The organism is Bradyrhizobium sp. RP6 (assembly GCF_003837805.1).
Taxonomy (GTDB): Bacteria; Pseudomonadota; Alphaproteobacteria; order Rhizobiales; family Xanthobacteraceae; genus Bradyrhizobium.
On sequence record NZ_RQIT01000024.1, the window covers coordinates 54,717 to 109,007 of the forward strand.

General features: G+C 64.5%; 45 protein-coding genes and 2 pseudogenes. 25 read left to right on the forward strand and 22 right to left on the reverse strand.

The window, feature by feature from the left end:
* Positions 1 to 440 precede the first annotated feature (440 nt).
* Complete coding sequence (locus EHH60_RS30580; protein WP_124163068.1) at positions 441 to 1,172, forward strand: haloacid dehalogenase type II; 732 nt, start codon at positions 441 to 443, stop codon at positions 1,170 to 1,172.
* A 32-nt stretch (positions 1,173 to 1,204) separates the two neighbouring features.
* Positions 1,205 to 1,672, forward strand: a complete 468-nt coding sequence (locus EHH60_RS30585) for a YbaK/EbsC family protein (RefSeq protein WP_124163069.1) — start codon at positions 1,205 to 1,207, stop codon at positions 1,670 to 1,672.
* Positions 1,673 to 1,778: 106 nt separating this feature from the next.
* Here EHH60_RS30585 and EHH60_RS30590 read toward each other — a convergent pair whose 3' ends face one another.
* Both EHH60_RS30590 and EHH60_RS30595 read right to left on the reverse strand, forming a co-directional pair.
* Positions 1,779 to 2,129: a hypothetical protein gene (locus EHH60_RS30590; protein ID WP_124163070.1), complete on the reverse strand. Its 351-nt coding sequence runs from the start codon at positions 2,127 to 2,129 to the stop codon at positions 1,779 to 1,781.
* A 94-nt stretch (positions 2,130 to 2,223) separates the two neighbouring features.
* A pseudogene (locus EHH60_RS30595) lies at positions 2,224 to 2,444 on the reverse strand (tripartite tricarboxylate transporter substrate binding protein); the annotation flags it as partial.
* A gap of 147 nt (positions 2,445 to 2,591) precedes the next feature.
* On the opposite strand from EHH60_RS30595, the gene EHH60_RS30600 reads away from it, so the two are divergent.
* On the forward strand, positions 2,592 to 2,849 hold the full coding sequence (locus tag EHH60_RS30600) for a hypothetical protein (RefSeq protein ID WP_199752229.1): 258 nt from the start codon (positions 2,592 to 2,594) through the stop codon (positions 2,847 to 2,849).
* Positions 2,850 to 2,898: 49 nt separating this feature from the next.
* Here the strand turns inward: EHH60_RS30600 and EHH60_RS30605 are convergent, their stop codons facing one another.
* Positions 2,899 to 3,834: a LysR family transcriptional regulator gene (locus tag EHH60_RS30605; RefSeq protein WP_124163072.1), complete on the reverse strand. Its 936-nt coding sequence runs from the start codon at positions 3,832 to 3,834 to the stop codon at positions 2,899 to 2,901.
* A 115-nt stretch (positions 3,835 to 3,949) separates the two neighbouring features.
* Between EHH60_RS30605 and EHH60_RS30610 the strand changes: the two genes are divergently transcribed.
* Both EHH60_RS30610 and wrbA read left to right on the forward strand, forming a co-directional pair.
* The gene (locus EHH60_RS30610) at positions 3,950 to 4,648 is read left to right on the forward strand and encodes a pirin family protein (protein ID WP_124163073.1); all 699 of its coding nucleotides are present in this window, start codon (positions 3,950 to 3,952) and stop codon (positions 4,646 to 4,648) included.
* A 150-nt stretch (positions 4,649 to 4,798) separates the two neighbouring features.
* Positions 4,799 to 5,398 (forward strand): NAD(P)H:quinone oxidoreductase, encoded by a 600-nt coding sequence (wrbA, locus tag EHH60_RS30615; RefSeq protein WP_124163074.1) that lies wholly within the window; start codon positions 4,799 to 4,801, stop codon positions 5,396 to 5,398.
* A 278-nt stretch (positions 5,399 to 5,676) separates the two neighbouring features.
* Here the strand turns inward: wrbA and EHH60_RS30620 are convergent, their stop codons facing one another.
* From EHH60_RS30620 to EHH60_RS30630, 3 genes are all read right to left on the reverse strand, one after another.
* A complete protein-coding gene (locus EHH60_RS30620; RefSeq protein ID WP_199752231.1) occupies positions 5,677 to 6,561 on the reverse strand; it encodes a protein-L-isoaspartate O-methyltransferase family protein in 885 nt (294 codons plus the stop codon).
* A 75-nt stretch (positions 6,562 to 6,636) separates the two neighbouring features.
* Complete coding sequence (locus EHH60_RS37750) at positions 6,637 to 7,782, reverse strand: GNAT family N-acetyltransferase (protein ID WP_199752233.1); 1,146 nt, start codon at positions 7,780 to 7,782, stop codon at positions 6,637 to 6,639.
* 119 nt (positions 7,783 to 7,901) lie between these two features.
* Positions 7,902 to 9,254 (reverse strand): O-antigen ligase family protein, encoded by a 1,353-nt coding sequence (locus tag EHH60_RS30630; protein ID WP_124163076.1) that lies wholly within the window; start codon positions 9,252 to 9,254, stop codon positions 7,902 to 7,904.
* A 310-nt stretch (positions 9,255 to 9,564) separates the two neighbouring features.
* Here EHH60_RS30630 and EHH60_RS30635 point away from each other — a divergent pair, with 310 nt between their 5' ends.
* Positions 9,565 to 10,551: a glycosyltransferase gene (locus EHH60_RS30635; RefSeq protein WP_124163077.1), complete on the forward strand. Its 987-nt coding sequence runs from the start codon at positions 9,565 to 9,567 to the stop codon at positions 10,549 to 10,551.
* Positions 10,552 to 10,566: 15 nt separating this feature from the next.
* Here the strand turns inward: EHH60_RS30635 and EHH60_RS30640 are convergent, their stop codons facing one another.
* Positions 10,567 to 11,595, reverse strand: coding sequence for a glycosyltransferase family 2 protein (locus EHH60_RS30640; RefSeq protein ID WP_124163078.1), 1,029 nt, complete (start codon positions 11,593 to 11,595; stop codon positions 10,567 to 10,569).
* Between the two features lie 386 nt (positions 11,596 to 11,981).
* On the opposite strand from EHH60_RS30640, the gene EHH60_RS30645 reads away from it, so the two are divergent.
* From EHH60_RS30645 to EHH60_RS30665, 5 genes are all read left to right on the forward strand, one after another.
* Complete coding sequence (locus EHH60_RS30645; RefSeq protein ID WP_124163079.1) at positions 11,982 to 12,782, forward strand: class I SAM-dependent methyltransferase; 801 nt, start codon at positions 11,982 to 11,984, stop codon at positions 12,780 to 12,782.
* A gap of 291 nt (positions 12,783 to 13,073) precedes the next feature.
* Positions 13,074 to 15,446 (forward strand): Wzz/FepE/Etk N-terminal domain-containing protein, encoded by a 2,373-nt coding sequence (locus tag EHH60_RS30650; RefSeq protein ID WP_124163080.1) that lies wholly within the window; start codon positions 13,074 to 13,076, stop codon positions 15,444 to 15,446.
* Positions 15,439 to 16,242, forward strand: a complete 804-nt coding sequence (locus EHH60_RS30655) for a WecB/TagA/CpsF family glycosyltransferase (protein WP_124163081.1) — start codon at positions 15,439 to 15,441, stop codon at positions 16,240 to 16,242. The genes EHH60_RS30650 and EHH60_RS30655 overlap by 8 nt, the downstream gene beginning before the upstream one ends.
* Before the next feature lie 19 nt (positions 16,243 to 16,261).
* A complete protein-coding gene (gene galE, locus EHH60_RS30660) occupies positions 16,262 to 17,254 on the forward strand; it encodes a UDP-glucose 4-epimerase GalE (RefSeq protein ID WP_124163082.1) in 993 nt (330 codons plus the stop codon).
* A 223-nt stretch (positions 17,255 to 17,477) separates the two neighbouring features.
* The gene (locus tag EHH60_RS30665; RefSeq protein ID WP_124163116.1) at positions 17,478 to 17,819 is read left to right on the forward strand and encodes a hypothetical protein; all 342 of its coding nucleotides are present in this window, start codon (positions 17,478 to 17,480) and stop codon (positions 17,817 to 17,819) included.
* On the opposite strand, the gene EHH60_RS30670 is transcribed toward EHH60_RS30665, so the two are convergent.
* Positions 17,793 to 21,908 (reverse strand): bifunctional diguanylate cyclase/phosphodiesterase, encoded by a 4,116-nt coding sequence (locus EHH60_RS30670; RefSeq protein WP_199752237.1) that lies wholly within the window; start codon positions 21,906 to 21,908, stop codon positions 17,793 to 17,795. The genes EHH60_RS30665 and EHH60_RS30670 overlap by 27 nt on opposite strands.
* A gap of 468 nt (positions 21,909 to 22,376) precedes the next feature.
* Here EHH60_RS30670 and EHH60_RS30680 point away from each other — a divergent pair, with 468 nt between their 5' ends.
* On the forward strand, positions 22,377 to 23,744 hold the full coding sequence (locus EHH60_RS30680; RefSeq protein ID WP_124163084.1) for an LLM class flavin-dependent oxidoreductase: 1,368 nt from the start codon (positions 22,377 to 22,379) through the stop codon (positions 23,742 to 23,744).
* Between the two features lie 12 nt (positions 23,745 to 23,756).
* On the forward strand, positions 23,757 to 24,542 hold the full coding sequence (locus tag EHH60_RS30685) for a fumarylacetoacetate hydrolase family protein (protein ID WP_124163085.1): 786 nt from the start codon (positions 23,757 to 23,759) through the stop codon (positions 24,540 to 24,542).
* A 147-nt stretch (positions 24,543 to 24,689) separates the two neighbouring features.
* Here the strand turns inward: EHH60_RS30685 and EHH60_RS30690 are convergent, their stop codons facing one another.
* Positions 24,690 to 25,145 (reverse strand): Lrp/AsnC family transcriptional regulator, encoded by a 456-nt coding sequence (locus EHH60_RS30690; RefSeq protein ID WP_124163086.1) that lies wholly within the window; start codon positions 25,143 to 25,145, stop codon positions 24,690 to 24,692.
* A 150-nt stretch (positions 25,146 to 25,295) separates the two neighbouring features.
* Here EHH60_RS30690 and EHH60_RS30695 point away from each other — a divergent pair, with 150 nt between their 5' ends.
* Positions 25,296 to 28,745 carry an indolepyruvate ferredoxin oxidoreductase family protein gene (locus tag EHH60_RS30695; protein ID WP_124163087.1) on the forward strand — a complete coding sequence of 1,150 codons (3,450 nt, stop codon included), beginning with the start codon at positions 25,296 to 25,298 and terminating at the stop codon, positions 28,743 to 28,745.
* Positions 28,746 to 28,821: 76 nt separating this feature from the next.
* The gene (iaaH, locus tag EHH60_RS30700) at positions 28,822 to 30,246 is read left to right on the forward strand and encodes an indoleacetamide hydrolase (RefSeq protein WP_124163088.1); all 1,425 of its coding nucleotides are present in this window, start codon (positions 28,822 to 28,824) and stop codon (positions 30,244 to 30,246) included.
* Here iaaH and EHH60_RS30705 read toward each other — a convergent pair.
* Positions 30,241 to 31,152, reverse strand: coding sequence for a LysR family transcriptional regulator (locus EHH60_RS30705; protein WP_124163089.1), 912 nt, complete (start codon positions 31,150 to 31,152; stop codon positions 30,241 to 30,243). The two genes, iaaH and EHH60_RS30705, sit on opposite strands and share 6 nt — an antisense overlap.
* A gap of 143 nt (positions 31,153 to 31,295) precedes the next feature.
* Between EHH60_RS30705 and EHH60_RS30710 the strand changes: the two genes are divergently transcribed.
* The 3 genes from EHH60_RS30710 (at position 31,296) to EHH60_RS30720 (ending at position 34,650) form a co-directional block, all read left to right on the forward strand.
* A complete protein-coding gene (locus EHH60_RS30710) occupies positions 31,296 to 32,447 on the forward strand; it encodes an HlyD family secretion protein (protein WP_502697431.1) in 1,152 nt (383 codons plus the stop codon).
* 105 nt (positions 32,448 to 32,552) lie between these two features.
* A complete protein-coding gene (locus EHH60_RS30715; protein WP_124163091.1) occupies positions 32,553 to 34,160 on the forward strand; it encodes an MDR family MFS transporter in 1,608 nt (535 codons plus the stop codon).
* Positions 34,161 to 34,188: 28 nt separating this feature from the next.
* Positions 34,189 to 34,650 carry a carboxymuconolactone decarboxylase family protein gene (locus EHH60_RS30720; RefSeq protein ID WP_124163092.1) on the forward strand — a complete coding sequence of 154 codons (462 nt, stop codon included), beginning with the start codon at positions 34,189 to 34,191 and terminating at the stop codon, positions 34,648 to 34,650.
* A 194-nt stretch (positions 34,651 to 34,844) separates the two neighbouring features.
* Here the strand turns inward: EHH60_RS30720 and EHH60_RS30725 are convergent, their stop codons facing one another.
* The 6 genes from EHH60_RS30725 to EHH60_RS30750 form a co-directional block, all read right to left on the reverse strand.
* Complete coding sequence (locus EHH60_RS30725; protein WP_124163093.1) at positions 34,845 to 35,705, reverse strand: D-amino-acid transaminase; 861 nt, start codon at positions 35,703 to 35,705, stop codon at positions 34,845 to 34,847.
* Positions 35,706 to 35,909: 204 nt separating this feature from the next.
* Positions 35,910 to 36,641, reverse strand: coding sequence for an amino acid ABC transporter ATP-binding protein (locus EHH60_RS30730; RefSeq protein WP_124163094.1), 732 nt, complete (start codon positions 36,639 to 36,641; stop codon positions 35,910 to 35,912).
* Between the two features lie 12 nt (positions 36,642 to 36,653).
* Positions 36,654 to 37,346 carry an amino acid ABC transporter permease gene (locus tag EHH60_RS30735; protein WP_124163095.1) on the reverse strand — a complete coding sequence of 231 codons (693 nt, stop codon included), beginning with the start codon at positions 37,344 to 37,346 and terminating at the stop codon, positions 36,654 to 36,656.
* Between the two features lie 3 nt (positions 37,347 to 37,349).
* Entirely contained in the window at positions 37,350 to 38,081 is a 732-nt protein-coding gene (locus EHH60_RS30740) for an amino acid ABC transporter permease (RefSeq protein ID WP_124163096.1), read from the reverse strand.
* A gap of 117 nt (positions 38,082 to 38,198) precedes the next feature.
* On the reverse strand, positions 38,199 to 39,110 hold the full coding sequence (locus EHH60_RS30745; RefSeq protein ID WP_124163097.1) for an amino acid ABC transporter substrate-binding protein: 912 nt from the start codon (positions 39,108 to 39,110) through the stop codon (positions 38,199 to 38,201).
* A gap of 111 nt (positions 39,111 to 39,221) precedes the next feature.
* Positions 39,222 to 40,607: a M20 family metallopeptidase gene (locus tag EHH60_RS30750; protein WP_124163098.1), complete on the reverse strand. Its 1,386-nt coding sequence runs from the start codon at positions 40,605 to 40,607 to the stop codon at positions 39,222 to 39,224.
* A 265-nt stretch (positions 40,608 to 40,872) separates the two neighbouring features.
* Between EHH60_RS30750 and EHH60_RS30755 the strand changes: the two genes are divergently transcribed.
* Entirely contained in the window at positions 40,873 to 42,252 is a 1,380-nt protein-coding gene (locus tag EHH60_RS30755; RefSeq protein ID WP_124163099.1) for an LLM class flavin-dependent oxidoreductase, read from the forward strand.
* Positions 42,253 to 42,368: 116 nt separating this feature from the next.
* Here the strand turns inward: EHH60_RS30755 and EHH60_RS30760 are convergent, their stop codons facing one another.
* From EHH60_RS30760 to EHH60_RS30775, 4 genes are all read right to left on the reverse strand, one after another.
* A complete protein-coding gene (locus tag EHH60_RS30760; protein ID WP_124163100.1) occupies positions 42,369 to 44,030 on the reverse strand; it encodes a thiamine pyrophosphate-binding protein in 1,662 nt (553 codons plus the stop codon).
* Between the two features lie 129 nt (positions 44,031 to 44,159).
* A complete protein-coding gene (locus tag EHH60_RS30765; RefSeq protein ID WP_124163101.1) occupies positions 44,160 to 44,663 on the reverse strand; it encodes a GFA family protein in 504 nt (167 codons plus the stop codon).
* Positions 44,664 to 44,789: 126 nt separating this feature from the next.
* Positions 44,790 to 45,917: an alkene reductase gene (locus EHH60_RS30770; RefSeq protein WP_124163102.1), complete on the reverse strand. Its 1,128-nt coding sequence runs from the start codon at positions 45,915 to 45,917 to the stop codon at positions 44,790 to 44,792.
* A gap of 111 nt (positions 45,918 to 46,028) precedes the next feature.
* Complete coding sequence (locus EHH60_RS30775; RefSeq protein ID WP_199752239.1) at positions 46,029 to 47,525, reverse strand: aldehyde dehydrogenase family protein; 1,497 nt, start codon at positions 47,523 to 47,525, stop codon at positions 46,029 to 46,031.
* Positions 47,526 to 47,702: 177 nt separating this feature from the next.
* On the opposite strand from EHH60_RS30775, the gene EHH60_RS30780 reads away from it, so the two are divergent.
* Positions 47,703 to 48,548, forward strand: coding sequence for an SDR family NAD(P)-dependent oxidoreductase (locus EHH60_RS30780; protein ID WP_124163104.1), 846 nt, complete (start codon positions 47,703 to 47,705; stop codon positions 48,546 to 48,548).
* Positions 48,549 to 48,599: 51 nt separating this feature from the next.
* On the opposite strand, the gene EHH60_RS30785 is transcribed toward EHH60_RS30780, so the two are convergent.
* On the reverse strand, positions 48,600 to 48,806 hold the full coding sequence (locus tag EHH60_RS30785) for a hypothetical protein (RefSeq protein ID WP_124163105.1): 207 nt from the start codon (positions 48,804 to 48,806) through the stop codon (positions 48,600 to 48,602).
* A gap of 339 nt (positions 48,807 to 49,145) precedes the next feature.
* On the opposite strand from EHH60_RS30785, the gene EHH60_RS30790 reads away from it, so the two are divergent.
* Entirely contained in the window at positions 49,146 to 50,417 is a 1,272-nt protein-coding gene (locus EHH60_RS30790; protein WP_124163106.1) for a DUF892 family protein, read from the forward strand.
* A 195-nt stretch (positions 50,418 to 50,612) separates the two neighbouring features.
* A pseudogene (locus EHH60_RS38835) lies at positions 50,613 to 50,720 on the forward strand (two-component sensor histidine kinase); the annotation flags it as partial.
* Positions 50,721 to 50,803: 83 nt separating this feature from the next.
* On the opposite strand, the gene EHH60_RS37755 reads toward EHH60_RS38835, so the two are convergent.
* Complete coding sequence (locus EHH60_RS37755) at positions 50,804 to 50,944, reverse strand: hypothetical protein (RefSeq protein WP_165935896.1); 141 nt, start codon at positions 50,942 to 50,944, stop codon at positions 50,804 to 50,806.
* Positions 50,945 to 51,038: 94 nt separating this feature from the next.
* On the opposite strand from EHH60_RS37755, the gene EHH60_RS30800 reads away from it, so the two are divergent.
* From EHH60_RS30800 to EHH60_RS30810, 3 genes are all read left to right on the forward strand, one after another.
* The gene (locus EHH60_RS30800) at positions 51,039 to 51,593 is read left to right on the forward strand and encodes an alpha-ketoglutarate-dependent dioxygenase AlkB (protein WP_245454629.1); all 555 of its coding nucleotides are present in this window, start codon (positions 51,039 to 51,041) and stop codon (positions 51,591 to 51,593) included.
* 308 nt (positions 51,594 to 51,901) lie between these two features.
* Complete coding sequence (locus EHH60_RS30805) at positions 51,902 to 52,831, forward strand: alpha/beta hydrolase (RefSeq protein WP_124163107.1); 930 nt, start codon at positions 51,902 to 51,904, stop codon at positions 52,829 to 52,831.
* A 167-nt stretch (positions 52,832 to 52,998) separates the two neighbouring features.
* Positions 52,999 to 54,222, forward strand: a complete 1,224-nt coding sequence (locus tag EHH60_RS30810) for an ABC transporter substrate-binding protein (protein WP_124163108.1) — start codon at positions 52,999 to 53,001, stop codon at positions 54,220 to 54,222.
* The last annotated feature ends 69 nt before the right edge of the window (positions 54,223 to 54,291 follow it).

The following is a 54,291-nucleotide window of genomic DNA, read 5'->3' on the forward strand; positions in this document are numbered from 1 at the left end:
CGTATTTCTTCATGCAAGCCAATGCATGCGGAGAACTATTGCTGGGCTCCGCGCCACTGTCGCGCCGCTTGGCCTGCTCCACCGAAGTGCCATCACGCTTTGCTTGGCAGACCGGATCGTGGTGGCAAGCATACGGCGGAGCTGCCAAGGCTGGAGACGCAATTAGGGCTATAGCCAAAGTAAAAACATGCTTCATGATTCCCCCACAGGTTGAACGGGGAAACCATTACCGAGCGCCCCCAAGGCGGTAAAGGTGTGCTGAGACAGTTACCAACCAGAATAAACTAGGGACGGGAGAACGGCAGCACGTCCGATGTGGGTCACACAAGCCGCCGATCGCACTTGCAGTGGCAGACTTCCGCTTTGCTCTGGTAAGCTGAAGATGATGTGCACTCCCAAGCGGAGTTCTTGCGAACCACAACGGCCTGGAAGGACAGCCCATGAGCATCAAAGCCGTCGTCTTCGACGCCTACGGAACGTTGTACGACATCCAGTCGGTCGCTGACATCACGGAGGATGCGTTTCCGGGCTATGGCGAGATCATCACGCAGGTCTGGCGCATCAAGCAGCTCGAATACACATGGTTGCGCTCGCTGATGCAACGCTACCGGGATCTTGCCGTCGTCACCCGCGACTCGCTCGCCTATACGCTGCGAATATTGGGGCTTGCTTACGAGAACGACGCATTCGAGCGTGTGATCGAGAAATATCTGCACCTCGATCTCTATGCGGACGCGACGGCAGCGCTCACGGCGCTGAAGCCGCGCAAGCTCGCCATCCTCTCCAACGGCAGCCCGGACATGCTGAATGCGCTGGTGCGCAATTCCGGGCTCGATGCCCTGCTCGATGCCACCATCAGCGTCGATGCGAAGAAAATCTTCAAGCCGAGCCCGCAGGCCTATGAGCTGATCGGCGATGTGCTCGGCACCGGGCCGGACGAGGTACTTTTCGTCTCCTCCAATCCCTGGGACGCCGCCGGGGCGAAATCGTTCGGATTGAAGGTTGCCTGGATCGAGCGGGTGACGCCCGAAGCGATGGCACTGGCTTGCGTCGAGAACGAACTCGTGGCACCGCTCACCATGTTCAAGGCGATCCGCACCCAGATGGACGAGCTTGGCTTTGCACCGGACCACCGCGTCCATTCGCTCTCCGAGCTGCCAGGTATCATCTGAGGTAGGTATCGCCGCCCGCCCGTGAGACTGGAATGAGCCTGGAATCCGTTCGCGCCTTCTTCGCCGAGAAAGCCCCCGACATCTCCGTCATCGAATCCCCGATCAGCTCCGCGACCGTGGCGCTGGCGGCCGAAGCCTATGGTGTCGAGCCGGGACGGATCGCCAAGACGCTGTCGTTGCGGATCGGCGAGCGCGTGATCCTGATCGTCGCCGCCGGCACCTCACGCATGGACAACAAGAAGGTGAAGGCGCAGTTCGGCGGCAAACCGAAGATGCTGGGTCTGGAGGAAGTCGCCGACATCACCGGGCACGAGGTCGGCGGCGTCTGCCCCTTCGGCCTGAAATCGCCCCTGCCGATCTATTGCGATGTCTCGCTGAAGGCGTTCGACGTCGTGGTTCCGGCCGCAGGCTCGACCCACAGCGCGGTGCGGATCACGCCTGATCGGCTGGCAGAGCTGGTCGCCGCCGAGTGGGTCGATGTCTGTGAGCACCGTCCCTAAATCGCGATGAGATGAGGACGAATCGTCGTTGCGATTGAGCTCGTTGTTTGAGCACAATCCTTTCGCAAAACCGCAGCGCACTTTTGCGGATCATGCTTCCGAGCGGCTAGTCTTCCTCGTCGTAGGGCTGCGGCCGCGCGGGCGGAGGTGGCGGAGCCGCGTTGTAACGCGGTGGCGGAGCGGCGCGATTGCGCGGCACCGGCTGTTGTTGCGGCATCTGGTTGTTGGACTGGAACACCGCGCGGCAGCCGCTTGAGAGCTGCGGCGTGTTCTGCTGCAGACAAGCCGTGATGCGATTCACATCGGGAATCTGGTCGCTGCACAGACGCCATACATCGGGCGTACAAGCCATCTGCTGTTCCATCGTGCCGCGGTATTCCTCAGCGAATACTGCGCCCTGCGCGGCGATGCCGCCAACCGCAAGCGCCACACCCAGCACAATCCGCTCTGCTCGCATGTCTCGGTCCTTCTCGAATCCGACGAATCTCTTCAATCAATGAGGCGAGAGCCGGTTCTGGACCAACAAAAAAATGTGAAAGAAGTGCGGGAACCTATTCAACCTTGCCGGTCTTCTTCACCGCCGCGATCAGCCGTGTGCCGCCGGTCGCGACGAAGTCCGAGAAGGCCGGCGCGTCCTGATAGGCAACGAGACTGCCCAAGGCCTCGAGCGCCTCGAGGACATCAGGACTCGTCATCGGCTGCGCCATCGCGTCTGGCGATGCGCGCCGCAATTGCCGAGCACGCGCAGCTTGCCGTCATCGATCTGCGGCTTCGGTGCCTCCCCCTGATTTTCTTTGCTACGTTGATAGCCTGACCTGCCAAGCGGCAAGAACAGGACGTTTACGAAGCGTTAGCCATGTCCGGTCCAGAGCCGGGAACGCATGTCCGGACCCGCTGTTGCCCTCCCAGGGAGAGAGTGATGCGCAATCCTGGAACCATCGACGTCGCTCTGGACGAGATGCTGGTCAATCTCGCCGCGATCGTGTTGCGGCTCTCAAGACCGGACGTGACGCGAACGCCGGACGCGCGGCGCGCACTGGCGCAATCCGTCCATCAATACGCCGCCTGCGCAGCACGCTCGAGCGATCCGCGCGTTCACGAGTTGAAGATGCAGCTGGAGGAGACGCTGAGGCCGAACTTGCGAATTGTCGCAAGCGATGGCGTGGAGGTGTCTTAGTCCGATTACGCGAGATGCCGTAGCAGCCACTAAATGGTTGGTACGGCAGCTATGTGGCTCTGGCACCCATCTTCGACCGCCGCTTGCAGATGCTGGGCAGCTCCGCCGCCAGGAAATCGCCGAGCGCTTCGACGCGTGCGGGACGCGGGCCGCCGGGCGGCGTCACCAGGTGCACGGCGCCTTCGGCCTGCGTCCAGTCCTTCAGGATGACTTCGACCTCGCCGGAGGAAATGGCTTCGCCGACGATGAATTCAGGCAGCTCGGCGATACCGAGGCCGGCGATCAGTGCCGGCATCACGGCTTCGCCGTTGTTGACGCGAAGTTGTCCTCCCGGGCGTACGCTGACCTGCTCGCCGGCGGAATTTGTGTAGTGCCAGACGTTCGGCGTCGAGAGATAAGCGTAGCTGAAGCACTTGTGCTGGGCGAGATGCATTGGATGCGTCGGCCGTCCGTGGCGCTTCAGATACGACGGCGCGGCGACCGTGTAGCGCGGCATGGTGAAGAGCCGCCGCGCGATCAGCGAAGAGTCCGGCAACCGCGCGATCCGCACCGCCATGTCGAAACCCTCGCCGATCAGGTCGACGGTCGCATCGCTCAAATGCAGATCGACCGAGACTTCCGGATAGGCTTCGAAGAACTCCGGCAGCAGCGGCGCCACGGCCTTGATGCCGAACGTCATGGGGACGGCCAGCCGCACCAGCCCGCGCGGCGCGACCGATTGCGCCAGCGCCTCGTTCTCGGCCGCCTCGCCGTCGGCCAAGAGGCGCGTCGCACGCTCGGCCAGCTTGTGGCCGGCATCGGTCAGCGCGAGACGGCGCGAGGTGCGGTTGAACAGCCGGGCGCCGAGCCGCTCCTCCAGCCGGGTCACGGCCTTCGAAACCGTCGCCTTGGACATCGCCAGCTCGCCCGCAGCCCCCGCAAACGACCGCAGCTCCACGACTTTGGCAAAGATCGCGAGTGCTTCGAAGTCTGGGAGTTTTGCCATGGCAGCCGGTCCTAACGGGGCATTTAAGGAAACAATGCGTTTCAACAGTTTCTATTTCTATACCACAGGCGAAGGCTTATCCAAGAGGTCAATCGGACATCAAGGAATTGCGCAGATGATCGAACTCAGACCTTTCGCAAAGCTCGGCGGCGCCGACCACGGCTGGCTCAAGGCCAAGCATCACTTCTCATTCGCTGGCCACTATGACCCGAACAACATGGGCCACGGCGCCTTGCGGGTGTGGAATGACGACGAGATCGCACCGAACACCGGCTTTCCCGCCCATCCCCACGCCAACATGGAAATCATCACCTATGTGCGCGAGGGCGCAATCACCCATCAGGACAGCCTCGGCAACGAAGGCCGGACTGAAGCGGGCGATGTGCAGGTGATGAGCGCCGGCAGCGGCATCCGCCACTCCGAGTACAATCTCGAGCCGACCAGGACGCAGATCTTTCAGATCTGGATCGAGCCGACCGCGCGAGGCGGCCAGCCGACCTGGGGCTCCAAACCGTTCCCGAAGGCGGACCGCTCCGGCAAGCTCGTCACCATTGCGAGCGGATTTGGGGACGATAAGGACGCACTGCCGATCCGCGCCGATGCGCGGGTGCTCGCCAGCACGCTGAAGGCCGGCGAGAGCGCCGAGTATGAGCCGCAGCAGTCGCGGCACCTCTACCTCGTGCCCGCTGCGGGCTCCGTCGAGATCAACGGCGTCCGCGTCAATGCCCGCGACGGCGCCGCGATCCGCGACGAGAAGCGGCTGAAGATCACCGCGCTCGAAGACTCCGAGCTCGTGCTCGTCGACGCAGCCTAGAGCGCATCCACACACCAACTCGTCATGCCCGGCCTTGAGCCGGGCATCCATCGCCTTCGCATGAAGCTTCGAAGAGCGATGGGTTGCCGGGTCAAGCCCGGCAACGACACCGAACAGAACGACTCACCTCACCACTCAACGGAGACCACCATGACCAAAGTTCTCGTCCTCTATTATTCCGCCTATGGCCATATCGAAGCGATGGCCAATGCCGTCGCCGAAGGCGCGCGCGAGGCCGGCGCCACCGTCGACATCAAGCGCGTGCCGGAGCTGGTGCCGGCCGAGGTCGCGAAAGCCTCCTATTACAAGCTCGACCAGGCCGCGCCGGTCGCCAAAATCGAGGACCTCGCCAACTACGACGCGATCATCGTCGGCACCGGCACCCGCTTCGGCCGGATGGCCTCGCAGATGGCGAACTTCCTCGATCAGGCCGGCGGGCTGTGGGCCAAGGGCGCGCTGCACGGCAAGGTCGGCGGCGCCTTCACCTCCACCGCGACCCAGCACGGCGGCCAGGAGACCACGCTGTTCTCGATCATCACCAACCTGCTGCATTTCGGCATGGTCGTGGTCGGCATGAACTACGGCTTCGCCGGCCAGATGAAGCTCGACGAGGTCACCGGCGGCGCACCCTACGGCGCCACCACCATCACCGGCGGCGACGGCAGCCGCCAGCCCAGCAGCAACGAGCTCGCCGGCGCTCGCTATCAGGGGCGCCAGATCGCGGAAACCGCGAAGAAGCTGCACGGCTGAGCCTCGCAGTTCAGCTTACGACCGACGCATGGCTGATGCGACTCGGGCGGCATTCTCATTCGAGGATGCCGCCCCATCTATGACCGGAATACTCGACAACGAACGAGACAACGAACGATACGAATGGCCTTCGAACTCTTGTTGATCGCGCAGATGATCCGCAAGCCCGCACAGGCGCTTGCGCGCCGCTGGTATTGTCGCAGCCTATTCCGCGCCTCGCGCGGCCGGCTTCGCTGCGCCAGTTGCACGGGATCGTAAGGCGGCGGCCTCTCGCTAGACTAGATTCGCGTGATGTCGGCGTAGGGCGGAGCTGAATCCGTCGGCTGAGGGGCCGGGGCCGTCGACAGCCACCAGCCCTCACCGGCAAACCAGCATGTCTCATCGGGAGTGCCTTCTCTCCGCAGAGACTGCACGCCTTCCCATCCTCTTGCGAACGCCTCACTCAATCGCCGACCGACCTCGGCGTCCTGCAATCCGGCACAGCCGATGAACTGGGCACGGCCGAGGAATGTCGCTGGCCAGATCGCGCCGCTATCCGGGCGGGTGATCATCAACATGCCGCCGAGCGTGCCCTCCGGCGCCAACGGGAACACCAGCCGCCCGCCGGGCCGCAGCGCATCGAGCCATTCCGCAGCCGGCTGCGCCGCGCCCGCGCAGACGTAGATCACGTCCGCAGCGGGCAGATCCGACGCGATGCCGGAGCGTTCGCGCACATCCACATGGGCAATGTCCTTCAGATTGTCGCGCGCGAGCGCCGAAAGGCGCGAGTCGATCTCATAGGCGTGAACGCGGCCGCCGGGTCCGACGAGATGAGCGAGGATCGCGGTGTAATAGCCGCTGCCCGCGCCGATCTGGACCACGGTCTCGCCTTCCCTGACGGCGCAACCGCTGAGCCAGTAGGCGTGCGCACCGGGCATTCCGATATTGAGGCCGCGCGCCGCGTCCAACGCCAGCAGCGCGTTCTGGTAGATGAAGGCAGGATCGTCATCGGGTGTCACGACATAGGGGTGACTGCCGAAGGAGATCGACCACGGCCCGGGCCCGACGAACGGCTCGCGCCTGACGGTCCGAAACGCCTGCTCGATGCGAGGATCCGCAGTCTTCGCAGCGGCACAAATCAGCTGTGCATAGAATGCACGATATTTTGTCGAACGATCTTCCATGTCGCCTCCGGGAAGCGCAGACGACGATAGCACATCAATTGCGATATTCGCGTGATCCTGCAACCGGGCGTGGCGCTATCGCACTCCCTTGCCCATCGCCCGCGCCGCGAGGGCGGCGAGCTTCGGATAGCGGCGCAGGCCCTGCGCGGCATGATCGCGCCATGCGTAGGGCAAACCGCGCCAGGACAGCGCGACGCTGACATCGGTCAGCGGCACCCTCTCGGCGCCGAGGCGCCGCTTGTAGTCCTGATTGCCGATGCTGAGGTCGAAGCGGCGCAGGCCCTGCGCATGCAGCGCCGCCATGGTGCGCTCGGTCACGAGCAGGCCGGGCGAGCAGCTCGACCATGAATCGCTGGCGTGACTGATGCGCAGCAGGACATAGGTCGCGCCGTGCTTGACGCCGAGCGCGGTGGCGACGATGCCCTCATCGCACACCAGCGCCGAGACGGTGGCATAACCTTCCGCGACGCCCCGGCGGACGACCTCGCGATAGAACCGCGCATGGGTCTCGTCGTTGAGGACGAACGGCGAGCCGAGCTTTCGCATGCGCGCCTGCTGCTGCGCATCCATCACGTCGAGCAGTTCATGCGCGCGCCCGACGTTCGCGGCGATCTCGAATCGCGCGCCGGCATGGCGGCTGAAGACCCGCCAGCAGCGCGGCATCTGCAGGCGCTTGATCGCGGCCTGGTAGTCGCGATAGTCATCGCCCATCAACACGAGATTGCCATTGAGCGAGGAGGATCCGATCCGGCCGAGCGACACCAGCGGGTTCGGCTTGCCGCCGATCTGGGCCGGCATCTTCCTCAGGCGGAGCAGATCGAAACGGTCGGGCAGCGCGCGCAACGCGTCGATCAATGCCTTGTTGATCGCATCCGTCGCCCCCGCGTCCGGCGCGGCATCGAGCGCCAGGATCGGCGCGTTGTTGTCGGAGACGCCGAGGTCCGCGAACTCGACGATGCGGATGCCGCGCCTGATATGGCGGATCATCGGCACGATCGCGATGTCCTTGCCGGTGGCCACATCGGAGATCACGGCGATCAGCGGGGCGACGTCGCGAAACGCCTCGTACCAGGCGTCGAGCCAGTCAACATGCTGGAACGCGGCGCGGTGACCGGCGCTCGGGCGCGAGGCCACGTGCCGCCACTCACGCACGAAATCGATCGCGATTCCCGACGTGCTGGACACCTGGCCGTCTAGTTGCTCGACGCTGAGAAACGTCATTCCGCCGGACATACGACTACTGAAGGTTTCCCGGTAGATTATGTTTTGCTGCAGACCACAAGCAACCTTGCCGCTTATCCTTAAGCCGATGTCACCGGCGGCCCGGCTGCGACAAGCTGTCAGCGTCCCGGCTCTCTCTGCTCGACGCATTGGAACCTTGCCAGGAAGTGCAGGCCGGCCACGGCAAGAGCGAACATGAACCAGATGGGATTCTGCCGGTCGAGCAGGAACGTCTCGGTGGCTCCGTAGTACAGGCCGAACAACCACACGGTGAGGAACAGCTTGGCCAGTGCGCCACTGCGGCTGCGCGCCTGGGCCGTCTGAAAGTTGCCCAGCGGTGCGAGCACAAAGACGAGAACGACCAGCAGCAGGCCCGGCAGGCCGATTGTGACCGCGAGGTCGAGATAGCTGTTGTGACTGTGGGCCGCAGTGGTTGCCCATTCGGCACCTTGCGCAGTCTGACGTGCCGTCACGTCGTCCCAGAACGCCGCATAGCCGTGGCCGATGATCGGCTTCTCCGCGACGGCCGCGAGCGCGAACTCCCAGATCGCGGAGCGGCCGGTGAAGGTGGGATCGAGCGGAAGCAGCCGCGTCACGCCGCCGAGCACCGGGCTCATGACACTGCCGACGGTCAACAGGTTCATCGCGATCAGCGGCACGAAGCAGATGATCCGCTTCAGCCACAGGCCTGGCGTGACATAGACAAGCGAGGCGAGCGCGTAGATCGCCAGGCACAGCACCGAGGACGTCTTGCCGCCGGTGAAGATCAGGAAGATGCCGGCCAGCGCTGCGATCGCCGGCCCCATCACGAACGAGCCCACGGCGGACAGGTAGATGCCGACATAGACAAGGATGGTCATCACGGGCGAGGCGATGTTCTTGTGGCCAAAGGTGCCGCGCCAGTCGCCGGCAAGTTGCGGCTCGGCGATGTCGAGGGCCGTGTGGATCGAATATTGCGGCGCGAGGACGACGCCGAGATAGCAGAGCGCGAGCAGCACGAGCGCGGCGATACCCAGGCAAAGATTGAAGCTGCGCTGCGTCGGCGGCAGCAACGGCAGCAAGACGGCGAGCGACGTCACGCTGGCCGCGAGCACGAACCGCTGAAGCGAAACGCCGCGGCTCTCGGAGAAGACGATGTTGACCAGCAGCCAGCCCACGAGGCAGAGATGAAGCGGCGTCAGCAGGCTCTTCAGCGCGGGCGCATCCGAAGCCGCGACGCACAGCACGGCGACCGCAGCCAGGAGGCCCCAGAAAACATAGGTCAGCGCCATTCGTCCGCCGACGACGGTGGTGACGTCGGGGTTGCGCAGGTCGGGGAACGGATCGAGCGTCACCAGCACCAACAGCAGCGCCCCGATCGCGACGAGGCAACGCGCCGCCTGCAAAGCATTGAGCCGCGCAAGGCCGTCGCGCAGGACATGGCCCAACGATCTCGCCTCGATCTCAATCATGTCTGCGGCGCTGCGGTCCAAACTGCATTCCAGGCAAGTGGTACGCGGAGGAGCTCCAATTTCTAGCTCGTCCCCGTTAACCATCCGTCAACCAGCATCCCGACAATGGCGGACATTGGTGCAGCCGAGCCGGCCGCACTCTTCCAGATCTGCCACCGGCTCGATGGCCCGGCTTAACGCTAATACGCGAAACCGGCGCCGCGTAGACCTTCGCGGCAACGGCTTGACCGGAAAGCGAGTATCATCCGCCGGCAGCCGGACTTGCGATCGTCAGCGTTGCCAACGCGGCCGATAGGTCCCGGTTAACAGATCATTAAAGACGAGCCGCAACTTGATCACCGCCGAAGACGTTCTCGAACTGCCAGCCGCAACCCGCGCCGCGGCGCCAGCGCGCCTCCCGCTTCGGCTCGGCTCAACTACGTCGGTGTCCGTCGTCATTCCCGCCAAGAACGCCGCAGCCTATGTCGGCGAAACGCTCGCCAGCGCTCTGGCGCAGCCCGAGGTGACCGAGGTGATCGTCGTCGACGACGGCTCGACCGACGAAACAGTTGCGATCGTCCGGGCCGTGCGAGACGCGCGGTTGCGCCTGATGCAGAACGACTCCACGGGTGTCTCGGCGGCGCGCAATCTCGGCGCCCGGCATGCGAGCGGCGAGTGGCTGCTCTTCCTCGATTCCGACGACCGCCTCCGTCCCGGCGCGGTGGCGGCGCTGCTGTCGGCGGCGCGCGGTGCTCCGCGCGCGGTTCTCGTCTACGGCGACTACAACACGATCGATAGCGAAGGACGGCAGATCGGCCGGCGCGACCTGTTGAAGGGACGCCGCAAGCCGTCCGGCGACGTGCTGGTGCAGCTCGCCGCCGGGAACTTCATCGTCAACGGTGGCATCGTGCTCACCCGTGCGGACACCTTCCGCGCCGTCGGCGGTTTCGACGTCTCGCTCCGATATTGCGAGGACTGGCATTGCTGGTGCCGCCTTGCAGCGATCGGCGAGTTCGAATTCGCGCCGAAGCTTCTGCTCGACTATCGCCTGCATACGGCCAACACGATGAACGCGGCGGTGCGTACCCCGCAGGATTTCCTGCCGGCGGTCGCGCGGGTTTTCGACGACGGGCTGATCCTGGCGAGGCTCCCCGAGGGCGCGGCAAGCGGATTGCGCCGGGCCGCCGAGATTCATCTCGTCACCTATTCGGCGATGCAGGCGGTTCGCTTCGGCAGATATCGCGAAGCCTTCGCTTACATTGCGATGATCGGCCGGCGGTCGCTCAGATCGCTGCCACGCGCCGCGATCAGGGTCGTCCTCGCCCGCTTCGGCATCTAGTCCGTCGCCGCGGCATCAGGACACGATCTTCGAGGCTTCATAAGGCTTCGGCTCGAGGCCAAAGGCTGCCAGGGCAGCGCCGAGCGCAACCATCACGGGATGCATCGCGACGACTGCTTTCGACGATCTCAGCAGGGCTGCGGCGCGAACCAGCGACAGCGGCACCCGCCCAAGCATCTGCACGAACACCCGCGCACGCGCCGCCGTGTTCTGCGCGGCCTTGTACTGCACACGATAGTTGATCGCGCCGATGCGCAGGCCGCGCTTTGCGATCCAGCCCAGGCTGGTGCGGTTGTGCGGCACGGTCTCGCTGATGACGGCGTCCGCCGTCCAGTGGAACAGCATGCCGGCGTCGCGGCATCGCACGAAGAAATCGCAATCGCCGCCGCCAAGAAAATTGAAGCGCAGGTCGAACGCGGGACGATCGAACCGCTCGAAGGCGGCACGCGTGATCAGACAATTGCCGCAACCGTAGATCAGCGGCACCGCGCCGCTGTAATCGTAGGCGGGACAGAAGGCGGGATGACGCGAAAGCCAGGGCTTGCTGTCGTCGTCGAAGACCGGCAGCACCGGCCCGCCGACCACGTCGGCACCGGTCGCCTCCGCAGTGCGGACCATCAGTTCGAGCCAGTCGCTTGATGCGATCTCGTCGTCGTCGATCATCAGGAAACGGGTCGCGGCGGGAAACAGCTCCTGCGCCGTCTCGAATGCAGCATTGATTGCCTGGCAGTTCCCCTGCCGCTTCTCGATGAGGCAGACGCCCTGGAGCCGTCCAGCGGCCAGAAACTCCGCCGCAACCGGGGCGCTTTCGCGCCGGATGGCATCGTTCTCGACCATGACGACCGCAAAGGAACGCGGGGTGCGCTGGTTCGCCAGCGATTCCAGCGTCAGCCGCAGGTGCTGCGGACGGCGGAAGCAGGGGATGCAGACGACGATGCCGACCGACAGGTCGATGACATCAGAGCTCGCCGCGATCTCCCGGTTGGGATCGCGCACGGCATCCGAGACGCGCGTGGCGGACAGGTCTGTCGGGATCAATGTCATGACGTTCTAGATGTCCGAGATGTATTGAAAAAGCCCTGCTTCGATCGCGCGGATCGACCTCGTCCCGCGATGGCACGCCGCCGCGGAACAGATGCGTGCCAGAATGAACGGCCGGCGCGCGGCGATCTCCAGCCATCCTGACATAACACTAGGCACTTAACCGCCTTCGCGGGTTTCTGCCGCAGAACCTCGCATGCGTGTTAGTGCAATTCGCGGTCCAGTGTGCCGACAATGTCTCAACATGAACAATGCCGTAGTTAACGCCTATACGCATTAACCCGGCCGTAAGCACTGCGATCAGTGAGACGGCGCGGCATCGGATTTGCTCTTCGGGCGAGCGAGTCTTCTCCTGTAAAATTGAACAGAACAAGCGCGGTCAGAAAATCATGAACAAGCCAGCCACGATCGACTTCGCGACAGCCACGGCAATCAATGTCTCCGCGTCCACACCACCTACCCAGGCGCTGCACGATCTGGTCCCCGGCGAAGCCCGCGACAGCCTGCTCGCCGTCCATGACGTGCTGTGCCGCGAGCTGCCGCGGGACCGGCTCGCCATCTATGAAGCCGGCGGCGGCTCGTGCAGCGTTCTCCCACCGGAATTGCTGAGCCGCAGCAAGGTCACGGTGGTCGACATCGACGAGGACCAGGTCCGCAACAACACCTACGCCGACGAGGCGATCCTCGGCGACGTCCAGACCTACCGCTTCGGACCCGAGACCTTCGATCTCGTGATCTGCTACAACGTGATCGAGCATCTGCCGAACGTCGACGCCGCGCTCCTGAACTTCCGTGACGCACTCAAGCGCGGCGGGATGATCCTGATCGGTGCGCCCAATCCGCGCTCGCTCTCAGGTGTCGTCACCAAATATTCGCCGCACTGGTTTCACGTCTGGTTCTACCGGCACATCCGCGGCATCAAGGATGCCGGTTTGCCCGGCGAGCCACCGTTCCCGACGTTCTTCCATCCGCTGGTGACGCTGCCCCGGCTCGAAGCATTCGCGACCGCCAACGGCCTCGAGATGATCTATCGTCGCGAGGTCGAGAGTCCGCGCTATCCCGAGATGCGCCGGCGCAAGCCGCTGTTTGCAGCCCTGATCGACGCCGGCGCCGCGGTGCTGAACGCCGTGCTCCCGCGCGGCACCGACGTCCGTCGCGGCGACTATCACGTCATCCTGCGGAAGATCTGACAGCCGTGACGCGTGCCTGGCCCATCACTGATCGAGCTGCGGCTCGCGGCCACGCCGCGCGCGGTAACGAATCGTTAATCCCTGGAAGGCCCCGGTGTCGCGAGCGTCACGAGGACGCCCCGATGGGCGGTATGCGCTTAAACGCTTTGTTTGCCATTTCGGTGAATAGTCCCTCAGTGAGTATGGTTAATTTTCCCTGTTGCGTTGATTGGGCCCCCATATCCCGGGTGCGTAGCGTAAAGCGAAGAGTAACCCCTCAGCCCGCGGCAGTTGGAATGAAAGCTGGGGATCATGCTTGACTATGACCAGCCGATCGATCGGGCCGGACCGGTGGCCTCGCAACGGAAGTCTCAGGCCGGCTTCAACGTCATCGAGCTCGCCAATCTGTTGTGGCGGCGAAAGGTCGCGATCACCGCGGCCGCCCTGCTCGGTGCGACGCTCGCCGTTGTCGTCGGCAAGAGCCTAACGCCGCGCTACACCGCCACGGCTCAGCTCTATGTCGACCCGCGCGAGCTTCAACTCGTCGACCGCGAGCTCACGCCCCGCGCCCAGGACGTCTCCGGCATGTCCATGGTGGTGGAGAGCCAGGCACGCCTGATCACCTCCAACAGCGTGTTGCTCCAGGTGATCCAGCAGGCAGGTCTCGACAAGGATCCGGAATTCGGCGGCGGGGGCGGCACGAGCCTGATGTCGTCGCTGCTCGGGCTGATCGGCCTGCACGCCCGCGCACCTTCCGCCGCGGAGAAGAATGAAGTGCAGCTTGCTGCGCTCGACGCATTGAACAAGCACATCGCCGTCCGCAAGACCGAGAAGAGCTTCATCGTCGATATCGAGGTCTGGTCGACGGATCCGGCGAAAGCGGCGATGCTGGCCAACACGCTGACCAATGCCTACCTTGCCGAATCCCGCAGCTCGCAGGCTTCGGCCGCACGGCGCGCGACCACCGATCTCTCCAGCCGCCTGAAGGAGCTGCGCGATCGGCTGCGCAACGCCGAGACTGCGCTTGCCGCCTACAAGGCCCAGAACAATTTCGTCGGCACCCAGGATGCGCTGATCAGCGACCAGCAACTCTCCGCCAGCAACCAGCGTCTCTCCGCGGCCCGTGCGGCGACGATGGATGCGCAGGCACGGCTCGATCAGATCGAGACGAGCCGGCGCACGGCCGCGGATGCAGGTGCGATCCCAGAGGCGCTGCAATCGCCGACGATCGCGAATCTGCGCGCGCAATATGCCGATGCCCGCAAGAAATATGCGGAACAGGCCAGCGAGCTCGGGCCGCGCCATCCGGCGCTGCGCCAGACCGAGAAGCAGGTCGAGGACCTCAAGCGCACCATCAACGAGGAGATCGACCGCTTCGCCCAGTCCGCCAAGAACGATTTGACGCGCGCCCGCGATTTTGAAGCTTCCCTCAACCGGGCGCTGGAAGCACAGAAGCGACAGAGCGTCCAGCTGAGCCAGGCTGCCGTGCGCCTGCGCGAACTCGAACGCGAGGTCGATGCCAGCCGCGACGTCTATCAATCCTTTCTCAAGCGCTCGCGCGAGACCGAGGAGCAGGAGAGCCTGAACACGTCGGCGGCCCGCGTCATCGGCGAGGCGACGGTGCCCCAGCGGCGCTCGTTCCCGCCCGCGATGAGCCTGTTCGCCATGATCGGCTTCGTCTTCGGGGCGATCGCGGCCTCGAGCTGGTTCGTCGCGGTCGAGCTCCTGTTCACCGGTGCGACCGCACCAGCGCCGACGCCTGCGCGTCCACAGCGCGCGCCGGCACCGGATGCCGTGCGAGCTCCGCAGCCCGCGCCCCCTCCAGAGGCTTCGCCGCCTCAGCCGGCCTCGCGAATTCCGGAAGTCGAACGGGTTCCGCCGGAACTTGCCGCGCCCCCGCTGCAGCCTTCAATGGTCGAACAGCCCCTGATCGAAAAGCCGCTGATCGCACGCTTCCAGGAAGCCGACGTCATCCACACCCTCGGCGCCATACTCGCTACGGGCGGCGGCGTCGACCTCACACGGCTGGGCTGGCCAACGCTCCGCCCCGGCTTTCCCTTGACGACACTACTCAACGCCTGGCGCGACATGCGCGCGGCGGTAGCCCGGCGCGCCGGCGGCAAGGCGATGCCGGTCATCGCGCTCGTCGGGGCCGGCGAGACCACCAGACGTAGCGTGACCACGCTGAATTTCGCGCTCGCGGCTGCGCGCGACGGCGCCCGCGTGCTGATGATCGATGCCGACCGTCAGGCACGCTCGCTCTCGAACAAGGTCATCCGTCCCAGCAAGAGCGAACCGAGCAGGCTCGGATGGCTCTCGATCGGCAACAAGCACGCACGCGAGATCAAGACGGTCAACGGCATCTCCGTACTGCCGGCCGCGGAGGGCGATGCCGGCAAGGCTGCCGCCGCGATCCGCAAGGCGATTGCGCAGGCCCGTTCCGCCGGCGGCTATGATCTCGTGATCCTCGACGGCCCGGCGATGCCGTTGTCGGCCGGCGACTTCAAGTTGCTCGACGACACCGATTCGCTGGTGGCAGTGCTGCCGACCAGCCTCGACGTCAACGACAACCTGGAAGAGATCCTGGCCGCGCTCGGCCCCGCCGAGCGCAAGCTCGTCGGCGTCGTGCTCGAGGAGCTCACCCCAGCAATCCAAACGCGCCAACGAGGCAGACAATATGCTTGAGCGCCGCGTCAACCTCGACGGACGGGCAGCGACTGCCGACGTGCCGAGAATCACGGTCGGCGGGCTTCGTATGGCCGCGCTCGACCTGGAAGCCACCGCCGATTTCATGATCGAGGCGACCGATCCGGATAGTCGCATCGGACGTCCGCTGTTCCTGACCTCGGCCAATGGCGAGGTGCTGGCGCGCTGCTCGACCGAACCGCAGACGGAGCGCCTCTTCCGCGCCGCCGACCTGATCAACGCCGATGGTCAGCCGCTGGTCGCGGCCTCGAAGCTTCAATCCTGGTTCCCGCTGCCGGAGCGCGTTGCCACCACGGACCTGTTCCACGTCGTCGCGCGCAAGGCGGAAGCGATCGGCCGCACGTTCTACATGTTCGGCGCAAGCGAGGCCGAGAACGCTGCTGCGGTCGAGAACGTCCAGAAGATGTATCCACGGCTCAAGATCGTCGGGCGCAGCCACGGCTATCTGCGAGGCGAGGCGCTGCGTGCCAAGGTCGAGGAGATCAACGCCCTGGCGCCGGACTATCTGTGGGTCGCGCTCGGCGTGCCCAACGAGCAGGCATTCGTGAAGGAGTTTACGGCGCATCTGACCAATGTTGGCGTCATCAAGACATCCGGCGGCCTGTTCAACTTCCTGTCCGGGAGCCGTTCCCGCGCGCCGCAATGGATGCAGAAGATCGGACTCGAATGGGCCTGGCGCACCTTGCTCGAGCCACGCCGTCTGCTCTGGCGCTATTTGACCACCAACCCCCGCGCGCTCTATCTTCTGCTCAGCCGCAACCGCCCCATCCGCTAGAAGAAGAGCAGAAGACGACATGACCGACCGACCGACCGTCCTCGTCACCGGGGGCGCGGGCTATATTGGCTCGCATGCGTGCCGCGCATTGACCGCCGCCGGCTATCAGCCCGTCGTTTATGACAATCTCTCGACAGGTCACCGCAGCTTCGTCTCCGGCCCGCTGGTGACGGGCGATCTGCTCGATGGCGCGGTGCTGGCGCGCGCTTTCGCCGACCACAAGGTCACGGCGGTGATGCATTTCGCGGCAGCGAGCCTCGTCGGGGAGTCCATGATCGACCCGCAGAAATACTACATCAACAACGTCCAGGGCACGTTGTCGCTGCTGCAGGCCATGCGCAACGCGGGCTGCCATCGCATCGTGTTTTCCTCGACCGGCGCCGTCTATGGCAACGCCGATTCCAAGGAGCTGCCGGAAGACTTTCCTTGCGCGCCGATCAATCCGTACGGCGCATCGAAGTTGATGATCGAGCGCATGCTCGCCGACTACCGCACGGCCTATGGCTTCGGTGCTTTCTGCCTGCGCTATTTCAATGCCAGTGGCGCCGATCCGGCCGGCGGCATCGGCGAGTTGCGCGACAACGAAACCCACCTCATTCCGCGCGCCATGATGGCGCTTCAGGGACATGTCGACTTCGCGGTGTTCGGCGACGACTACGACACGCCCGACGGCACCGCGATCCGCGACTACATCCACGTCACGGACCTTGCGGCGGCGCATGTCGCGGCGTTGAAGCTTCTGGAACAAGGCCACGCCGGCGGCAGCTTCAATCTCGGCACGGGCTCCGGATTTTCCGTGCGGGAGATCCTCGATGCGATCAGGCAGGAGACCGGGCGCGAGGTGCCGCACACTGTCAAGCCGCGCCGTGCCGGCGATCCCACTTATCTCGTTGCGGATCCTTCTGCTGCGAGAAAGGTACTGAACTTCGTGCCACGTCACTCCGACCTGCCGACGGTCATCCGCACGGCCTGGGCCTGGCACCAGAAGGCGCATCCGTTCAGATCGCGTTAGGCAACCTTATTGCCCTTGCCGGCGGGGACCTTAAACCGCTAAAGAGAATGAAGAGACTATGAAAGCCCGCGTCGGCCGCTTTTCTGGCCGCCGGGTGCTTGTGGTATGGCCGCCGATGGAGCGGCATACGTGGCCGCGCGGCGCGCCGTTCTTCAGAGCTTCAAGACCACGACCGGGCGCGCGCATCGGCCTGCTTTCAGGCGCGACAAGGAGCACGGAGCGAATGCATCAGGCCGCAAGCCTGCAGTTCGAGCGCGTGGTGAACGAATTCGCCCGCTGGCTCGCCGTGCCCGAGGACGAACGATCGCCGGCGCCGGCCTGGTGGTGGGGGCCCGCGATCGCGATGCGCGACGCACACCAGCCGATGCCAGATGCGTGGTCATCCACGCTCGGCCTCGGCGACGGATCGACCTTTGCCGACGGCGCGTGCCTGCTTCTCGCCCTGTTCGAGGATCAGACCTCGCTGCCGTGGCCGGACGATTTTCCGCGCAAGGAGGAAAGCGAGGCTCACGAGCCTCGTGAGCTGCACCCGCAGCCGTCAGACGACAGCGCTTTTCAACCGTAACGCCGCGGCCTCCTCGGCGACGGGATCCCGCTCCGGCTGAAGCGGCGGCGCGACGGGCAGCACCATCGGCCGCAGCAACTCCGCGATCTGCCGCGCCGGCAGCGGCTTGGAGATGAGGAAGCCCTGCATCTCGTCGCAGCCGTGGGTCCGCAGGAAGGCCTCCTGTTCGGCGTTCTCGACGCCTTCGGCGACGACGGTCATCCCGAGTGCCTTGCCCATGCTGATGATCGCCTGTGCGATCGCCTGATCCTCCGAGTCCTGCGGCAGGTCGCGCACGAAGGAGCGGTCGATCTTGATGGTGTCGATCGGAAAGTGCTTCATCAGCGACATCGACGAATAGCCGGTACCGAAATCGTCGATGGCCAGACGGATGCCGCGGCTCTGGATGGAGTCGAGCACCTTGAGCGCGCGACCGACATTGCGCATCATCATGCTCTCGGTGACCTCAAGCTGGAGCAGCACCGGCGACATGCCGCTGGCGGCCAGCGCCTCGTCGACGTCCTGCAACAGATGTTCGTCGGCAAACTGCCGCGGCGACAGGTTGACCGCCATCGACAGCGGCAACAGGCCGCGGCGCTGCCAGGCCATGGCTTGCGCGCAGGCCTCGTTCAGCACCCAGCGGCCGATCGGCACGATCAGCCCGGTTTCCTCCGCAAGCGGAATGAATTGCGCCGGCGAGACATTGCCGAGTTCGGGATGTGCCCAGCGCAGCAGCGCTTCGACGCCCGTGATCTGGCTGGTCTCCATGTCCACCTTGGGCTGGTAGTTCAGCGAGAACTGCCCGCGCTCCAGCGCCCGGCGTAGTGCGCTCTCGAGCGACAGCCGCTCGATCGACTGCGTCTTCACTTCGTTGGAGAAGAAGCGATAGCCGTTCTTGCCGTCCTCCTTGGCGAGGTACATCGCCATGTCGGCATTCTTGGTCAGCGTCTGCGCGTCGGAGCCGTTGGCCGGATAGATCGCAATGCCGATGGAGGCCGTGGTGTGACACTCGTGCCCCGCCAGCTCCATGGGCTCGGCGAGTGCCGCAAGCAGCCCGGTCGCGATGCACTGGACGTCGTCGATCTCGCTGCACTGGTCAAGGATCACCACGAACTCGTCGCCGCCGAGCCGCGCCACCACGTCGCTGGCCCGCAGCGCGCCGCGCAACCGGTTCGCCACCTCGAGCAGGAGCAGGTCGCCGGCTTCGTGACCCAGCGAATCATTGATGACCTTGAAACGGTCGAGATCGATGAACAGCACCGCAAAACGGTGATCGTGCCGCCGCGCGGTATCGATCGCCGCGTGCAGCAGCCCGTTGAAGGTCTCGCGGTTCGGCAGGTCGGTCAGGCTGTCGTGCGAGGCGAGATACTCGATCCGCTCGTCCGCCTGCTTCTTCTCGTCGGCGCGATCGAAGTTCTCCATTGCGAAGGAGACGTTGTCGGCAAGGCGCTGCAACAGCTCGACGAATTCGAGCGTGAACGTCGCCGTTTCGGTCGACAGGTAGATCATGACGCCGACGGCCTGGTCGTGCGCGATGAGCGGAAATGCCGCGCCCGAGCGCGCGCCGTCGCCACGCACGATGGCGTGGAAGGCGCTCACGCGGTCGTCGTTGAGATAGTCGTTGCTGATGCAGGGCCGACGCGTCCGGAACGCCGTACCGCTCATGCCGCGCCCTTCGGGCCGCTCGGGATCGATGGAGAGACGGACGTTGCGCGTGGTCTCGGCGGACGGACCGGCGGCGGCGACGACCTCAAGCTGGTCCGTGCCGGCCCTCGACAGCGCAATCGTAGTCGAGGTGAACTTGGCACCGTTCGATGCTGCAAGGCATACGAGGTCGTACAGCTCGGCACGCGACTTTGCCCGCATGATCGCCTCGTTGGTCGCACTCAGAGCCGCGAACATGCGCGTCAGGCGCTCCTTCTGCGCTTCGGTCCGGACCTTCTCCTCGGCACGATCGAAATTGTCGAGTGCAAAGGAGACGTTTTCTGCCAGGCGTCCGAGCAGCTCGACCAGATCGGGCGTGAACGTATCCTCTTCCAGCGCGAGGAAGAGCAGAATGCCGACCGGCTTCTCTCCCGCCCTCAGAAGCGGGAAGCTGGCAGCAGCCCGCGTTCCATCCTCGATGGCCTTTGTGCGCCAGTATGCCGACCGCGGCTCGTTCAGATAGTCGTTCATGACACTGGGCCGGCGGGTTCGGAGCGAGGTGCCGATGATGCCCTCGCCCTCGGGATGGCCGGCGGAAATGTTACAGCTGCGTCCAGCCATGCGCTCCTGCAGGCGCCCCTTGACCGCAACGACTTGAACGAGCTCCCGCTCTTCATCGATGATGCCGATGGTCGCCGAAGCGAAGAGATCGCCGAGCACGGCCGCCTGGCAGGCAGCCTCGAACAGCTCCTCACGCGACTTGGCGCGCATGATGGCTTCATTGGTTGCGCTCAGCGCCTCGAACATGCCGCTCAGACGATTGCGTTGCTTGTCCGCCCGCGCCTTCTCGTCGGCGCGGTCGAAACTTTCGAGTGCGAAGGCGACATTGGCCTGAAGCTTGCGCAGCAACTCGACGAGTTCCGGCGTGAAGGTGCCGCGCCCCGGAGAGTTGAACAGAAAGACGCCCTCCACCCGGTCGCCGTTGAACAGCGGCAATGCCGCCGCGGAAGCGATGTCGTTGCGGCGGCAGCTGGCGTGCCACGGCGCAATGCGCTCGTCGGCGAGCACGTCGTTGCTGACCGCGGGCTGGCCCGTGCGAAACGCGGTGCCGGTCAGCCCGCGGCCCTCGGGCACCTGGTCGGAGGTGGAGAACTTGAACTTACGAACCTCGTCGGCATTCGGTCCATAACTGGCGACCACGCGCAGCAGCTCGGCGCGTCGATCGACCAGCGCGACGGTGGCCGAGGTGAACTTTGCTCCCGTTGCGGTCGCCTCGCAGACGAGGTCGAACAGCTCAGCCCGCGACCGTGCCCGCAGGATCGCCTCGTTGGTGGCGCTGAGCGCCGCATACATGCGCGCCAGGCACTCTTCTTCGGCGGAGATCCAGGCTTTCTCGGCCTCGCGGCCGAAATTCTCGATCGCGAACGAGACGTTCTCGGCCATACGCAGCAGCAGCGCGACGATCTCCTCGTCCTTGGCCCAGGAACGGCTGATGAAGAACAGCAGCACGCCAACGCTCTCGCCGTACCTGATCAACGGCGCGACCACGCAGGCAGCGACGCCGGTGTTGACGTTGGCCTGCTCCCACGGCGTGCCCCTGGTGCGTCTGGCGAGATCGTCCTCGACGATGGCTTTCTGCGTCCGAAACACCTCGCCCGAGATGCCCTTGCCGTAGGGATTCTCCGGATCGACGGAATAGCGCGCCTGGGTGACCAGCTCGAGGTTCTGTCCGGTGGCGGCGACGGGCTTCATCCAGTGCGAATCCGGCTCGCGAAGCAGCACGATGGTCGCCAGCGACTTGCCGCCGTGGACCGAGGCGTCGCACACCAATTGGTACAGCTCCTGCTCGGACTTGGCGCGCAGGATCGCCTCGTTGGTGGCGCTGATGGCACCGAACATGCGGTTGAGCCGCCGTGTCGCCCGCTCACTTGTCTGCCGCGCGGTCTCGCGGGCGAAATTGTCCAGTGCGTAGGAAATGTTCGCCGACATGCGCTCGAACAGCGACACCATCTGCTCGTTCAGCGAGTTGGCCTCGCTCCGCGTCACATACAGGACGCCGACGCTCTTGCCGTTGCAGAGCAGCGGCAGCGCCGCAGCCGCACCGATGTGGGCCTGGGCGGCACCCTCGCGCCAGGCCAGCGAGCGTGGATCGTTCAGATAATCGTTGCTGACGCACAGCTTCTGATCGCGAAATGCCTCGCCGCCGACGCCGGATCCCTCTGGCGTGCCGGCTTCCGTCGTGATCACGATCGAGCGGAGCCGCGCAATGTCATCGCCACAGCCGGCCGCAAAGCGCAACCGACGTCCGTCCGGCTCCACCAGGAACGCGGCAACAGCCAGAAAATCCCCGCTCGAAAATCCGGCGTCGCAGACCTTCTGGTACAGCTCGTCCGGCGATCTCGCGTAAAGGATCGCTTCATTGATGGCGCTCAACGCCGCAAAGGTGCGCGCGAGTGTCGTCGGCACGATCTCAGCTCCCGGGCATTTCTGCCTATTTATCCCGATGACTTTATCAGCGGCGATCGCCTAAGTGGTCGTTATTGCGCACTGCAAACCGTCGATCAAAGTGAACGAGCAACGAACGAACAACGCACAACTGCCGGAAATGCCTCCGCGTGGGACGAGTCGTCGATCAAAGGCGCGTTCTCTTTACGAATTTGCAGCCCTGTGTTGGTTTACAGGAGATTGATATCGCTCCTGCGCTTTGAGACGATGGCACCCAACAAGCAGCCTATTGAAGGCAGCAAGCCGAGGGAACGCCATGCCGCGGACGTCTAGTATTCCGGTGAGATCGACGGCTTGCGCGAGCTGTAGCGGCTGCGCGACGGTATTGAGATCGAGGATGCCACCCGGGAAAAGCTGCGCGCGCTGGCGTGCGAAGACAGGCTCGACACCATCCTCGATATGGCCTGACGTCATCGGGAGAACAGCAGCATGACGCGGCGGATGGTATTGGTCGGCTTCCTCCAGGCGCAGAACTGCACGAACCTCCCGAGCTCCTGGCGGCATCCGGACTCGCGCAACGATTCGATGTCGGCGGACTATTATCAGGAGATCGCCAGAATCCTCGAGGCCGGCAAGTTCCACATGGCCTTCTTCGACGACCGCCTGGCGATGCCGGACCGCTACGGCAACGACCACGCCCACACTGTCGAATACGGCATCCGCTGCGTGAAGATGGATCCGCTGATCGTTCTGACCACGATGGGCATGGTCACCGAGAAACTCGGCCTGGGCGCGACCTGCTCGACCACCTACTATGAGCCCTTCGACGTGGCGCGCCGCTTCGCAACGCTCGACCTGATGTCCGGCGGGCGCGCCGGCTGGAACGTCGTCACCTCGCTCAATGACGGTGAGGCGCTCAACATGGGCCGCGATTCCCACCCCGAGCACGATTATCGCTACGACCGCGCCGACGAGTTCATGGAGGTCGTGCTCGGCCATTGGGACACCTGGGAAGACGGCGCGCTGATCATGGACAAGCAAAGCGGTCGCTTCGCCGATCCCACCAAGGTGAAGCGGCTCGACCACAAGGGGCCGGCCTTCAAGTCGCGCGGGCCGTTCACCGTTCCGCGTTCGCAACAAGGCCATCCCGTGATCATCCAGGCCGGCGCTTCGGGCCGCGGCCAGCGCTTCGCCGGGCGCTGGGGCGAGGTGATCTTCACCGCCGCGCGCAATCTCGCCGCCGCCAAGGACGGCTATGCAGCCGTGCGCAACGAAGCGGCAACGGCCGGCCGCGACCCTGACCAGATGCTCCTGTGCAATCTGACCACGCCGGTCTGCGCCGCAACCAAGGCTGAGGCCGAAGACAGGATGGCGCTGATCGACAAGCTGCCGCTCCAGATCGACGCGCTGTCGCTGCTCGCCGAAGCGCTCAACTACGATTTCGCCTCCAAGGATCTTGACGAGCCGCTGACGACGGAAGAACTGAAGAGCATGCAGGGCATCCTGGGTATCCGCGACGGCGTACTGAGGGCGTCAGGCAAGAGCAACCCGAGCGCGCGCGACTTCGTCACCTTCTCCGGCCGCGGGCAAGTGCAGGACGCGATGGTCGGCGGTCCCAAGGAGATCGCCGACAAGCTGGAAGAGATGTTCGTGGAGCGCGGTTGCGATGGCTTCGTCATCGCCGCAACCTACGTGCCCGGCTCCTACGCCGATTTCGTCAAGCATATCGTACCAGAATTGCAGCGTCGCGGCCTGTTCCAGACGGACTATCGCGGCAGGACGCTACGCGAAAACCTCGGGCTCGAGCGGCCGGCTGCCGGCGCCTGGAAGGTGCAGCCGCGCGATGCACCGAAATAGCGAGGACATGACATGCGCTGGCTGAAATTCGCCGCCTCGGGCAAGACGTCCTGGGGAATCGTCGAAGGCGACCGGGTGATCGCGGTCGATGGCGATCCCTTCGCCGGATGGCAGCGTTCCTCGCGGATCCTTCCGTTGTCCGAGGTCAAGATCGAAATTCCGCTGATCCCGCGCACCTTCTATTGCGTCGGCTTGAACTATCTGAAGCACCTCAAGGAAGCCGCCGACAAGCGCGGCGAGGTGCCGGCGGTGCCTGACAGGCCCGAGATCGGCTATCGCGCGCAGAACGCGCTGATCGCCCATGACGAGGAGGTCGTGATCCCCTCCTTCGCGACGGACAAGATCCACTACGAGGGCGAACTCGTCGTCGTCATCGGCAAGAAGGTGAAGCATCTCACGGAGAAGAACGCGATGGATTGCGTGTTCGGCTACACCATCGGAAACGACGTCAGCGAGCGCAGCTGGCAGAAGGCCGATCGCAGCCTGTGGCGCTCCAAGAACGCCGACACGTTCAAGCCGATGGGACCGTGGATCGAGACCGAAGCCGATCTCGAAAAGATGGAAACGATCGTCCGCGTCAACGGCAAGGAGACCAACCGCTTCGCGACCGCCGACATGATCTTCGGCGTGGTGCCCTTCCTGGTCGAGCTGACCAGGTATTTCACGCTATGGCCCGGCGACGTGATCTGGATGGGCACCGACGGTGCCTCGCCGGACATCAAGCACGGCGACGTCGTGGAAGTCGAGATCACGGGTGTCGGGACGCTGCGCAACAGGTTCGTGCGGGAGCAGCGCTGATCCTCATCTTGAGGAGCTTGCGAAGCAAGCGTCTCGAACGATGAAGGCCCGGCTGTCGGCCTCGCCCTTAGACGGCCGCTGCGCGGCCTGCTCGGGTGAGGGGATGGAGTTGCGCACCTTGCGTCCACCGTGTCGTCCTGCGCTCCCTCAAAACGGCAGCGCCACCCCCGTCTTGATCTCCTTCAGCACAACATTGCTGCGGACGTAGCGGATGCCGGGGATGCGGAACATGAACTCGTCTAGGAAGCGGTTGTAGGCCGCCATGTCCTGCACGACGACGCGCAGATGATAATCGGCGTCGCCCGTGGTAGCAAAGCACTCCAGCACCTCGCGGCGCTTCGTGACCCTGGCCACGAACTCGTCGACAAACTTCGCGTCATGCCGCTCCAGCGAGACGTGGAGAATGGCCGACATCGCAAAGCCCGCCTGCTCGCGCGCGACCAGCGCCGCATAGCCCCGGATGACGCCGCTCTCCTCCAGAGCCCGCACCCGGCGCCAGCAGGCCGAGGTGGACATGCCGACCTCGTCGGCCAGCTGCTGGTTGGTGGCGCGGCCGTCCCTCTGGAGATGGGCGAGAATCCGGGTGTCCTGCTCTTCGATCATGAAAGCCTTCCCAGGTGGGAGCCTCTACCAGAATTCACCTGATTTCGCAAAATTCTGCCGATCTCGTGATCATATCGGGGTAAATAGGTAAGACTTACCAACCGCGCAGGCATAACCTTCCAGCAGGCAGGGTGCCGCGCGAGGTCCGCCATGGACGCCATTCCGTCACTCGACGTTTATGAACTTTCCGACCGCTACGAACGCGAGGAGGGCCGCGTCTTCCTCACGGGAACGCAGGCCATCGTCCGCATCGCGCTCGATCAGGCGCGTCGAGATCGTACGGCCGGGCTCAATATCGCCGGCTTCATCTCCGGCTATCGCGGCTCGCCGCTCGGCGGCGTTGACCTCGAACTGTGGCGCATCCAGGAACGGCTCAAACGGGACCGCATCGAGTTTCTTCCGGCGGTCAATGAAGACCTCGCGGCGACAGCGGTGCTGGGCTCGCAGCAGGTCGAAACGCAAGCCGACCGCGAAGTCGACGGCGTGTTCGGGCTCTGGTACGGCAAGGGCCCCGGCGTCGATCGATCCGGCGATGCGCTCAAGCATGGCAATGCCTATGGCTCCTCGCCGCATGGCGGCGTGCTGGTGGTTGCCGGCGACGACCACGGCTGCGTCTCCTCTTCGATGCCGCACCAGTCCGACGTCGCCTTCATGAGCTGGTTCATGCCGACGCTGCACCCTGCAAGCGTCAGCGAATATCTCGCCTTCGGCGAATATGGTTACGCGCTGAGCCGTTTCTCCGGCATGTGGGTCGGCTTCAAGGCGATCTCGGACATCGTGGAATCAGGCGCCTCCGTCGCGCTGCGTCCGCCCCGCGACTTCCGCGCGCCCGACTTCACGCCGCCCCCCGGCGGCCTGCACTATCGTTGGCCCGACCTGCCGGGCCCGCAGATCGAGGAACGGCTGGAGGCGAAGAAGCACGCGGTCTACGCCTTCGCCAAGGCCAACCCGATCGACCGCCACATCTACGATATTCCGGACGCGACCTACGGCATCGTTACCACGGGCAAGGCGCATCTCGATCTAATGGAGGCGCTGCGGCTGATGGGCCTCGATGAAGCGGCCTGCCGCAGCATCGGCATCGACGTCTACAAGGTCGGCATGGTCTGGCCGCTGGCGCTGCACGACGCCATGGATTTCGTCAAGGGCAAACGCGAGATCCTCGTGGTCGAGGAGAAGCGCGGCATCATCGAAAGCCAGTTCAAGGAATATTTTTATGACTATCCCGGCGCCAAGCCCGAGCGCATGGTCGGCAAGCACGACGAGCGAGGGGCGAGACTGATCTCCTGGATCGGCGAGTTGTCGCCGCGGACGCTCGCTTCCGTGCTGGCGCGGCGGCTCGACCCGATGTTTCCGGATCTCAATCTCGCCGCGCGGGCAGCCGCCTTGATGCCGGAAGCGGCGCGCACCATCAACGTCAGCGGCGCAACACGAACGCCGTATTTCTGCTCGGGATGCCCGCACAACACGTCGACGAAAGTGCCGGAGGGATCAAAGGCCCTGGCCGGCATCGGCTGCCACTTCATGGCGAGCTGGATGGATCGCGAGACCTCCTCGCTGATCCAGATGGGCGGCGAAGGCGTGAACTGGGCAGCGTCGTCGAGATTCACCGGCGGCAAGCACGTGTTCCAGAACCTCGGTGAAGGCACTTACTACCACTCCGGCTCGATGGCGATCCGGCAGGCGATCGCGGCCAGGGCCAACATCACCTACAAGATCCTGTTCAACGATGCCGTCGCGATGACCGGCGGCCAGCCGGTCGACGGCCCCGTCAGCGTCCATGCCATCGCCCACAGCGTTCGCGCCGAAGGCGTGGCGCGTATCGCACTGGTGTCGGATGATCCCGCACAGTTCTCGCCTGCCGACCTGCCGACCGGTGTCACCATCCACCCGCGCGAGGAGATGGATGCCGTGCAGCGCGAACTGCGCGACGTCTCCGGCGTGTCCGTCCTGATCTATCAGCAGACCTGCGCCACCGAGAAGCGACGCCGCCGCAAGCGCGGGCAGATGGCCGATCCCAAACGCTTCGCCTACATCAACGACCTCGTCTGCGAAGGCTGCGGCGATTGCTCGGTCGAATCCAACTGTCTCAGCGTCGAGCCGAGGGAGACGCCGTTCGGCCGCAAGCGTCAGATCAACCTGTCGGCCTGCAATAAGGATTTTTCCTGTCTCAACGGCTTCTGCCCGAGCTTCGTCACCGTCGAAGGGGCGACGCGCCGGAGGAAGAGCGCAAGCCGGATCGACGCGGTCGGCCGCGCGGCCACGCTCCCCCTGCCCACGCCCCGAACGCTCGACCGCCCCTACGATCTGCTGGTGACCGGCGTCGGCGGTACCGGCGTGATCACGGTTGGCGCGCTGATCGGCATGGCCGCGCACCTCGAACGCCGCGGCGTCTCGGTCCTCGACTTCACCGGCTTTGCGCAGAAATTTGGTCCCGTGCTGAGCTACATCCGCCTCGCCGCGAGCCCCGAAATGTTGCACCAGGTCCGCATCGACCAGGGTGCGGCCGACGCGCTGATCGGCTGCGACCTCGTCGTCAGCTCCTCGCCAAAGGCGTCCGGAACCTACCGGAAAGGCACGCGCGCTGCGGTCAACACGGCGGAGATGCCGACCGGCGACGTCGTCCGCTTCCGCGACGCCGATCTCGCCTCGCCCGCCCGCCTGCGCGCAATTGGCCGCGTGATCGGCGAGAGCAATGTCGGCACGATCGATGCCAATGGGCTGGCCGAGCGCCTGCTCGGCGATGCCGTCTATGCCAACATCATCATGCTCGGCTTTGCCTGGCAACGCGGACTGGTGCCGGTCTCGCTGCAGGCGCTATTGCGCGCGATCGAGCTCAACGGCGTGGCGATCGAGCGCAACAAGCAGGCCTTTGCCTGGGGCCGGGTCGCCGCGGCCGATCCGGATTCTCTGTCGAACGCGGACGATGCGCCCAAGGCCGAGACGCTCGACCAGCTCATCGCCCGGCGCTTCGATTTCCTCACGGCCTATCAGAACGCGGCCTATGCGGCGCAATACCGGGCGATCGTCGCAAGAGTCCGCAGCGCCGAAGCCGGCCTGAACAGCGAGGCGCTGACCGAGGCCGTCGCGCGCAGCCTGTTCAAGCTGATGGCCTACAAGGACGAGTACGAGGTGGCGCGGCTGCACATGCAAAGCGGCTTCCTCGACGAGCTGAAGCGCGAATTCGAGGACGGCTTCAACATCCAGTATCACCTCGCCCCGCCGTTCCTGCCGTCGCGGCGCGACGCACGTGGCCGTCCACGCAAGCGTGCCTTCGGACAGTGGATCCAGATGCCTCTCAACATGCTCGCGCGCTTGAAGGGGCTGCGCGGGACGCCGTTCGATCCATTCGGCTACGCCGCGGAACGGCGAGCCGAGCCAGAGCTGATCGCCTGGTATCAAGGCCTGGTCGAGCGGATGCTCGGCGGGCTCGACACGGCGAGTCTTCCGGATCTCGTCGCGATTGCAAGGGCCCCTATGGAGATCCGCGGGTATGGGCCGGTCAAGGCCGCCGCGATCGCGAAGGTGAGGTCCGAAATCGAGCGGCTGCTCGCCGAACTCCCCACGCCATCGCCGGCAAGGATGCGCGCCACCGGTTGACGCCGCGCCGGCAACGTTTCAGCCTCTGAACCTGGAGGGACGCCCTGATGGCGCTCCCGCGATCGGGTGACGCATCATGGATTTCGACCAGCTGACATTGACCGAGGCCGCGAACGGCCTCAGCGCCGGGAAGATCACGAGCACCGCACTCACCCGGGAAGCTCTTGCCCGCGCCAGGGCCAACGCCGACCTCAATGCCTTCGTGACCCTGGACGAGGCCGGCGCCATGAAGGCCGCCGCGGCGTTCGACGCGAAGGGCGACAGGGGCAAGCCGCTCGGCGGCGTGCCCGTCGTGATCAAGGACAATATCGAGGTGGCCGGGCTGCCCTGTAGCGCCGGCACCCCCGCGCTGAAGGATTACATTCCAAGGGCCGATGCACCTGTCGTGGCAAAGCTGCGCGCCGCGGGAGCGATCATCATCGGCAAGACCAGCATGCACGAACTGGCCTTCGGCATCTCCGGCTACAACACCGCGTTCAAGACCGGCGCCGAGTTCGGCGTGCGCAATGCCTATGATCGCAGGCGGATCGCCGGCGGCTCCTCGTCCGGGACGGGCGCCGCGATCGGCGCGCGAATCGTCGCGGGCGGGCTCGGCACCGACACCGGCGGATCGGTACGCGTGCCCGCCGCCCTGAACGGGTGCGCCTCGCTGCGGCCAACGGTCGGGCGCTATCCGCAAGAGGGCATCGCGCCGATCTCGCACACCCGCGACACCGCGGGGCCTATGGCCGCAACCATGGCCGATGTCGCGCTGCTCGACCGCGTCATCGCCGGAGGCGATCCGGTCCTGCCCGCGGATCTCAAGCTGGTCCGCGTTGGCATTGCCAAGGCGATGCTGACCAATCTCGATGACGACACCGAGGCCGCCTTCCATCGGGCAGTCGCGCAGATGAAAGCTCGGGGGATCGTCGTGGTCGAGATCGAGATGCCCCAACTGGCGGAGCTCGACGGCCAGGTCAGCTTTCCAGTCGCGCTATATGAGGCGTATGACGATCTGGTCGCCTATCTCGCACACACCGGCACCGGCCTCAGCATCGAGGCGCTGGCGCAGGAAATCTCCAGCGCCGACGTCAAGGCTACCTATGAGGACCTCGTGATCCCGCGCAAGCTGCCCGGTCCCGACGACACGTTTATCGACGCCAAGCCGATCTACGACGCCGCGGTCAAGATCGCGCGGCCTGCGCTTCAGGCGCTCTATGACAACACCTTCTCCGGAAACAAGCTCGACGCCATCGCCTTTCCGACCACGCCGCGCATCACCATTCCCTCCAACCCGGACTCCAGCAGCCTGGAGAATTTCGCACTGTTCATCCAGAACACCGATCTCGGCAGCAATGCCGGCATTCCCGGCATCCAGATCCCAATCGCACTCGGCGCCAGCAGCAGATTGCCGATCGGGCTTGAGCTCGACGGCCCTGCGGGAAGTGATCATCGTCTGCTTGCGATCGGCATGGCACTCGACAACGTGTTTGGCCGGTTGCCGCCGCCGCGTCGCTCATGAATAAGGGTTGATCAGCTTCTGCTGCTCGGCGCTATGGTGCGTGAGCAGGTCGATGAAGGTCCTGACCTTCGCCGACAGATGATGGCGATGCGGATAGACCGCATTCATGGACAGCTCGACCGTCCGATATTCCGGCAAGAGGCGCACGAGGCTGCCGGTTTCGAGATCGTCCTGGATGAGAAACCCCGCCATCAGACAGACAGCGGCGCCCTCCAGTGCGACCTTCCGCAGCGCTTCTCCGCTGTTGGTGACGAAGCTGCCCGAGATGCGAACGGAAGCCGGAGTGCCTTTGCGGTCAAGGAAGCGCCATTCGTCGCCAAACGGATAGTTCAAGTGCCGACCGCAATTGTGCCCGGTGAGCTCGTCGAGCGTCTGCACCCGGCCGTGCTTCTCGAGATAATCGTGCGAGCAGCACAGCACGTGACGCCAGGTGGCAAGTCTCCGCACGATCAGGCTCGAATCCGGCGGCGGGGTCATGCGCAGCGCAACGTCGTAGCCCTCCTCGATGAGATCGACATCGGCCTCGCCCATGCGCAGATCGATCCTGAGCTCCGCATAGGTCGACAGCAGCTTCGCCACGACAGGCGCGACAAACGGCACCATGTGCGTGGCGACGTGAATGCGCAGCGTGCCGCGGGGCACCGACTGCAATTCGCTCGCGATGTCGTCGGCCTGCTCGAGATCCGCGAGAATCTGGGTTGAGCGCTCATAATAGGCCTTGCCGATTTCGGTGAGGCTCACCTTCCGCGTGGTGCGGTTGAGTAGCCGCACCCCGAGTCGGTTCTCCAGCGCCTGGACGTGGTTGCTCACCATGGTCGTCGACATGTTGAGGCGGCGGGCGGCGGCGGAAAAGCCGCCGTTTTCGACCACGTGGACGAAGGCGGTGAGGCTGGTGAAACGGTCCATGGCTCGAGGTTCCAATTATCCATTATTACTGGATAATGCTTCAAAGAATTCCGAGATTATCACAGCGGTCGGGACAACGCATCTTATCCTCGTCAATGCGCGCGCCCCTTTTCGAACGGGCGGCCGCGAATTCCGAGGATGTCATGTCGAACGCGTCTTATGTCTCTGGAACAACTGCAAAAATCGGCCTAGGCCTGTCTCGACAGACCATCAATTGGGCAGCCATCGGCGTGGCGCTGATCCTCGGCATCGCGGTGGCCGGCGACTATGGCTACGACTATTTCAAGACCGGCCGGTACCTCGAAGCCACTGACGACGCCTATGTAAAGGCCGATTCCACGATCGTCGCGCCGAAGGTCTCCGGCTACATCGCAAAGGTGCTGGTCGGCGACAACGAGAAGGTCAAGGCGGGTCAGCTGCTGGCCAAGATCGACGACCGCGATTTCAGGGCGGCGCTCGACCAGGCCCGCGCGGATGTCGCGGCTGCCGAAGCATCTGTGCGCATCATCGATGCCGAGCTTGAGCTGCAGCAGCCGATCATCGAGCAAAGCACGGCCGACGTCGCTGCTGCGGACGCCAACCTGAAATTTGCACAAGAGGAGCGCGCCCGCTACGACGACCTCATGAAGTCGGGCTCCGGCACGATCCAGCGCGCGCAGCAGACCGACGCGGCGCTGCGCGCCAGCAGCGCGCAATTGCAGCACGCGAAGTACGGCCTTCTGGCTGCGCAGCGCAAGATCGACGTGCTTACCAGCCAACGCGCCCAGGCCACGGCCCAGCTCGAACGTGCCCGGGCGGTCGCGCAGCAGGCGACGCTGAACCTGTCCTATACCGAGATCACCGCGCCGGTGGATGGCACGGTCGGCGCCCGCAGCTTGCGCGTCGGCCAATACGTGCAAGCAGGCACACAATTGATGGCGGTGGTGCCGCTCGATGCAGTCTATGTCGTCGCCAACTTCAAGGAGGCCCAGCTCACACATGTGCGGCCGGGCCAGCCGGTCGAGCTGTACGTCGACAGTTTTCGCAATCGGGCCCTGCATGGCCATGTCGACAGCCTGTCGCCGGCGAGCGGGCTGGAATTCGCATTGCTGCCGCCCGACAACGCCACGGGCAACTTCACCAAGATCGTGCAGCGCGTTCCGGTGAAGATCGTGCTCGACGACCACAGCCTCACCGGCCTGCTTCGCCCCGGCATGTCCGCGGTGCCAACCATCGACACCAAGGCGACCGTGCTGGCCGAGCGCGAGACGGCCAAGCGTCTCGCCGACAACATGCTCCGACCGAACGGCGGCTGACCTGGCTCCGGCAGGTTTGTCGAACCTCGCCGGAAGATCGTCCCAGAACGTCCTCGATCGTCGAAATCATCCGCATCCTGTCTCCGTAGCCGAGACGAGGCTTCCATGAGCACGCTTCAACCCGCCTTCAACGCCGCATCCACCGCCAGCATTCCCGCACCCGCCGCACCGTCGGTGTCGGCCAAAACCTGGATCGCGGTGATCGGCGCAACGCTTGGCGCCTTCATGGCGGTGCTGAACATCCAGATCGTCAACGCCTCGCTCGCAGACATCCAGGGCGCGATCGGCGCCGGCATCGACGACGGCGGCTGGATCTCGACCTCCTATCTCGTCGCCGAGATCGTGGTGATCCCGCTGTCCGGCTGGCTGGCGCAGGTGTTCTCGATCCGCATCTATCTGCTCACCAACGCGATCCTGTTCCTGGCTCTCTCCGCGGTTTGCGCGCTGGCGCAGGATCTGTCGCAGATGATCGTGCTGCGCGCCATCCAGGGTTTCACCGGCGGCGTGCTGATCCCGCTGGCCTTCACGTTGATCATCACCCTGCTGCCGCGCGGCAAGCAGCCGGTGGGCCTCGCGCTGTTCGCGCTGTCGGCGACGTTCGCACCGGCGATCGGCCCGACCATCGGCGGCTATCTCACCGAGAATTTCGGCTGGCAGTACATCTTCTACGTCAACCTCGTGCCGGGCGCGATCATGGTCGGCATGCTCTGGTACGCACTCGAGGCCAAACCGATGAAACTCTCGCTGCTGCGCGAGGGCGACTGGGCCGGCATCATCACCATGGCAATCGGCCTGTCGGCGCTCCAGACCGTGCTCGAGGAAGGCAACAAGGACGACTGGTTCGGCTCCCCCTTCATCGTCAAGCTGTCGGCGATCGCGGCGGTGGCGCTGGCCGCCTTCCTGATCATCGAGCTCACGGTGAAGAAGCCGCTCCTGAACCTGCGCCTGCTGGTGCGGCGTAATTTCGGTTTCGGCATGCTCGCGAACTTCCTGCTCGGCATCGCGCTCTACGGCTCGGTGTTCATCCTGCCGCAGTATCTGTCACGCATCCAGGGCTACAATGCCGAGCAGATCGGCATGGTGCTGGCCTGGACCGGACTGCCGCAACTGGTGTTGATCCCGCTGGTGCCGCGCCTGATGCAGAAGCTCGATCCGCGCATCGTGATCGGCGTCGGCTTCGTGCTGTTTGCGGCGTCCAACTTCATGAACATCTACATGACCAACGACTACGCCGCCGACCAGCTGCTGTGGCCCAATATCGTTCGCGCGATCGGGCAGGCCCTGGTCATGGCGCCGCTGTCGGCGGTGGCGACCGCCGGCATCGAAGCCGAGAACGCAGGCTCGGCGTCCGGCCTGTTCAACATGATGCGCAACCTCGGCGGCGCGGTCGGAATTGCGATCCTGCAAACCGTTCTGACCAAGCGCGAGCAATATCACTCCAACGTGCTGATGCAGTCGGTCTCGATATTCGAGCAGGCGACGCGCACGCGGCTGGAGCAGCTGACCCAGTATTTCATCAATCACGGCGTGCTCGACCATGCGGACGCCGCGCATCGCGCTTATGTCGCGATCGGCCGTACCGTGCAGAAGCAGGCCTATATCCTCGCTTTCAGCGATACCTTCTATCTGCTCGGCATGGCGCTGATCGTGGCGCTGCTCGCCGTCCTCTTCCTGAAGAAGCCCGGCCAGACCTCGGCCGGTGGCGCCCACTGACCTCAAGCCGAGAAGCAAGGAGACGATCATGAAGCCCCGCATGAACTACTTCCAGGCCGCGCCCGATACGATGAAAGCGCTGATGGCGCTGGAGGCGCAGATCCAGTCGACCGGCATCGAGAAATCGCTGATCGAGCTCGTCAAGATCCGGGCGTCGCAGATCAACGGCTGCGCCTTCTGCATCAACATGCACGCCGAGGATGCGCGTAAACGCGGCGAGACCGAGCAGCGCATCTACCTGCTAAACGCGTGGCGCGAATCCCCGCTCTATACCGAACGCGAGCGTGCCGCGCTGGCCTGGACGGAATCAGTGACGCTGATCTCGCAGACGCATGCGCCCGACGATGTCTACGAGCAGGTCCGCGCACAGTTCTCCGACGAGGAGACGGTGAACCTGACCATGCTGGTCGGCGCCATCAATGCCTGGAACAGGATTGCGATCGCGTTCCGCGCGGTGCATCCGGTAAAAGTGAAGGCGTCGCTGGCGTGAGGTATCCGCAGCTGTCATGCCCCGCGACCCGGCTACGCCAAGGCTTCGCCGGGGTTAAGGTCTAGGGGCACCGCAGCTTTAGCGAAGGCGGCAGGCGGGGCATGAAGTACGCCGCGGCCCATCGGGCCTATCCCTGCCGTCACGGCGTACTGGATCGCCCGGTCAAGCCGGACGATGACCGCTTTGGGCGTGGCTCAAACCGCCGTCGCCTTGGCGAACTCCACGTAGATCTCGCGAAGGCGCGTTGCCATCGGACCGGGCTTGCCGTCGCCGATCGTCTTGCCGTCGATGGCGACCACCGGCTGCACGAATGAGGATGCGCTGGTGATGAACGCCTCCTTGGCAGCGAGCGCCTCGGCAACCGTGAAGGACCGTTCCTCGACGCGGAGCTGGCGCCCCTCGGCAAGCGCGATCACGGCCTTGCGCGTGCAGCCCGGCAGGATCGCGTTGGAATTCTTGCGCGTGACGATGACGTCGTCCTTGGTCAGGATGAACGCCGACGACGAGCCACCCTCGGTGACGTAGCCATCCTGCAGCATCCAGGCCTCGCCCGCGCCGGCTTCGGCCGCGGCCTGCTTCGCCAGCACCTGCGCCAGCAGCGCCACGCTCTTGATGTCGCGGCGTTCCCAGCGGATGTCGGGCACCGTGATGACATTGATGCCGGTCTTCGCCGCCGCCGCGTTGATGATGTCCTTCTCGGACGTGAACATCACCAGGCTCGGCTTGACGTCCCCCTTGGGAAACGGGAAGTCGCGCCCCTTGTCGGCGCCGCGCGTGACCTGGAGATAGACGAGACCGTCCTGGAGCTTGTTGCGCGCGATCAGCTCCTTCTGGAGCTCGGTGATGCGCTCGATCGTCTCCGGCAGCTTCAGCTTGATCTCCCCGACGGAGCGTTCCAGCCGCGCCAGATGCGAGGCATTATCGACCAGCTTGCCGTCGAGCACGGCCGAGACCTCGTAGATGCCGTCGGCGAACAGGAAGCCGCGATCGAGCACCGAGATCTTGGCCTCCGAGAGCGGGACGAATGAGCCGTTGACATAGGCGATCGGATCCAAGGCAGGTCTCCTGGCGAGATGGGGAATTTGGCGCGCTTATACGCCAGTTAGGGGGCCGGATCACCCCTCTATTCGTCATTCCGGGGCGGCGCGGAGCGACGAGCCCGGAATCCATTTCGCCCCGCGTTACGCCGCCTGATCGATCCTCAGATGCGCAATTGCGCATCATAGCTCGCGCGACGCGCGCCTCGGGATGCGGAGCGCTCAGTGCGAGAGAATCTTCGACAAGAACTTCTGCGCCCGGTCGCTGCGCGGCTTGCCGAAAAAGTCGTCCTTCGCCGCGTCCTCGACGATCTCGCCGCGGTCCATGAAGATCACACGGTTGGCGACCTTGCGGGCGAAACCCATCTCATGGGTAACCACCATCATGGTCATACCTTCACGCGCGAGATCGACCATGACATCCAGCACCTCGCTGACCATTTCAGGATCGAGTGCCGAGGTCGGCTCGTCGAACAGCATGACGATCGGATCCATGGCGAGCGCGCGGGCAATGGCAACGCGCTGCTGCTGGCCGCCGGAGAGCTGCGCGGGGAATTTCTGCGCCTGCTCCTTCAACCCGACACGCTCCAGGAGCTGCATGCCTTTGGTCTGTGCCTTGTCGTGCGGCCGCCCGAGCACCTTCTCCTGCGCGAGGCAGAGATTGTCGATGATCTTGAGATGCGGAAACAGCTCGAAGTGCTGGAACACCATGCCGACGCGCGACCGCAGCTTCGGCAGATCGGTCTTGGGATCGTTGACCTTGGTGCCGTCGACCAGGATGTCGCCGCTCTGGAACGGCTCCAGCGCATTGACGCATTTGATCAGCGTCGACTTGCCCGAACCCGACGGACCACAAACCACAACGACCTCGCCCTTGGTGACGGTGGTGGTGCAGTCGGTCAGCACCTGAAAGCTGGGGCTGTACCATTTGTTGACGTGGCTGATTTCGATCATGATCGACACGCTCTATCGAATGATGGCGATGCGCGCCTGGAGGCGGCGGACGCCGTAGGACGCGACACAGGAAATGGTGAAGTAGACGACTGCTGCGAACAGATACATTTCGACGAGGCGCCCGTCGCGCTGCGCCACCTTGCTGGCCGCTCCCAGGAAGTCCGTGATCGACAGGACGTAGACCAGCGAGGTGTCCTGGAACAGCACGATGGTCTGCGTGATCAGCACCGGCAGCATGTTGCGGAAGGCCTGCGGCAGCACGACGTAGCGCATGGTCTGGGCGTAGGTCAGCCCCAGCGCGCTGGCCGCGGCCGGCTGTCCGCGCGAGATCGACTGGATGCCGGCACGCATGATCTCGGAGAAGTAAGCCGCCTCGAACATGATGAAGGTGATGAGCGAGGATGCGAACGCGCCGACGCTGATCGGGCGCGAGGCGCCGGTCACCCACTGCCCGATATAGGGCACCAGGAAGTAGAACCAGAAGATGACCAGCACCAGTGGCAGCGAGCGCATGAAGTCGACATAAATTCCGGCGATGCGGCCGAGCAGCTTGAAGCCGGAGAGCCGCATCAGGGCGAGCGCCGTGCCGAAGATGAGGCCGCCGAGGGCGGCGAGCCCCGTCAGCGTCAGCGTGAACGTCATGCCCTCGAAGAACAGATAGGGTAGTGCGCGGCGGATGACGTCGAAATCGAGATTGCCGAACATCGCTTATTTCCCCGTGATGTAGCCGGGAATCGCGACCCAGCGCTCGAGGAAGCGCATCGCGGTCACGACGACGGCGTTGACGAGGAGGTAGAGAATGGTCGCGGCTGTGAAGGCCTCGAACACCTGGAACGAGAATTCCTGCATCGACCGCGCCTGTCCGGTCAGCTCGAGCAAGCCGATGGTGATCGCGACCGCGGTATTCTTGATGGTGTTGAGAAACTCGGACGTCAGCGGCGGCAGGATGATGCGGAACGCCATCGGCAGCAGCACGTAACGATAGCCCTGCACGGTGGTCAGGCCCAGCGCGGTTGCGGCCATTTTCTGCCCGCGCGGCAGTGAACCGATGCCGGCCTGCAATTGCACGGCGACGCGGGCCGACATGAACAAGCCGATACCGATCGCGGCCGTCCAGAACGGCGCGTTCGGCAGCTGCTTCAGCCAGGTGCCCGCAGCTTTTGGCAGCAGTTCCGGCAGCACGAAGTACCACAGGAAGAGCTGCACGAGCAGCGGCATGTTGCGGAAGAATTCGACATAGGCAAAGCCGAACCAGTTCGCCCCCTTCGACGGCAGTGTGCGCATCACACCGACGATCGAGCCGGTGATCAGCGCGATCACCCAGGCCAGCGCCGCGGTCTTGAGGGTCAGCACCAGGCCCGACAGCAGCATGTCGAGATAGGTGCCGGTCCCCATCGGGTTCGGCTGGAAAAAGATTCCCCAGTTCCAGTTGTAGTTCACGTGTCCCCCGCGCGAACGCGCCAGTCATGGATATCCTGAGCGCCTATGCAAATGTCCGGCCACCCCAGTGTCAAGAGTGGCCGGACATGATCCCGATCGAAAGATCGAGGTTTAATCTTACTTGTAGTCGTCCGGGTTCGGCGAGTCCGTCGGCTTGGCGAACTCGTTCTTCAGCTCGGCCGAGATCGGCGTGTTGAGGTTCAGGCCCTTCGGCGGGATCTTCTGGGTGAACCACTTGTCGTAGATCTTCTGGGCTTCGCCGGACGTATAAAGTGCCGCCGTCGCCGCATCGACCACCTTCTTGAAGGCGGGGTCGTCCTTACGCAGCATGATGCCGTAGGGCTCGGGCTTGGAAAACGCATCCTTGGAGATGACGTAGTCGTCCGGGTTCTTCGAGCCGGCGACGAGGCTCGCCAGCAGGATGTCGTCCATGACGAAGGCGACCGCGCGATCGGTCTCGACCATGAGGAAGGCTTCGGCGTGGTCCTTGGCCGGAATGATGTTGGCGCCGAGACCCTTCGCGGCGTTGGCTTCGGTGAGCTGCTTGATGTTGGTGGTGCCGGCGGTCGAGACGACGGTCTTGCCCTTGAGATCGTCGATCGACTTCAGGCCGCTCGACTTCTTGAAGACATAGCGGCTGGCTGTCAGGTAATGGGTGTTGGTGAAGGCGACCTGCTTCTGGCGCTCGGCATTGTTGGTGGTCGAGCCACATTCGAGGTCGATGGTGCCGTTGGCCATCAGCGGGATACGCGTCGCCGACGTCACCGGGTTGAGCTTGACCTCGAGCTTGTCGAGCTTGAGCTCCTTCTTCACGGCGTCGACGATCTTGTAGCAGATGTCCATCGCGAACCCGACGGGCTTCTGGTTGTCGTCGAGATAGGAGAATGGGATCGAGGAGTCGCGGAAGCCGAGCGTGATGGCGCCGGTGTCCTTGATGTTCTTCAGCGTGCCGGTCAGCTCCTGGGCCCCGGCCTGGCTGACGACGAAGGTCGCGGCGAGCGCGAGCCCGATGCTACGGAAATGTTTCACTTTCTTCTTCCCCTTTCAGGATGATGCGACCGGATGCAAGCACAAATCGGGCCGGATTAGAATGTGACTTTCGGCTGGATCGAAGGCTCAGGTTAACGGGCTTGTCAGTGGTCATGTCAGTGGTCCTGGCAATTCCCCGAGATCCCAGAACAGCCCGGCCACCACCGTCAAGGCCTCCTCGGTCAGTGGCAGCAGGATGTGCTCATTGGGCGCATGCTGGGAGCAGCCGGGATAGGAGTGCGGCACCCAGATCGTCGGCAGGCCCAGGATCTCGGAGAACACATCATTGGGCAGCGAGCCGCCGAAATTCGGCAGCACTGCCGGAGCCTTGCCCGTGGTCTCCTTGACCGAATCCGCCGCCCATCTGATCCAGGGGCTGTCGAAATCGGTGCGCGAGGCGGCAAAGCTCTGCGCCGCGCGGACCTCGACCATGGGAAAACCCTTCTCGACCAGATGCGCGCGGATCGCCTCGATCAGTCCGTCAATCTTGGTGCCGACCACGAAACGCAGTTGCAGCACGGCATTGGCATGGCCGGGAATCGCGTTCGCCGGCTTCTCGATATTGCCCGACGACATCGCCAGCACTTCGAGCGTGTTCCAGGCATAGAGCCGCTCGGCCGCCGACAGCCCTTCCTCGCCCCAGTTTTCCGCGAGCGCCGGCTCGTCCGCGGTCGGCACCACCTGTACGTCGGCGAGATGGCTGCGGATCTGGTTGGTGAGCCGCGGCGGCTTCAAGGCATCGAGCAGGAGGCGGCCGTGGCCGTCGACCAACGTCGAGATCGCGTTGACCAGGATGGTCGCGGGGTTGGCGAGCACGCCGCCCCAGTTGCCGGAATGGTGGCCGCCGTCGCGCAGATTCACGTCGAGATGAATGCGGAGGCCGCCACGGCAGCCGAGAAAGAGCGTCGGCCGTTCGGCGGACAGACGCGGCCCGTCGGAAGCCATGAACAGGTCGGCCTTGAGCGCGTCGCGATTGAGATCGCAGACCTTGCCGAGATCGGGCGAGCCGATCTCCTCGCCCATCTCGATGATGAATTTCGCGTTGAAGCCGAGCTTGCCGCCGCGAGCCTCGCGCACCGCGCGGAGTGCCGCCATATTGATGCTGTGCTGACCCTTGTTGTCCGCGGTGCCGCGGCCGTAGAGGCGTGTCCCCGCAACCACCGTGCGCCAGGGATCGCGTCCCTCGCGCCACTCGCCCTCCATGCCGTCGACGACGTCACCATGGCCGTAGATCAGCACGGTCGGCGCCGACGTGCTCTCGTGATGTTCAGCCAACAGGAATGGCGCCTTGCCGCTCGGGGATTCGACGATGCGGCTGGAAAAATCGAGCGCGGCGAAGGCCGGCTGCATCTCCTGCTCCAGATAGGCGCGCAGCTCGGTGCCGCGCGACGGATTCTGGCTTTCGGTCCGATACGCGACGCGGCGGTCGAGCTCGGCGAGGAACGCGCCGGATTTGAAGTCGTCCCGGGCGCGGGCGATGGCGTCGGCTCTGGTCATTGCTTTCGTTTTCAAGGTTTCGACGCGGGCGAACGTAGGGGGCTACGTAGGCCATCGAAAGTGGCAGGGGGCTAGGAGAGTTTCTTGGAGTTTCTCTTGTAATTCTCTTGGGATTTCGTTCCTGCTCGCTTGAGATCGGCTTGCCAGGCGCGGCATCGCTGATTTTGACCTTGCCAATACCCAAACATATGCAAGAACTTCGCCAAGTTGGGGCGCACATCTATCATTCGAAGAGCGCTCAGTACAGGGCGCCGAGGGGACAAGCATGGCCAAAGAGATCAGGCTCAACGCCTTTGCGATGAATTGCGTCGCACACCAGTCGCCGGGCCTGTGGACCCATCCGCGCGACCGCACGGCCGACTATAACCGCCTGCCCTACTGGATCGATCTCGCCCGAACCCTGGAACGGGGCCGCTTCGACGGGCTGTTCCTGGCCGACGTGCTCGGGGTCTACGACGTCTATGGCAACAGCCCTGACGCAGCCTTGCGCAATGCAGCACAGACGCCATCGAATGAGCCGCTGCTGCTGCTGTCGGCGATGGCAGCCGTGACGCAAAATCTCGGTTTCGGCGTCACCAGCAATCTGTCTTTCGAGCCGCCCTACCCGTTCGCACGGCGGATGTCGACGCTGGACCATCTCACCGAGGGGCGAATCGGCTGGAATGTCGTCACCGGCTATCTCGACAGCGCCGCGCGCGGCGCCGGCAAGGACAAGCAGACCGGACATGACGACCGCTACGACATCGCCGACGAATATATGGAGGTCGTCTACAAGCTCTGGGAAGGCAGCTGGGAGGACGACGCCGTGCTGCGCGACCGCAAGCGCGGCATCTTCACCGATCCCACAAAAGTTCATCGCGTCAATCATGAAGGCGCGAACTATCGTATCAACAACACCATTCACCTCAGCGAGCCGTCGCCCCAGCGCACGCCCGTGCTGTACCAGGCCGGCACGTCGCCGCGCGGCCGGCAATTCGCGGCCCGCCATGCCGAATGCGTGTTCATGTCGGGACCGTCCGCCAAGGTGATCGCGCCACGCGTCTCCGCGATCCGCCAGGAGGCCGCCGCGCTCGGCCGCAACCCGGCCGAGATCCTGATGTTCTCGATGATGACGATCATCCTCGGCCGGACCGAAGCCGAAGCGAAAGAAAAGTACGACGACTATCGCCGCCACATCAGCCCCGAGGGCGCGCTGGCGCTGATATCGGGATGGACCGGCGTCGACTTCTCCGGCTACGACCTCGACCAGCAGGTGCGGCACGTCCAGAACGATGCCGGCCGCAGCGCCATGGACAACGTCACTCGCGCCGATCCCGACCGGGTCTGGACCGTCCGCGACGTCATCGAGCATGTCGGCATCGGCGGCGCCGGCCCGGTCGTGGTCGGCACGCCGGAGATGGTCGCCGACAAGATCGAAGAGTGGTTCGAGGCGACCGACGTCGACGGGCTCAACGTCGCGTTCGCGATCTCGCCCGGTGATTTCGAGGACATCGCCGACATGCTGGTGCCGGAGCTGACCCGGCGCGGGCGATACAAGAGCGAGTATGCGAAGGGCACGCTGCGGGAGAAGCTGTTCGGCCAGGGCCGCGCGCGGCTCGACGCGCCGCATCCGGCCGCGGGGTATCGCGTGGGGAAAAAGGGGTAGGTTGCCGCCTCCTCGTCATTGCGAGCGAAGCGAAGCAATCCAGAGATGCATCCGCAAAGACAATCTGGATTGCTTCGTCGCTACGCTCCTCGCAATGACGATACGACATCCCGCCCCTACACCTTTCCGTCCACCATCACCTCGATCAGCTTGGTCCCCGGCCGGCCGAACGCCGAGGTCAGCGTCGCCTTCAGCTCGCTGGCATCGCTGACCTTGATCGCCTCGCAGCCCAGCGCCTTGGCGACGCCGGCGAAATCGACGGGCGGATCGACGAAATCCATGCCGACATAATTGTCGTCGCCATGGAAGGCGAGCAGGCGCTGCTTGATGATGCGGTAGCCGCCATTGTTGGCGATGACGACGTTGAGCGGCAGCTTGTGATGCGCCGCCGTCCACAGCGACTGGATCGAGTACATCGCGCTGCCGTCGCCGGAGAAGCACACCACGGGCCGGCCCGGATTGGCGATGCTGGCGCCAACCGACGCCGGCAGGCCCCAGCCGATGCCGCCGGAGGCGAGGCCGTGGTAGCCATGGCGATCGCGATGCGGCCGCAGCGCCGTGATCTGGCGGCTGGAGGTGAGGCCTTCGTCGACCAGGATGGCATTGTCAGGCATCGCCTCGACCATTTGCAGCACCAGGAAGTCCGGATCGATCGGCGCGCGGCCAGCGCTCTTGCCGATCTGCTCGACCAGCTCGGCACGACGCGCGGTCCAGTTCTTCGGCGCGAGCTCGGCAAGGCGCCGCCTGGCGCGTTGCGCCAATGCCTCGCCACCCATCTCCTTCAGCATCGGGATCAGCGCGCGCAGCGTTTCCTTCAGATCCGCCTTCAGCGCGATCTCGGCGCCGTAATTCTTGGCGATCTCCCAGTCCACGAGGCCAACCTGCACGATGCCGAGACCATCCGGCAGCGCATCGACCTCGCTAAACACCGACATCCGCAGGGGATCGCCACCGAGCGCAATCAGGAGATCGTAAGGCGCCAGCGTGTCGCGCGCGACCTTCTGCACGCGCGCGAGCGAGCCGACGAAACTCGGGCTCTCCGAGAGGAAATGCGAGCCATAGGGCGTGGAGGATTGATAGGCGGCAGCGCCGAGCAGCTTGGCGAACTCGGCGGCCTCCTGCAACGCATCGCTCTTGACCACCTCGTCCATGGTGACGATCACCGGGCGTTCGGCCTTGAGCAGACGGGCCGCAAGAGCCTTCAACGCTTCATCGGATGGTCTTGTCCGCGCATCGATGCGGGTGGAGCGGCCGAGATCGATGCCGGCCTCGCTGTTCAGGATGTCGCCGGGCAGCGAGATGAAGACCGGTCCGGTCGGCGGCGTCGTCGCGACCTTGGCGGCGCGGCGCACGATGCGCGGCAGATCCTCCAGCCGCGTCACCTCGACCGCCCATTTCACCAGCGGCTCGGCCATCCGCACCAGCGGTCCATAAAGCACCGGCTCCATCAGGCCGTGGCCCTGCTCCTGCTGGCCGGCCGTGAGGATCATCGGCGTGCCCGTGAACTGGGCGTTGTAGAGCGAGCCCATGGCATTGCCGAGGCCCGGCGCGACATGGACGTTGCAGGCGACGAGCTTGCCCGAAGCGCGGCTATAGCCGTCGGCGATCGCGACCACCAGGCTCTCCTGCATCGCCATCACATAAGTGAGGTCGGGATGCTCCTTCAGCGCATGCATGATCGGCAGCTCGGTGGTACCAGGGTTGCCGAACAGATGCGTGATGCCTTCGTCCTTGAGCAGCGCAAGAAAGGCGGAGCGGCCGGTGATCTTGTTCTTCATGTTTCCTCCAGGAGCGGACATTGCCGCAAGGACTGAAAGCATGATGGCCGAAGTCTTGGGAGGCACGCAAGGAAGCGCTGTCATGGCTGCGCTGCGTCCGGGGCACGAGAGGTGAGTGCGCGGCCCGCGCTACATCTCCTCCCGGCCGAGCTCGAACGGATCCTCGCCGCCCGCGCGCTTCCTCTTTTTCGAGCGCTGCCACACCACGCCCGGAAACCCCTTCAGCGGCACCAGCGGCTCGCCGGTATAGGCCCATTCCTGCAGCTCCTCGACCGCGATGTGATAGAGCGGCTGGCGGCCGGTGCGCTCTGTGAACAGCGCACGCGGGATGTTGACCATGTGCGGGCCGCGCGGACGTTCGTACATGATCGGCGTACCGCAATGCGAGCAGAAGCTGCGCACGGTCTTCGTGGCCTTGTCCTCGTAGCGGGTCAGCGCGGTCTTGCCCGACGTGATGCGAAACCGCTTCTTCCAGCTTCCGACATAGGTGGCGTAAGCCGCGCCATGGGCACGGCGGCTGGCGGCGGAGTGATCGTGCCAGGCCCAGCGCGCGGGAACGTCGATCTCGAAGGTGACCTTGCCGCAGAGGCATTGGCCGGTGGCTATCCCTGCGGCGGCTGCGGCCTTGGCCATTTGTATTTTCCTCGCCGTCATTCCGGGATGGTGCGAAGCACCAGACCCGGGATCTCGAGATTCTCCGGTGCGCAATTTGCGCACGATAGTTCGATGCTCCGCATCGCACCGGAATGACGGAGCAAGCTACGCCGGCGTCAGCGCGTCATACACCGGATAGTCCGTATACCCCTTTTCCTCGCCGCCGTAGAACGTCGCGCGATTATACGGCGTGATCGGGTAGTCGTGCTCGAGACGGCGCGGCAGATCGGGATTGGAGATGAAGATGCGGCCGAAGGCGATGATATCCGCATGTCCCTCGGCGATCGCCGCATTCGCGGTCTCCCCGGTGAAGCCGCCGGCGGTCATCAGCACGCCGCTGTAGAGCGGACGGAACAGCACCATCGCCGACGGAACGTTCTGCCAGTTGACCTCGGCGCGGCCGGAGCCGCTCGAGCGCGGTTCGATGAAATGCAGGTACGCCAGGCCCAGCTTCTCGAGCGCCTTCACGACATGCGTATAGAGCGGCATCGGATCGGGCTCGCCGGAATCATTGGCGATGCCGTAGGGCGACAGCCGCACGCCGACGCGATTGGCGCCCCAGACGTCGATCGCGGCCTGGGTCACCTCGAGCAGCAGCCGCGCGCGGTTCTCGATCGAGCCGCCATATTGGTCCGTGCGCTGATTGCTCCGCGACTGCAGGAACTGCTCGAGCAGATAGCCGTTGGCGCCGTGGATCTCGACACCGTCGAAGCCCGCGGCAAGCGCGTTCTTCGCGCCCTGCCTGAATGCTTCGACAATGCCCTTGACCTCCTCGGTCTCCAGCGCGCGGGGGGGTTCGTAGTCGGCGATCTTGCCGTCGGCGGTCATCGCCCTCATGCCCTCGGCCTTGATCGGGATCGCGGAGGCCGAGACCGGCAGATGGCCGCCGTGGAAGGAGGAATGCGAGACGCGGCCGACATGCCAGAGCTGGAGGAAGATGATGCCGCCCTTGGCGTGCACGGCGTCCGTCACCTTACGCCAGCCTGCGATCTGCGCCTCCGAATAGATGCCGGGCGTCGCCGGGTTGCCACGGCCGTGCGAGAGCACCGGCGAGGCTTCGGCGATGATCAGGCCGCCTTTCGTCGCGCGCTGACCGTAATATTCGGCGTTGAGCGGCCGCGGCGAAAAGCTCTCGCGCTCGGCGCGCATGCGCGTCAGCGGCGCCATGGCGACGCGATGCGCAAGCTTGTACGGACCGACCTGCAACGGCCTAAACAACGCTTCGAATTTCATGGGGTCCCCGGATATCTATGAAAGGATGCGGATCATATAGCGAGGGGCGGCACCGGAAAAGGCGCCGCCCCAGGCAGATATTCTCTCTGACGGAACGCGACGGAGCACGCTCTACGCCGTCTTGATCCAGACGGCCTTCACGTTGAGATATTCCTCGACGTGCTGCTTGCCGGATTCGCGGCCGTAGCCGCTCATTTTGTAGCCGCCAAACGGCACGGCCGGGTCCATCGCCTGGTAGCAGTTCACCCAGACCGAGCCGGCACGCAGGCTCTTCGCGACCGCATGAGCCTTGCTGACATCGCGCGTCCACAAGCCGGAGCCGAGGCCGAACGTGGTGGCGTTGGCGCGCTTGACCAGCTCATCCATGTCCTTGAACGCGATCGCGGAGATGACGGGACCAAAAATCTCCTCCTGCGCGATGCGCATGTTGTCCTCAACGCCCGCGAACACCGTCGGTGAGACGAAGAAGCCCTTCGACAGCGCGCCTTCCGTGACGCGCCCGCCGCCGGCAAGCGCCCTTGCGCCTTCCTTCTGGCCGATGTCGAGATAGCCGGTGACGCGCTCGAGTTGCTGTTCGGAGACAAGCGGTCCGATCTGCACGTTGGGATCGAGGCCGTTGCCGACCTGCAGCTTCTTGCCGAACTCGGCGACGCGGCCGACGAACTCCTCATAGATCGACTGCTCGACGAACAGGCGCGTTCCGGCGCTGCAGATCTGGCCGGAATTGGCGAACACCGCCATCGCCGCGCCCGGCACGGCTGCGTCGAGATCGGCATCCGCGAACACGATGTCCGGCGACTTGCCGCCGAGCTCAAGCGAGACGCGCTTGAGGTTGCCGGCGGAGGCTCGGATGATCGACTGACCCGTGACATGCGATCCGGTGAAGGCGACCTTGTCGACGTCGTGATGCGAGGCGAGCGCGGCGCCAGCCGTCTCGCCATAGCCGGGCACGACGTTGATGACGCCGGGCGGCACGCCCGCTTCCATCGCCAGCTCAGCGATGCGCAGCGAGGTCAGCGGCGCTTCTTCGGCAGGCTTGAGCACCACGGTGCAGCCGGTCGCGATCGCGGGGCCAATCTTCCAGATCGTCGCGGTGAGCGGACCGTTCCAGGGAATGATGGCGCCGACGACGCCGATCGGCTCCTTCAGCGTGTAGGAGAAGATCTCGCCGGGCAGCGAGTTCTCGATGGTCTCGCCGTGGATCGCCGTGGTCTGGCCGGCGTAATAGCGAAGCATGCCGACGGCGCGCAGGCGATAGGCGCGGGTGCGGCTGAGCGGCGCGCCCATGTCGAGCGTATCGAGCTGCGACAATTCGTCGAAATTCTTCTCGACGAGGTCAGCGAGCTTCAAGAGAAGGTTCTGCCGCTCGAACGGCTTGACCTTGCTCCAGGGGCCTTCGAAGGCGCGGCGAGCGGCGGCAACCGCACGATCGATGTCTTCCTTGTCTCCTTCGGCAACGGTTGCAAGCAGCTCGCCTGTGGCGGGATTGCGGGTCTCGAAGCGCTTGCCTGAGGCTGCATCGACCCACTTCCCATCGATCAGCATCTGCTTGTAGGACCCGTTTGCAAACGGATGGCGCGTGATCGGAATAGCCTGCGACACAGCCATGGCTGTACTCCCTGTCAGTGATTGATTGCTCGATCTGGGCGGGATCGTTCGATCGAGGATACAGCTGTGGCCGTTGGGCGTAAAGGCAGCGCAAAACAAAGACCTCCCATGCCGACTTGTGCAGGGTTGCACTGCCGCCATGTTATAGCTCGACAGAGGCCCTCCACGGAGACGATCATGCCACATCCCGCCATCGTCAAAGACAATGTTGCCGTGATCACAGGCGGCGCGTCCGGCATCGGACTCGCCGCCGCCACCGCCTTCGCGCGCGCCGGAATGAAGGTGTGCGTCGCGGATGTCGACGTGACACAGTTGGCAGAGGCTGCAACAAAAGTGTCATCCATCACGGCTGCCACAAACGTGATGACCTTGGCCGTGGATGTCAGCACGGTCGAGAGAGTGACGGAACTGGAGCGCGCAGTACGCCAGCGGTTTGGCGGCACCGACGTCCTCATGAACAATGCCGGCATCCAGCCCGGAAGCACATTGTTCGGCGAGCCCGACAATTGGCAGCGCATCATCGGCGTCAACATGTGGGGCATCATCAACGGCTCGCGAATCTTCGCGCCCGGAATGATCGCGCGCGGCAAACCGGGCGTCATCATCAACACCGGTTCCAAGCAGGGCATCACCACGCCGCCGGGCGACCCCGCCTACAATGTCTCGAAGTCTGGCGTGAAGGCATTCACCGAGGCGCTCCAACACGAGCTGCGCAACACCAAGGACTGTCGGGTCACGGCACATCTGTTGATCCCGGGCTTCGTCTTCACCGGCCTGACCGCGAAGGGACGCACCGAGAAGCCGGCCGGCGCCTGGACGCCGGAACAGACCGTGGATTTCATGCTGACACGGCTGGAGGCCGGCGATTTCTACATCCTCTGCCCGGACAATGACGTGCCCCGCACCCTCGACGAGAAACGCATGCTCTGGGCTATGGGCGACATCGTCGAGAACCGCCCGCCGCTGTCGCGCTGGCACCCGGACTATGCGGATGCGTTCAAGAAGTTCGTGGAACGAGACTGATCGTGGTGAGCAGCTGGAGCGCGACAGCAGGGTGTGGACCAGGGGGCCCGGCTACAACGTCTCTTGCTTATGCCCACACTGCTTGCACGCGAACTTGACGCGGGTTTGGCCCTTCTCCGCCTGAACCCGGTTCGGGGCGCCGCACTTGCCGCAGACCGCCTCGATGCGGGTCGTGCCCTGCTTGACGACGACGGTCTTCTTTTCCATCGATTCGCGGATCAGGCGTTCGGCCTCCTCGCGCAGGGATTGTTTCGACAAAGCTCGTCTCCGCCTCTGGAAAGCGCGAGAGCCATATCGCACCTGCATTCGAAGCACAATGCGTGATGAAGATCGCGGGGCCCGTCAACCTCGTACGAAATGGTCACAGAGGCGGGGAGGCGGCGGAAGCCCATGGCTCCGTCGCGGTTCTGGTTACCGGGCCGGCTGCTCTCGTGACTGTCCCGCACGATCCTGGTGAAGGTTCTTGGGTCTGGACCGGCGCCTCTTCGCTCCCGCCGAACCCGATTTGGAGTGAAATCCGAATTTCGGGATGACTAGGAACGAACATTCCAAGGGCTCGTTGTCGCGCGTAGTTTCCCTCAGAGCGCGAGCCATCCCATGTATCACCACGTCAAGAAGCTGATGTTCACCGTGCGCGTCGACGAACCCGATCCACGCTTCGGTAATATGCTCCTCGAGCAGTTTGGCGGCGCCAACGGGGAACTTGCGGCTGCGATGCAATATTCGATTCAGGGGCTGAATTGCGAGGATCCCGACCGCAAGGATCTGTTGATGGATATCGGCACCGAAGAACTCAGCCATCTCGAGGTCGTCGGCTGCCTGGCCCGGATGCATCTCGCGCCCTCGAAGAACGACCGCCAGGCGGCCGAGGCCGATCCGCTGATTGCGATCGCCGGCGGCGGCGGCGTCAATCTGTTCAACTCGCAAGGCAATCCCTGGACCGCCGACTATCTCAAGATCACCGGCGAGCTCGACGTCGATCTCCGCAGCAACATCGCCGCCGAAGCGCGTGCGAAGATCGTCTACGAACGACTGATCAATTTCTGCGACGACGCCGGCAGCAAGGACGCGCTGCAGTTCCTGATGACGCGCGAGATCACACACATGAAGGCGTTCGCGCGGGCGCTCGAAAGCCTGTCGAAGCCGGCCTTCAGTGTCGGCAGGATTGCGCCGACGCCCGGCCTCGTAAACCAGTACTTCAATGACTCCACCGGCAGTGGCGACCACGGCGAAATCGACACCCGCGGTCCCTGGAACGAAGGAGAGGACTGGGTGTTCACGGAATCGCCTGCGCTGCAGTCCGCCGATCCCGGCGCGGCCACCCCGATCGTCACGGAGAGCTCGCCGCCTGTCGACGAGGCCGGCCTGACAGATCTCCTGCTCCATGAGCTGCGCGACATACTCCATGCCGAGAAGCAGCTCACCAAGGCGCTTCCCAAGATGGCCCAGGCCGCGCGCTATGACCAGCTACGTGAATTGTTCGAGCAGCATCTGGCCGAAACGGAGAACCAAGTCGAGCGTATCAACGAATGCTTCGAGCTGCTCGGCGAGAATGTGCGGGCCAAGCCCTGCAAGGGCATGATGGGCCTGATCGAGGAAGGCCAGGAGGTCATGAAGGAAGGCGAGGAGAAGGAGGACGCAGCCGCCGACCTCGCGCTGATCTCAGCGGCTCAACGCGTCGAGCATTACGAGATGGCCGGCTACACCACCGCACGCAACCTCGCGCAGCAGCTCCGCCACAGCGCCATCGTGGCGCTGCTTTCGAAGTCGCTCGCGGAAGAGGAGAACGCCGATCTCCTGCTCAATCAGGTGGCGCGGTCGCTGATGTCCGTGGCGAAGATGCCCGCCGCGCTGGAGCAGGCCGAATAGACCGCACTCAGCGCGATGATACGCAGATGCACGGCGTTCAACCGCCCCTCGCTTTCGCGCGCGGGGCGGTACGCGCGGTCTCAAGCGCACCTCCAGTGAGTGAGACGGCTCGCGCCTGCCGGGCCGGGAAGCCTCTTTCCAGCCGCTTCGGCGAGAAGGCGCTGATGGTGCCGGCGCATCTCGCCGACAGGGCGTGTGGGGCTGGCGATCGCGCGTGCGGTGATGGCGAGCCATGGCGGCTCAATCAGGCTCAAGCCGACCGACGGCGGCGTCGCCTTCGAGCTCCAATTCCCAGTGGCCTGAGGCGCGATGCACCATCGCCCCACAGGTTCTTGTTTGGGCATGATCTATCGGGAAAACCGCTTCCCACTTTTCCGGATCATGCCTCAGATCGCGAACACCCAAGCGGCGACGATGGTGCCGATGGTGACGAGACCGGCGATGGTCCAGCCCGCGGCATATTCAAGCTCAGGATGACCGGTCGCCCGCATGATCTCGACCGGATCGGCGGTATGCTTCTCTGCCATGACAGCCTCGCACGTTTCTTCCCGCGTCATAGATAAGTCGCATCAGCCGCCACGAGGTTCCATCACGGAAATGCGAGGCATGACGTAGCTTGGTTTGTTCGCCGAGCCGGAAGCGGGCCCTGCCGGCCTTCGCTATACGGACAACTTCATCGATGCCGCGGCCGAGCAGGACTTGATCGACCGCATCGCAGCATTGCCGCTCCAGCGCTTCCAGTTCGGCGTGTTCGAGGGAAACCGCCGCGTGGCATCGTTCGGCTATCGCTATGACTACGCGCTGCAACGTCTGGCCGAGGCGGAGCCGATCCCGAACTGGCTGCTGCCCGTCGCGCGGCAAGTCGAGGCATGGGCGCACCTGCCGGAGGGCAGCGTTCGGCAGGTGCTGTGCACTGAATATGAGATCGGCGTCGGCATCGGCTGGCACCGCGACAAGCCGCACTTCGACAAGGTCCTGGGCCTGTCGCTCGGCTCGCCCTGCAAATTCCGCTTGCGCCGCCGCAACGGGAACAGATGGGAGCGCCACACGCTCGAGGCCATGCCGCGCTCGCTCTACATGATGGACGGCCAGGCGCGGTCGCAATGGGAGCACAGCATTCCGCCGGTCGAGGCGCGCCGCTACTCCATCACTTTCCGGACGATGAAGCGGGTCTGACAGGCCGGCCCAACCAAAAATGCGAAAACAACCCCATGCACAGTAGGAAGCCATGTCCGGTGCGCGGCTGGTGGCGCCGAGCAACGGCTTGACGGACGGGGATAAAAGTGGCCGCGCCGCGCAATCGTCGCGCGGCCCGCGAACTTGCGGTCCAATCGGGCTTCTTGCCGGACGATAGCCCGTTCCACCCCGGCTGCCTGCCGACGAAGGTGCCGTGAATTCGCCTCAACATCAGCCAACTAATGAGGCGAATTGAAAAGACAGGCCAAATCGGCAAGCCAATATCAGTCCGCGAGGCCGGCATCACCATGAAGAATTACCTGGCATTTTTCCTGCTTTTGACCATGACCGCGGCCTCCGCACACGGAGTTTTGCCCGCGCAGGTATCGCCGCCCACCGGGCTCGTCCAGGCGGGCCTGACCGACAACGATACCACCGCCGGCGGCACCGCCCGGCTGTGCGAGCAGGTCACCTTCTCGCGCGGTCTGCGCTATGGCGAGAGCGAAGCCAATGTGCTCGATGTCGCGACCAGCGCGACCAAGGCGGATACGCCGCGGCCTGTGCTGCTGTTCGTGGCGGGCGATACCTTTACAGGCGACCGCGGGGCGCCGGAGCTGTCGCGCCAGATCCAGGACCAGGCCATGTGCTTTGCCGCGCGCAACGAGATGATCGGGGTCCGCGTCAACTATCGCCTGGCGCCCTCGGCGACCTGGCCCGCCGGCGCGTCCGATGTGGCGGCGGCCCTGTCATGGGTTCACGGCAATATCGACCTCTTCAACGGCGATGCCCGTGAAATCGTCGCGGTCGGCTACGGCGCCGGCGCCTTCCATGTCGCCACCCTGCTGGCCCATCCCGAGCTGCAGACCGACGGCGCCGACGTCGCCGGCGTCGTGCTGGTGTCCGGGATCTACCGCGTCGGCAAGGACGCGAGTGACAGCGAGAAGGCCTATCTCGGCACCGACCCCACCCGGTACGACAGCCGATCGGCCTTCCCCGGCATCCTCAATGTTGATGTGCCGATCGTGCTGGCCTGGGCCGCGGACGATTCCGCCGGCCTCGTGGCGCAGGGCGAAACGCTGAAGAAGACGCTCTGCGGCGCCGGCCACTGCCCGCGCGGCGCGTTGCTGCGGAGCCGCGAGGGTATCGCGAGCGCCTTCGGCCTCGACGGCTCCGGCGACAGCCTCGCCGAGCCGACACTGCTGCTGGTGCGTCAGCTCGAGGCGCGCGGGCTGCCGTAACCGCGGGTTGCGGGCACACAGCTGTAACAGAGCGTCAGCACGTCTGCCGCTTTCGTTCGAGACCGCCAGCCCCGCTGCTTTGCAACGGGCCGGCAAGCCATACGATTGACAAACGCTCGACCTAGACCAAGCGGCCTTGGTGTGGGGCCAACGACAGGATGTCGCGCATGCGCGTCACCGGCAGACTGCTGCTCGTGTTGATCGCCGCCTTCGCCTCGCTCGGGGCGATGTCCCAGCAACGTGCCGAGCAACCGGCAAGCAACGAGGAAATCCGCATCGGCAATGTCATGCCGTATTCGGGACCGCTCTCGGAGTTCGGCGCCATCGGCCAGGCGGAGGCCGCCTATTTCGACATGATCAATGCGCGTGGCGGCATCAACGGCCGCAAGATCCGCTTCATCACGCGCGACGACAATTCCGATCCGGCGACTGCGCTGGAGCTGACGCGCAATCTGGTCGAGACCGAGGATGTGCACCTGATGTTCGGCTCGTTCGGCACACCCGGCAATCTCGCCGCGCGCTGGTATCTGAACGAGAAGAGAATCCCGCAGCTCTTCGTCGCGTCCGGCGACGAAGAGCTGAGCCAGGCCAGGGCGTTTCCCTGGACCATGGGTTGGCAGCCGTCGTTCAGATCTGAAGGGCGCATCTACGCCAACTACATCCAGGCCTACTATCCCAAGAAGAAGATCGTGGTGCTCTGGCAGAACGACCAGTTCGGGCGCATGCTCTACAAGGGCATCCAGGAAGGCCTCGGCGATCTCAACCGTCACGTCCTCGTCGACATCGCCTTCGACATTGCCGACGAGCATCTCGACGGGCACGTCTCGATCCTCAAACGCGCGGGCGCCGACATCTTCGTCTTTCTCGGCGTGCCGTCGACGGCATCCAAGGTCATCAAGCTGGCGGCGTCTTTCAACTGGCATCCGGTCTTCATCGTCAACGATGCCTCCGCCTCGATCGCCAATGCGATGGCGCCCGCGGGCCTCGAGAACTCCGCAGGCGTGATCTCGGCGGCCTTTCTGAAGGATCCGAGCGATCCCGCCTGGAAGGACGATCCCGCCATGAAGGACTGGTTCGCCTTCATGGACAAATACCATCGGGTCGAAAGCACCAACAACAGCGCAGCACTCTATGGCTACGCCGCGGCCGAGGCGCTGACGCAGGTGCTGAAGCAATGCGGCGACGATTTTTCGCGCGACAACATCATGCGGCAGGCGGCTTCGCTCAGGGACGTCAATCCCTCCGTTGCCCTACCCAACATCAGGATGAACACCTCGCCCAGCAACTATCTGCCGATCAGGCAGATGCGGCTCGTCCAGTTCGACGGACGCTCGTGGCAGCCGTTCGGCGAGGTGATCGAGACGGCCTTCACGGAAGGCGCGGCGCGGTGAGGTGATCACGTCGCGCAGTTGCCCCCCCATTACTGACACCTTTTGCTGAGCCACCCCTCTCCTCCCGCC

What these genes read in the sequence shown, in the direction of transcription:
- EHH60_RS30775 (WP_199752239.1), bottom strand. Translation starts at nt 47,525, where the DNA reads ATGGCTGTGTCGCAGGCTATTCCGATCACGCGCCATCCGTTTGCAAAC.
- EHH60_RS30810 (WP_124163108.1), top strand. Translation starts at nt 52,999, where the DNA reads ATGCGCGTCACCGGCAGACTGCTGCTCGTGTTGATCGCCGCCTTCGCC.
- EHH60_RS30685 (WP_124163085.1), top strand. Translation starts at nt 23,757, where the DNA reads ATGCGCTGGCTGAAATTCGCCGCCTCGGGCAAGACGTCCTGGGGAATC.
- EHH60_RS30750 (WP_124163098.1), bottom strand. Translation starts at nt 40,607, where the DNA reads ATGACCAGAGCCGACGCCATCGCCCGCGCCCGGGACGACTTCAAATCC.
- EHH60_RS30600 (WP_199752229.1), top strand. Translation starts at nt 2,592, where the DNA reads ATGCGCAATCCTGGAACCATCGACGTCGCTCTGGACGAGATGCTGGTC.
- EHH60_RS30655 (WP_124163081.1), top strand. Translation starts at nt 15,439, where the DNA reads ATGCTTGAGCGCCGCGTCAACCTCGACGGACGGGCAGCGACTGCCGAC.
- EHH60_RS30690 (WP_124163086.1), bottom strand. Translation starts at nt 25,145, where the DNA reads ATGATCGAAGAGCAGGACACCCGGATTCTCGCCCATCTCCAGAGGGAC.
- EHH60_RS30710 (WP_502697431.1), top strand. Translation starts at nt 31,296, where the DNA reads ATGTCGAACGCGTCTTATGTCTCTGGAACAACTGCAAAAATCGGCCTA.
- EHH60_RS30770 (WP_124163102.1), bottom strand. Translation starts at nt 45,917, where the DNA reads ATGAAATTCGAAGCGTTGTTTAGGCCGTTGCAGGTCGGTCCGTACAAG.
- EHH60_RS30580 (WP_124163068.1), top strand. Translation starts at nt 441, where the DNA reads ATGAGCATCAAAGCCGTCGTCTTCGACGCCTACGGAACGTTGTACGAC.
- EHH60_RS30695 (WP_124163087.1), top strand. Translation starts at nt 25,296, where the DNA reads ATGGACGCCATTCCGTCACTCGACGTTTATGAACTTTCCGACCGCTAC.
- EHH60_RS30645 (WP_124163079.1), top strand. Translation starts at nt 11,982, where the DNA reads ATGAACAAGCCAGCCACGATCGACTTCGCGACAGCCACGGCAATCAAT.
- EHH60_RS30705 (WP_124163089.1), bottom strand. Translation starts at nt 31,152, where the DNA reads ATGGACCGTTTCACCAGCCTCACCGCCTTCGTCCACGTGGTCGAAAAC.
- EHH60_RS30620 (WP_199752231.1), bottom strand. Translation starts at nt 6,561, where the DNA reads ATGGAAGATCGTTCGACAAAATATCGTGCATTCTATGCACAGCTGATT.
- EHH60_RS30610 (WP_124163073.1), top strand. Translation starts at nt 3,950, where the DNA reads ATGATCGAACTCAGACCTTTCGCAAAGCTCGGCGGCGCCGACCACGGC.
- EHH60_RS30765 (WP_124163101.1), bottom strand. Translation starts at nt 44,663, where the DNA reads ATGGCCAAGGCCGCAGCCGCCGCAGGGATAGCCACCGGCCAATGCCTC.
- wrbA (WP_124163074.1), top strand. Translation starts at nt 4,799, where the DNA reads ATGACCAAAGTTCTCGTCCTCTATTATTCCGCCTATGGCCATATCGAA.
- EHH60_RS30720 (WP_124163092.1), top strand. Translation starts at nt 34,189, where the DNA reads ATGAAGCCCCGCATGAACTACTTCCAGGCCGCGCCCGATACGATGAAA.
- EHH60_RS30790 (WP_124163106.1), top strand. Translation starts at nt 49,146, where the DNA reads ATGTATCACCACGTCAAGAAGCTGATGTTCACCGTGCGCGTCGACGAA.
- galE (WP_124163082.1), top strand. Translation starts at nt 16,262, where the DNA reads ATGACCGACCGACCGACCGTCCTCGTCACCGGGGGCGCGGGCTATATT.
- EHH60_RS30680 (WP_124163084.1), top strand. Translation starts at nt 22,377, where the DNA reads ATGACGCGGCGGATGGTATTGGTCGGCTTCCTCCAGGCGCAGAACTGC.
- EHH60_RS30735 (WP_124163095.1), bottom strand. Translation starts at nt 37,346, where the DNA reads ATGTTCGGCAATCTCGATTTCGACGTCATCCGCCGCGCACTACCCTAT.
- EHH60_RS37755 (WP_165935896.1), bottom strand. Translation starts at nt 50,944, where the DNA reads ATGGCAGAGAAGCATACCGCCGATCCGGTCGAGATCATGCGGGCGACC.
- EHH60_RS30730 (WP_124163094.1), bottom strand. Translation starts at nt 36,641, where the DNA reads ATGATCGAAATCAGCCACGTCAACAAATGGTACAGCCCCAGCTTTCAG.
- EHH60_RS30805 (WP_124163107.1), top strand. Translation starts at nt 51,902, where the DNA reads ATGAAGAATTACCTGGCATTTTTCCTGCTTTTGACCATGACCGCGGCC.
- EHH60_RS30780 (WP_124163104.1), top strand. Translation starts at nt 47,703, where the DNA reads ATGCCACATCCCGCCATCGTCAAAGACAATGTTGCCGTGATCACAGGC.
- EHH60_RS30760 (WP_124163100.1), bottom strand. Translation starts at nt 44,030, where the DNA reads ATGAAGAACAAGATCACCGGCCGCTCCGCCTTTCTTGCGCTGCTCAAG.
- EHH60_RS37750 (WP_199752233.1), bottom strand. Translation starts at nt 7,782, where the DNA reads ATGACGTTTCTCAGCGTCGAGCAACTAGACGGCCAGGTGTCCAGCACG.
- EHH60_RS30605 (WP_124163072.1), bottom strand. Translation starts at nt 3,834, where the DNA reads ATGGCAAAACTCCCAGACTTCGAAGCACTCGCGATCTTTGCCAAAGTC.
- EHH60_RS30755 (WP_124163099.1), top strand. Translation starts at nt 40,873, where the DNA reads ATGGCCAAAGAGATCAGGCTCAACGCCTTTGCGATGAATTGCGTCGCA.
- EHH60_RS30665 (WP_124163116.1), top strand. Translation starts at nt 17,478, where the DNA reads ATGCATCAGGCCGCAAGCCTGCAGTTCGAGCGCGTGGTGAACGAATTC.
- EHH60_RS30585 (WP_124163069.1), top strand. Translation starts at nt 1,205, where the DNA reads ATGAGCCTGGAATCCGTTCGCGCCTTCTTCGCCGAGAAAGCCCCCGAC.
- EHH60_RS30715 (WP_124163091.1), top strand. Translation starts at nt 32,553, where the DNA reads ATGAGCACGCTTCAACCCGCCTTCAACGCCGCATCCACCGCCAGCATT.
- EHH60_RS30650 (WP_124163080.1), top strand. Translation starts at nt 13,074, where the DNA reads ATGCTTGACTATGACCAGCCGATCGATCGGGCCGGACCGGTGGCCTCG.
- EHH60_RS30590 (WP_124163070.1), bottom strand. Translation starts at nt 2,129, where the DNA reads ATGCGAGCAGAGCGGATTGTGCTGGGTGTGGCGCTTGCGGTTGGCGGC.
- EHH60_RS30640 (WP_124163078.1), bottom strand. Translation starts at nt 11,595, where the DNA reads ATGACATTGATCCCGACAGACCTGTCCGCCACGCGCGTCTCGGATGCC.
- iaaH (WP_124163088.1), top strand. Translation starts at nt 28,822, where the DNA reads ATGGATTTCGACCAGCTGACATTGACCGAGGCCGCGAACGGCCTCAGC.